Source organism: Sorangium sp. So ce1014, assembly GCF_051521505.1.
Classification (GTDB): domain Bacteria; phylum Myxococcota_A; class Polyangia; order Polyangiales; family Polyangiaceae; genus Sorangium.
This window is the reverse complement of the sequence record NZ_CP150356.1, coordinates 10,917,399-10,975,069: the sequence shown is the minus strand read 5'-3', so window position 1 is coordinate 10,975,069 and position 57,671 is coordinate 10,917,399. Positions and strand designations below refer to the sequence as shown.

Annotated in this window: 48 protein-coding genes and 3 pseudogenes (2 of these 51 cut by a window edge); 31 read left to right on the top strand and 20 right to left on the bottom strand. The window is 70.6% G+C overall.

All coding sequences use genetic code 11. The features are described from left to right. Both WME75_RS41715 and WME75_RS41710 read right to left on the bottom strand, forming a co-directional pair. Positions 1-1,594, bottom strand: partial view of a diguanylate cyclase gene (locus WME75_RS41715; RefSeq protein WP_437482761.1) — the 5' portion only. The gene continues 971 nt to the left of window position 1, outside the view; only the first 1,594 of its 2,565 coding nucleotides appear in the window; it begins with the start codon at positions 1,592-1,594; its stop codon lies off the left edge, out of view. 316 nt (positions 1,595-1,910) lie between these two features. Further along, entirely contained in the window at positions 1,911-2,078 is a 168-nt protein-coding gene (locus WME75_RS41710; RefSeq protein ID WP_437482758.1) for a hypothetical protein, read from the bottom strand. A 347-nt stretch (positions 2,079-2,425) separates the two neighbouring features. On the opposite strand from WME75_RS41710, the gene WME75_RS41705 reads away from it, so the two are divergent. From WME75_RS41705 to WME75_RS41685, 5 genes are all read left to right on the top strand, one after another. After that, complete coding sequence (locus WME75_RS41705) at positions 2,426-3,610, top strand: sigma 54-interacting transcriptional regulator (RefSeq protein WP_437482755.1); 1,185 nt, start codon at positions 2,426-2,428, stop codon at positions 3,608-3,610. A gap of 499 nt (positions 3,611-4,109) precedes the next feature. After that, on the top strand, positions 4,110-10,385 hold the full coding sequence (locus tag WME75_RS41700; protein WP_437482752.1) for an RHS repeat-associated core domain-containing protein: 6,276 nt from the start codon (positions 4,110-4,112) through the stop codon (positions 10,383-10,385). Between the two features lie 105 nt (positions 10,386-10,490). Further along, positions 10,491-10,946, top strand: coding sequence for a hypothetical protein (locus tag WME75_RS41695; RefSeq protein WP_437482749.1), 456 nt, complete (start codon positions 10,491-10,493; stop codon positions 10,944-10,946). 43 nt (positions 10,947-10,989) lie between these two features. Beyond that, positions 10,990-12,201 carry an RHS repeat-associated core domain-containing protein gene (locus WME75_RS41690; RefSeq protein WP_437482746.1) on the top strand — a complete coding sequence of 404 codons (1,212 nt, stop codon included), beginning with the start codon at positions 10,990-10,992 and terminating at the stop codon, positions 12,199-12,201. Between the two features lie 62 nt (positions 12,202-12,263). After that, a complete protein-coding gene (locus WME75_RS41685; protein ID WP_437482743.1) occupies positions 12,264-12,740 on the top strand; it encodes a hypothetical protein in 477 nt (158 codons plus the stop codon). Positions 12,741-12,936: 196 nt separating this feature from the next. Here WME75_RS41685 and WME75_RS41680 read toward each other — a convergent pair whose 3' ends face one another. Further along, positions 12,937-15,534 (bottom strand): PAS domain S-box protein, encoded by a 2,598-nt coding sequence (locus tag WME75_RS41680; RefSeq protein ID WP_437482740.1) that lies wholly within the window; start codon positions 15,532-15,534, stop codon positions 12,937-12,939. Between the two features lie 197 nt (positions 15,535-15,731). On the opposite strand from WME75_RS41680, the gene WME75_RS41675 reads away from it, so the two are divergent. After that, a complete protein-coding gene (locus WME75_RS41675) occupies positions 15,732-17,345 on the top strand; it encodes an ATP-binding protein (protein WP_437482737.1) in 1,614 nt (537 codons plus the stop codon). A gap of 15 nt (positions 17,346-17,360) precedes the next feature. On the opposite strand, the gene WME75_RS41670 is transcribed toward WME75_RS41675, so the two are convergent. Together WME75_RS41670 and WME75_RS41665 are read right to left on the bottom strand one after the other, a co-directional pair. Next, a complete protein-coding gene (locus tag WME75_RS41670; protein ID WP_437482735.1) occupies positions 17,361-17,945 on the bottom strand; it encodes a Uma2 family endonuclease in 585 nt (194 codons plus the stop codon). Between the two features lie 52 nt (positions 17,946-17,997). Continuing rightward, on the bottom strand, positions 17,998-18,168 hold the full coding sequence (locus WME75_RS41665) for a hypothetical protein (RefSeq protein ID WP_437482732.1): 171 nt from the start codon (positions 18,166-18,168) through the stop codon (positions 17,998-18,000). Positions 18,169-18,268: 100 nt separating this feature from the next. On the opposite strand from WME75_RS41665, the gene WME75_RS41660 reads away from it, so the two are divergent. From WME75_RS41660 to WME75_RS41650, 3 genes and pseudogenes are all read left to right on the top strand, one after another. Continuing rightward, on the top strand, positions 18,269-18,439 hold the full coding sequence (locus WME75_RS41660) for a di-heme oxidoredictase family protein (protein WP_437482730.1): 171 nt from the start codon (positions 18,269-18,271) through the stop codon (positions 18,437-18,439). Positions 18,440-18,458: 19 nt separating this feature from the next. Further along, positions 18,459-19,004: pseudogene (locus WME75_RS41655) on the top strand (DUF3501 family protein); the annotation flags it as partial. Positions 19,005-19,042: 38 nt separating this feature from the next. Then, positions 19,043-19,171 (top strand): annotated as a pseudogene (locus WME75_RS41650) (peroxiredoxin); the annotation flags it as partial. Positions 19,172-19,238: 67 nt separating this feature from the next. Here the strand turns inward: WME75_RS41650 and WME75_RS41645 are convergent. From WME75_RS41645 to WME75_RS41635, 3 genes are read right to left on the bottom strand one after another with little or no spacing between them, the layout of a single operon-like run. Continuing rightward, positions 19,239-19,982, bottom strand: a complete 744-nt coding sequence (locus tag WME75_RS41645) for a SirB1 family protein (protein WP_437482728.1) — start codon at positions 19,980-19,982, stop codon at positions 19,239-19,241. A gap of 46 nt (positions 19,983-20,028) precedes the next feature. Beyond that, entirely contained in the window at positions 20,029-20,838 is an 810-nt protein-coding gene (locus WME75_RS41640) for a polysaccharide deacetylase family protein (protein WP_437482726.1), read from the bottom strand. Positions 20,839-20,841: 3 nt separating this feature from the next. Next, positions 20,842-21,402 carry a hypothetical protein gene (locus WME75_RS41635; protein ID WP_437482724.1) on the bottom strand — a complete coding sequence of 187 codons (561 nt, stop codon included), beginning with the start codon at positions 21,400-21,402 and terminating at the stop codon, positions 20,842-20,844. 193 nt (positions 21,403-21,595) lie between these two features. Between WME75_RS41635 and WME75_RS41630 the strand changes: the two genes are divergently transcribed. The 12 genes from WME75_RS41630 (at position 21,596) to WME75_RS41575 (ending at position 35,646) form a co-directional block, all read left to right on the top strand. Further along, entirely contained in the window at positions 21,596-23,068 is a 1,473-nt protein-coding gene (locus WME75_RS41630) for an MBOAT family O-acyltransferase (RefSeq protein ID WP_437482721.1), read from the top strand. Positions 23,069-23,219: 151 nt separating this feature from the next. Then, positions 23,220-23,546, top strand: a complete 327-nt coding sequence (locus WME75_RS41625; protein WP_437482718.1) for a hypothetical protein — start codon at positions 23,220-23,222, stop codon at positions 23,544-23,546. A 131-nt stretch (positions 23,547-23,677) separates the two neighbouring features. After that, a complete protein-coding gene (locus tag WME75_RS41620; RefSeq protein ID WP_437482716.1) occupies positions 23,678-24,262 on the top strand; it encodes a hypothetical protein in 585 nt (194 codons plus the stop codon). Positions 24,263-24,273: 11 nt separating this feature from the next. Then, a complete protein-coding gene (locus WME75_RS41615) occupies positions 24,274-24,993 on the top strand; it encodes a hypothetical protein (RefSeq protein WP_437482714.1) in 720 nt (239 codons plus the stop codon). Between the two features lie 215 nt (positions 24,994-25,208). After that, complete coding sequence (locus tag WME75_RS41610) at positions 25,209-26,309, top strand: tryptophan 2,3-dioxygenase family protein (RefSeq protein ID WP_437482711.1); 1,101 nt, start codon at positions 25,209-25,211, stop codon at positions 26,307-26,309. Then, positions 26,306-28,351: a DCC1-like thiol-disulfide oxidoreductase family protein gene (locus tag WME75_RS41605; RefSeq protein ID WP_437482708.1), complete on the top strand. Its 2,046-nt coding sequence runs from the start codon at positions 26,306-26,308 to the stop codon at positions 28,349-28,351. Before WME75_RS41610 ends, WME75_RS41605 begins: the two co-directional genes overlap by 4 nt. A gap of 9 nt (positions 28,352-28,360) precedes the next feature. Beyond that, positions 28,361-30,457: a hypothetical protein gene (locus WME75_RS41600; protein WP_437482705.1), complete on the top strand. Its 2,097-nt coding sequence runs from the start codon at positions 28,361-28,363 to the stop codon at positions 30,455-30,457. Positions 30,458-30,812: 355 nt separating this feature from the next. Then, complete coding sequence (locus WME75_RS41595; RefSeq protein ID WP_437482702.1) at positions 30,813-31,091, top strand: hypothetical protein; 279 nt, start codon at positions 30,813-30,815, stop codon at positions 31,089-31,091. Beyond that, positions 31,063-31,401: a hypothetical protein gene (locus WME75_RS41590; RefSeq protein ID WP_437482699.1), complete on the top strand. Its 339-nt coding sequence runs from the start codon at positions 31,063-31,065 to the stop codon at positions 31,399-31,401. The genes WME75_RS41595 and WME75_RS41590 overlap by 29 nt, the downstream gene beginning before the upstream one ends. A gap of 600 nt (positions 31,402-32,001) precedes the next feature. Then, the gene (locus tag WME75_RS41585) at positions 32,002-33,744 is read left to right on the top strand and encodes a PEP-utilizing enzyme (protein WP_437482697.1); all 1,743 of its coding nucleotides are present in this window, start codon (positions 32,002-32,004) and stop codon (positions 33,742-33,744) included. Then, on the top strand, positions 33,741-34,547 hold the full coding sequence (locus tag WME75_RS41580) for a PEP/pyruvate-binding domain-containing protein (RefSeq protein WP_437482694.1): 807 nt from the start codon (positions 33,741-33,743) through the stop codon (positions 34,545-34,547). Before WME75_RS41585 ends, WME75_RS41580 begins: the two co-directional genes overlap by 4 nt. A gap of 553 nt (positions 34,548-35,100) precedes the next feature. Then, positions 35,101-35,646 (top strand): hypothetical protein, encoded by a 546-nt coding sequence (locus WME75_RS41575; protein WP_437482691.1) that lies wholly within the window; start codon positions 35,101-35,103, stop codon positions 35,644-35,646. Positions 35,647-35,774: 128 nt separating this feature from the next. On the opposite strand, the gene WME75_RS41570 is transcribed toward WME75_RS41575, so the two are convergent. The 3 genes from WME75_RS41570 to WME75_RS41560 form a co-directional block, all read right to left on the bottom strand. Further along, complete coding sequence (locus tag WME75_RS41570) at positions 35,775-36,533, bottom strand: SDR family oxidoreductase (protein ID WP_437482688.1); 759 nt, start codon at positions 36,531-36,533, stop codon at positions 35,775-35,777. A 525-nt stretch (positions 36,534-37,058) separates the two neighbouring features. Then, the gene (locus tag WME75_RS41565; RefSeq protein WP_437482685.1) at positions 37,059-37,493 is read right to left on the bottom strand and encodes a fosfomycin resistance glutathione transferase; all 435 of its coding nucleotides are present in this window, start codon (positions 37,491-37,493) and stop codon (positions 37,059-37,061) included. Between the two features lie 281 nt (positions 37,494-37,774). Beyond that, on the bottom strand, positions 37,775-38,710 hold the full coding sequence (locus tag WME75_RS41560; RefSeq protein WP_437482682.1) for a glutathione S-transferase family protein: 936 nt from the start codon (positions 38,708-38,710) through the stop codon (positions 37,775-37,777). A gap of 279 nt (positions 38,711-38,989) precedes the next feature. Here WME75_RS41560 and WME75_RS41555 point away from each other — a divergent pair, with 279 nt between their 5' ends. Further along, positions 38,990-39,922, top strand: coding sequence for a hypothetical protein (locus tag WME75_RS41555; protein ID WP_437482679.1), 933 nt, complete (start codon positions 38,990-38,992; stop codon positions 39,920-39,922). 58 nt (positions 39,923-39,980) lie between these two features. On the opposite strand, the gene WME75_RS41550 is transcribed toward WME75_RS41555, so the two are convergent. Further along, entirely contained in the window at positions 39,981-41,756 is a 1,776-nt protein-coding gene (locus WME75_RS41550; protein WP_437482676.1) for a hypothetical protein, read from the bottom strand. Between the two features lie 1,062 nt (positions 41,757-42,818). Here WME75_RS41550 and WME75_RS41545 point away from each other — a divergent pair. Continuing rightward, positions 42,819-43,763 carry a hypothetical protein gene (locus tag WME75_RS41545; RefSeq protein WP_437482673.1) on the top strand — a complete coding sequence of 315 codons (945 nt, stop codon included), beginning with the start codon at positions 42,819-42,821 and terminating at the stop codon, positions 43,761-43,763. A 108-nt stretch (positions 43,764-43,871) separates the two neighbouring features. Continuing rightward, positions 43,872-44,057 carry a hypothetical protein gene (locus tag WME75_RS41540; protein WP_437482671.1) on the top strand — a complete coding sequence of 62 codons (186 nt, stop codon included), beginning with the start codon at positions 43,872-43,874 and terminating at the stop codon, positions 44,055-44,057. A gap of 116 nt (positions 44,058-44,173) precedes the next feature. Here WME75_RS41540 and WME75_RS41535 read toward each other — a convergent pair whose 3' ends face one another. Next, positions 44,174-44,725, bottom strand: a complete 552-nt coding sequence (locus WME75_RS41535) for a hypothetical protein (protein ID WP_437482668.1) — start codon at positions 44,723-44,725, stop codon at positions 44,174-44,176. Positions 44,726-45,217: 492 nt separating this feature from the next. On the opposite strand from WME75_RS41535, the gene WME75_RS41530 reads away from it, so the two are divergent. After that, entirely contained in the window at positions 45,218-46,138 is a 921-nt protein-coding gene (locus tag WME75_RS41530; protein WP_437482665.1) for a hypothetical protein, read from the top strand. An 18-nt stretch (positions 46,139-46,156) separates the two neighbouring features. Beyond that, positions 46,157-46,450: pseudogene (locus WME75_RS41525) on the top strand (carboxylesterase family protein); the annotation flags it as partial. A gap of 35 nt (positions 46,451-46,485) precedes the next feature. Here the strand turns inward: WME75_RS41525 and WME75_RS41520 are convergent. After that, positions 46,486-46,764, bottom strand: a complete 279-nt coding sequence (locus WME75_RS41520; RefSeq protein WP_437495102.1) for a hypothetical protein — start codon at positions 46,762-46,764, stop codon at positions 46,486-46,488. Between the two features lie 79 nt (positions 46,765-46,843). Between WME75_RS41520 and WME75_RS41515 the strand changes: the two genes are divergently transcribed. Next, positions 46,844-46,945, top strand: a complete 102-nt coding sequence (locus tag WME75_RS41515) for a hypothetical protein (protein WP_437495028.1) — start codon at positions 46,844-46,846, stop codon at positions 46,943-46,945. Between the two features lie 767 nt (positions 46,946-47,712). On the opposite strand, the gene WME75_RS41510 is transcribed toward WME75_RS41515, so the two are convergent. Beyond that, entirely contained in the window at positions 47,713-47,934 is a 222-nt protein-coding gene (locus WME75_RS41510; protein WP_437482662.1) for an addiction module protein, read from the bottom strand. A gap of 571 nt (positions 47,935-48,505) precedes the next feature. Between WME75_RS41510 and WME75_RS41505 the strand changes: the two genes are divergently transcribed. From WME75_RS41505 to WME75_RS41495, 3 genes are all read left to right on the top strand, one after another. After that, a complete protein-coding gene (locus WME75_RS41505) occupies positions 48,506-48,697 on the top strand; it encodes a hypothetical protein (protein ID WP_437482659.1) in 192 nt (63 codons plus the stop codon). Next, a complete protein-coding gene (locus WME75_RS41500) occupies positions 48,672-49,160 on the top strand; it encodes a nucleotidyltransferase (protein ID WP_437482656.1) in 489 nt (162 codons plus the stop codon). The genes WME75_RS41505 and WME75_RS41500 overlap by 26 nt, the downstream gene beginning before the upstream one ends. A 373-nt stretch (positions 49,161-49,533) precedes the next feature. Beyond that, positions 49,534-50,316, top strand: a complete 783-nt coding sequence (locus WME75_RS41495; protein ID WP_437482653.1) for a hypothetical protein — start codon at positions 49,534-49,536, stop codon at positions 50,314-50,316. Positions 50,317-51,089: 773 nt separating this feature from the next. On the opposite strand, the gene WME75_RS41490 is transcribed toward WME75_RS41495, so the two are convergent. The 5 genes from WME75_RS41490 to WME75_RS41470 form a co-directional block, all read right to left on the bottom strand. Next, a complete protein-coding gene (locus WME75_RS41490; RefSeq protein ID WP_437482651.1) occupies positions 51,090-52,040 on the bottom strand; it encodes a diacylglycerol/lipid kinase family protein in 951 nt (316 codons plus the stop codon). 139 nt (positions 52,041-52,179) lie between these two features. Next, positions 52,180-52,536, bottom strand: a complete 357-nt coding sequence (locus WME75_RS41485) for a hypothetical protein (protein WP_437482648.1) — start codon at positions 52,534-52,536, stop codon at positions 52,180-52,182. A gap of 134 nt (positions 52,537-52,670) precedes the next feature. Beyond that, a complete protein-coding gene (locus tag WME75_RS41480) occupies positions 52,671-53,684 on the bottom strand; it encodes a YihY/virulence factor BrkB family protein (protein WP_437482645.1) in 1,014 nt (337 codons plus the stop codon). A gap of 315 nt (positions 53,685-53,999) precedes the next feature. Continuing rightward, positions 54,000-54,719 (bottom strand): MerR family transcriptional regulator, encoded by a 720-nt coding sequence (locus tag WME75_RS41475; protein WP_437482642.1) that lies wholly within the window; start codon positions 54,717-54,719, stop codon positions 54,000-54,002. 159 nt (positions 54,720-54,878) lie between these two features. Then, positions 54,879-57,140 carry a bifunctional salicylyl-CoA 5-hydroxylase/oxidoreductase gene (locus WME75_RS41470; protein ID WP_437482639.1) on the bottom strand — a complete coding sequence of 754 codons (2,262 nt, stop codon included), beginning with the start codon at positions 57,138-57,140 and terminating at the stop codon, positions 54,879-54,881. A gap of 96 nt (positions 57,141-57,236) precedes the next feature. On the opposite strand from WME75_RS41470, the gene WME75_RS41465 reads away from it, so the two are divergent. Continuing rightward, positions 57,237-57,671: the 5' portion of a class I SAM-dependent methyltransferase gene (locus tag WME75_RS41465; RefSeq protein ID WP_437482636.1), read on the top strand. The gene runs 180 nt beyond the window's last position; the window shows 435 of its 615 coding nt (coding positions 1-435); the start codon lies at positions 57,237-57,239; its stop codon lies off the right edge, out of view.

The window sequence follows — 57,671 nt, the reverse complement described above, 5'->3', positions numbered from 1 at the left end:
TCCGCGCGTTCGAGAGCGACACGGCCATGTGGCTCGCGAGCACCTCGAGCGTGCTCCGCACCGAGTCGGTGAAGGCCGCGCGCCGCCGCGAGCCGAGGACCAGCGTGCCGAGCGGCCGGTCGTGCACGACCAGCGGGAGCACGATGATCGACGGCATCGACGGCGGCGTCACGCGGCGGGTGAAGACGATCTGCCGCTTCTCGTCGTACTCGCCGCGGTACGGCAGCGGGTGCCGGTTCTGCAGCACCATCGAGACGAGCCCCGCGTTGTGGCGGAAGCGCTGCCCGGTCAGCTCGGCGCCCCCGTCGCCGCTCACGGCGCGGATCTCGTGGACCTTCTGCGCCTCGTCGTAGAGCGTCACCGCCGCGAAATCGACCGACGTGATCTCGCGGGCGCTCGTGACGCCCGCCTCGATGACGCCGGGCTCCGTGGTGGCGGCGCCGAGCGCCTCGGCGGCGCGGTAGAGCTTGCCCTGCTCCACCTTGGCGCGCTCGAGCTGGACGAAGACGCGCTCGTTCTGGATGGCGCGCACGGCGTAGCGGCACGCCTCGTCGATGAGCTCGAGCTCCCGCGGCGAGAACGGCCGGTCCTCGACGCGATCGACGACGAGCGCGCCGCGGAGCTTGCCGTGCTCGAACACCGGCAGCGCGCAGACGGCGCGCACCGGGGAGGGGCCGACGTAGTAGGGGAGCTTGTAGCCGGGCTTGAGGCCCCCGATGACGACCGGCGCGCGCTGCGTGATCGCCGCGCCGAAGACGCCGTCGCCCGAGAGGAACGGGCCCTCCGAGAGGTTCGGGGCGTCGCTCGCGAGCTCGCTGATGCGCAGGTGCGTGCCGGCGTCGTTCTGCCAGAGGAGCATCGCGGTGTAGAGGTCCAGCGACTCGCGCAGGAGGCGGAGCGCGAAGAGCACCGACTGGTGGATCTCCTCGACGCCGGAGCGGGCGAGCCGCTCGTCGTCGCCCTTCTGGGCCGCGCCGCGCGCCTGGGCCGGGGCGGAGAGCAGGCGGTAGCTGCGCGCGTCGTCGCGGAGCCGCTCGATCTCGGCCTGGAGGCGGGTGTGGGAGGCCTTCCGGACGCGGCTGATCTCGGCGCGGAGGACGGCCGCGTTCAGCACCGAGAAGACGGCCATGAAGCCGATGTGCGGCGCGGCGGCGCCCCACGCGATCGGCGCGCCGCGCGCGGCCATGGCCGAGCGGACGGCGATCTCGAGGGCGGCGGCGGCGATCGCGACGAGGAGCGACGCCGCGGGGCGGGCGAAGGCGCTCACGAGGGCGATGACGACGTAGAGGGCGGCGTGGGCGTCGCCGTCGAGCGAGCCGTCGAGGCGGAGGACCGCGGCGAACGTCGCGACGACGAGGAGGGCGCCGACCTCGAGGTCGAGCAGCGCGCTCGCCTCGATGGCGGCCGCGCGCCGCCGCGCCCGCTGGACGAGCGCCGCGAGCAGCACGAGCAGCGCCGCCGCGGCCGCGACCTGCGGCAGGCGCTCGGCCGCGTCGAGGACCACGAGCCCCCCGAGGGCGAGGGCGCACGCGAGCGGCGCCGCGTTGCGCGCGATACGGCGGGCGGTGAGCACGGCGAGCACCAGGTTGGCCATGGGCTCGCATGCCGGTACCAGAGGCCGATCCCGAGGGCCCAGTTCTCGGCTGCGGGCGGCCGGCCGGCCGGCGGGGGGAAACGGGCGAGAGCAGGGACCGGGGTGTGTCCTTGAGCGTGTGGGTAGTAGTCGAGAACGGAGCACGAGATCGATCGGCGTTGGTCGTCCGCTGGAAGGCCGCGTGGGAGGTCGCAATTGTGCGCCGACCAACCAACGGCTGGACGAGCATCAGGCGCTCGGTGATAGGTTGACGGCTCGTGTCTCAGCGCCGGTGCAGCAGTGAGATCAGGGGCGGCGATGGCCTTGGGACCGTCGCTCAGGCGTCCGCGCTCATGGCGGGGAGGACCGAGGAGATGCACGGCGAGCAGACCGCCCCTGCGGAGTTCTCGCTGCGGGACTCATGGCACCAGGTGGAGACGCTGAACGGGCTCGACACGCCGCCGGCGCAGCGCGCCTCCTCGGGGACGCGCCGCCTGCTCTTCACATTGCTCTACCACCCGGACCTGCGTCGCGTCGGCGCCCGGGCGACCGCGGCGATCGATCCCGGTCGCGCGGCGCCCCTTTCCCGCCTTGCGCCCGACTTCGCGCAGCCGCGTGGCCTCGATCACGCGCCGCTCCGCGATCCTCACGTGAGCAGGAGGCCTCACCTTGTGACCTGGGGCGCAGACGATTCGCTGACCATCACGCCTGTGGGGCCGGGGCAGCTGTCGGTCGATGGAGAGCCCGTCGACGAGGCGCGCCAGTTTCCCGCGGAGCGCTTGCGCGAAGGGCTCCTGTTGCAGCTGTCCAGGAGGATCGTGATCCTCGTCCATGTGGCGACCGCCGTGACCCGTGGGCCGAGACACGCGCTCGTCGGCGACAGCGACACCCTCGAGGAGGTCCGCACGTCGGTCGCGCGCGTCGCCGATCTGCGGGTGCCTGTCCTTTCTCCGGGGAGAGACCGGCACCGGCAAGGAACGCGTCGCCCAGGCCATTCACCAGGCGAGCCCGCGGGCCGGTGGTCCCTGGCTCGCGGTGAACATGGCCGCGCTCGCCTCGACCACCGCGGCTTCGGAGCTGTTCGGGCACGCGAAGGGCTCCTTCACGGGCGCTCACCAGCGCCACGCGGGCCTCTTCGAGCGCGCGCAGGGCGGGACGCTCTTCCTTGACGAGATCGGCGATATGTCGATGGATGTCCAGGCCATGCTGCTCCGGGCGCTCGAGACAGGCGCGATCCTGCCGCTCGGCGACACCGAGCAGCGCGCGCTGGATGTCCGGGTCATTGCCGCGACGGATGTCGATCTGGAGCAAGCCGTGGCGCAAGGCAGATTTCGCGCGCCGCTGCTCCACCGGCTCCAGGGCTATACCATCACCCTTCCTCCACTTCGCCGGAGCCGCGAGGACATTCCCCGCCTGCTGCTTCACTTCCTCCGCGAGGAGCTCGCGCGCGTCGGGGAGCTCTCCCGGCTGGAGCCGACCGCGGACGGCGCGCTGCCGTGGTTCCCTCGATCGCTCATGGTGCGGTTGCTCCAGCACGGGTGGCCCGGCAACGTGCGCCAGCTCCGGAATGTCGCGCGGCAGCTGGTGATCTCCAGTCGCGGCTCCGACGTCATCGTCGTCGACGAGAGCCTGGAGCGGATGCTGGAGCAGGCGCGCCAGACGGCGCGGCCCCCGTCGGATGCACCGCGATTGGCCGAGACGCGCGACGTGGACGTCCCCGCCGGCGAGCCGGAGGCGCGAGGCCTGGAGCGGGAGGTCGACGAGGACGCCCTGATCGCGGCGCTCCGCGACAGCCAGTGGTCGATCGGACCCGCGGCGGCAGCGCTCGGCGTGTCGCGCACCACCCTCTACCGGCTCATCGAGCGTAGCCCGCACGTGCGCAAGGCGGCGGACATACCGGAGGACGAGCTCATGCGCTGCCACAATGAGTGCACCGGCGATCTCGATGCCATGTCGGCGCGCCTCCGGGTATCGAAGCGAGGGCTGAAGCTGCGACAGCGGGAGCTCGGGATCGCCGAAAAGGGGCGCGAGAGGTAACTCCGTCCGCCTGGGTGCGGAGCGGAGCGTCCGCGGACGGTCCGCGGACGGTCCGCGGACCGCTCTGGAACAGCAGCGCAGCCCGGCGAGGAGCCGTCGTCGCCTGGGTTTTCTTGATCGAGGCTGCCTCGAGCGCTGGCACGTGGGCTGCTTTGCCATGAGCGCGGGGCGCGCTCGGGTCCACTTGCCCTCGTGCACGCGTGGGAGCTCCTCCGCGCTTAGGAGAGAGCGCGTGGGGGCGCCCCGTGCGCGGCGTTTCGCTTGTTCTTGCTGCTTTCTGAGCATCCACCTTGATGAGGAGAGTCTTGTGATTAGCGATAATCCAAATTCGAAGATTCGACCGCCTGAGCCTCGCGAGGCTTCGCGGGACGACGAAGCAAGCCGTTCCAACGGACTCGAGCCGCGCGCGCCGCGGTCATCAAGGCGCGTCACGACACCCAGGCGTGAGGCCTTCGTGAGCGCACGCTCCGCGGCATACCTCCTGGGCACATGCATCGCGATGGCCAGCTTCGCCGGTTGTCACGGCGATAGCGAGATTCCGCAGGTCGCGCAGGTCGCGCAGCAGCAGACCTACATCCCGCCCGACCCAGTGCATGAGTTCACCGACCTCGCGCCCGCCGCGCACATCCTGCCGGCGACCGCGCGCGACTACCTGCCGGGATCTGGCGGGGTGCAGGCAGACGGGTCCTATCACTACTCGTTGCCGATCGAGCTTCCCCCGGGGCGCGGCGAGGTGACGCCGCAGCTCTCTCTCGAGTACTCGAGCCGCGCTGGCAACGGCCCGCTCGGCGTCGGCTGGAACGTCGGCGGGCTCTCGGCGGTCCACCGGTGCGACGCGATCGTGGCGACTGATAATATCGCCGCGGAAGGCGAGCGGCTCTGCCTCGACGGCGCGCTGATGGTGCAGATCGGAGCGCACGAGTTCCGCACCGAGAACGACATGATCGCCAAGATCGTGCGTCTCGGTGACTCGGATTTCAACTGGATGGTGTACCTGAAAGATCACCGGATCCGGTACTATGGAAGGACGTATGACCAAGGCGACGACAAGACGGATAGCTTCCCGCTCGCCGAGGAGCACGACCGCTCGGGGAACATCGCCCAGTACATGTACAAAGACACGGCGCCTCCCATCGTCCAGTCGATCCAGTACACCTTTCACAACAGCGGCGCCGAGGCGCAGCGCGAGATCGTCTTCAACTACAAGGAACGCCCCGATCCGATAGCGCGCCGCGTGAGCGGCGAGACGTATCGCTGGGACGAGCTGCTCGACTTCATCGAGATGAAGGCGCCGAACCCGGACGCCAAGGCCACAATATGGACCTACTCGCTGGGTTACGAGACCAGCCCCGACACCGGCTACTCGCGGCTGACGACGGTGACGCGCTGCGGGGCGGCGGGTGGTTGCTCGTACGCGCGCGAGTTCGACTACTCGAGGTTCAGTGAGTTCGGTGGAGATCGGTTCGAAGAGAAGTCGACGTCGTTCGGTGGTAATTCGCTGGCCCCTGGCTCGTCGATGCTGGTGCTGGACGTCGACGGCGACGGCGACGACGACGTGTTGTACGCGGATGGTAACGGCCAGCGCCGCATCCACATCGGAGGCCCCGAGATGCCGCTCTCGGGCTCCTTCAATGTGTCAGACATCGGCGACATGTCCCTGGCGCAGCCCGTCGACATCGACGGGGACGGCGCCAGCGAGGTCGCCGTGATGGTGGTCCACGGGTCCAATGAGGATCTCGAGGAAGCGGACACCTGGCCGGAGTATCAAGCGATCTTCCGCTACGAGATCTGGCAGTGGAATAAGGACGCCTTGGACTTCGAGCTCGTCCCCGGCGTGCTCCCGGCTAACGCAGCGACGCTCGCCCCCGACGCCTTCCAGGACCCGACGTGCACGTTCGGAGACGCGTTCGGTGGGTGCGATCACCTGTTCTTCGCCGACCTCAACGGAGACATGCTCCCGGACATTGTCAAGCCATGGGATCCATCGATTGACGGCGTGTATCAGCCGGCGAGGTTCGATATCTTCTTGAACACCGGCGGAGGCTTCGGTCCGCCGATGAGTCTGCCTCTCGGGCTCTCCTCGGATGAGCGGCTCGCGTACCATGCCTGGTTTCACACCGCAGTCGTCGACGGGCGGCACTACGTCCGCTATCTGCGCTACCAGGACTGCGTCGACTGCGCGCGGGAGTACGATGCGTGGATCGTGGGACTGAGAGCCGACGGGACTCCCGAGACATTCTCCCACGGGAATGACCCATGGCACGACGGAACCACCGGACCGAAGCCGATCGACATGGACCCCGACGGAGACGGGGCCCGCGAGCTCCGGTGGCTGGCTGCGACCGATCCGTGGTACCCGAGCCACATCAAACCGATACGTGCTGACGTCGACGGCGACGGCCGCGAGGACGTCGTCCTCCACGACACGGACGCGGACACGATCTCGATCCAGCTGTCGAAGACCCTCGCCAGCTCGCCTGAGCCGGTGTACGCGCCGTTCAAGACGCTGACCCACGACCGAGAGCTCGCGAGGGTCGTCACCGGCGACTTCGACGGCGACGGTCGCGTCGACATCGCGGGTATCGAGAGCGGCGCCGGCGGCGAGGTCGTGGCCTGGTCCAACATCAACGAGTGGAACAATGTCGGGATAGCGACGATCGACGTCGACCTGGTGACGAGCGTCCGCGACACCGACGGTGCGTTCCTGCGGCGCGAGGACATCGTCTACCGGAACAAGACGCCGGTAGCTGGGGTGTTCGACTATCCCGAGAGCGCCGAGCCTCCGGCGGTGACCGCGGGCTGCTCGTCCTATCCCGTCGTCTGCGTGCGCCGCGGCATGACCGTCGTGGTTGAGCACGCCACCTACAAGCCGACGATCTGGGTCTTCTCGCCGGAGCGGCGAACGCGATACTCGTATTTCCACCCGTACGCCGATGCGTTGGGTCGTGGTTTTCTCGGGTTTCAGATGATCCGCTCGTGGGAGCCTGAGCTGGCGGTCGAGAGCGAGGTCCAGTACGACAACACGTATCGCGTCGGTACCCGGTATCCGTTCGCGTTCATCCCCTCGGAAACGCTCACCACCACGCTCGTCCTCGAAATCGAGGCGTTGGGCCGCGAGCTCCCGGTGACGTCGGCGCGCGCGCGCGTCGTCTACACCTCGCACGACTTGCAGCATCGGGCCCTCAACGGCGACAAAACCTACGTCGTCAACGATGAGTCGACGGACGTGTTCGAGTGGGAGGAAGACGTCGATGTGGTCTGGGATCCGACGCAAGCCGGCGTGGCGGACTATCTCGAAGGGGTCAGTGAGAGCCCCGAGCTGGCGCCTCGCCAGCGCATGGTCGACCCGAAGTTCGACGACTATGGCAATGTGATCGCGCAAACCGCGACGACCAACGGCGGCGTCCGCAGCGAATTCACGCTCGATCACGAGCCGGCAAACACGATCTCGTGGCTGGTCGACCTGCCGAAGGATTATCGTTTCCGTTCGTGGACGCCGAGCCTGCACGGCGCGCCGTCCTTCCGCCACGTGCGATTTCAGCACGACACGAAGGGACGGCTCACCACGCAATGGAACGAGCCGACCAGCACGAACGACGACATCAAGCAGACGATCACGTACGAGCGCGACCCGGCGTACGGCAGCTACGGGCAGGTCACGGGTGTGACGCGGACCGCGCCGGGGGTGGTCGACCCGCGGTTCACCGGCGTTGACTGGCACGATTTGACGGGAGAGCAGATCTTCCCGTCGCGGGAGTGGAACGGGCTCGCGCACACGACGACGTTCGTCCACCACCCGGCTTACGGCTTGCTGCTCGCCGAGGCGAATCCCGACGGGGTCGAAACCCTGTACCAGTACGATGACCTCGGCCGCCCGCGCGGGACCGCGGTGGAGGGAGGGGATAGCGTCGCGCTGACCTACGCCGAGAAAGTAATCCAGACGCTCGAGTTGACGCTCGAGGTGACCGCGACGACCGCGTCCGGCGACGTCCGCTCGACGTATCTCGACAAGCTCGGCCGGCCGACGATGCGCACCGTCCTGGGCATGGACGGGAATGTGAAGCAGATGAGGATGTCCTACAACGTGCTCGGGGTTCTGCACAGCCGCTCGAACTGGAGCGATGGCGTGGGAACCCCCGAAACGACGCTCCACTGGTATGACACGCTCGGCCGCCCACGCATCGTCGGTCGTGCTGATGGTACCAAGCTCGAGACGACGTACGCCGGGCTGTTCGAGGCGACCCACGAGGACGCGAAGGACGCCAGGAAGCGCCAGATCGTGGATGTCGATGGCCGCCTCATCGAGACGTACACCGTCGTCGACGGGGTGGAGGTCCTGTCGTCCCGGATCGAGTACAAACCGTTCGATCTGCCTGGAATCACTCGAGACGCCGACAATAACGTGACCGAGCTGTGGTACGACCATCTCGGCCGCAGGATGCGCGAGGAGGACCCGAACACCGGGACGACGCGGTTGTTCTACAACGGCTTCGGTGAGATCCGCCGCGCCGAGCGCGGCACGGGCACGGTCGATCCGACCGTCTATAACCGCGATGTGCTCGGTCGCATCCACACGATGGATACGGTCGACGGCACCGTGACCTTGAGCTGGGACGCTCCCAACGGCACTGGCAAGCTCGACAAGGAGTTCAGCGCCGACGGCACACGGGTGGTGTATCGCTACGACGACGCGGGGCGGGTCAGCGGCAGTACGTGGTGGAAATCGGGAGGGAACGAATGGTTCGATCTTGACGTGAATCGAGACGAGCACGGGCGGGTCATCAAGACCATCTACCCGGAGGTCAACGGGCAGCGTCTCATCATCGCCAATGCCTACGAAGGCGCGTACGTGGAGCGCGTGGAGGACGTGACGGACCCGCTGGACCCGAAGCCGCTCTGGACGATCACCGAGCGCGCTGCCGATGGGGCGCTCAGCGCCGGCGAGTTCGGCGACGGGCTCGCCTACTACGCGGCCCAGTACGACGAGATGGGGCAGCCGACTCGCCTGCAGGCCTACCGCGGCTCGAGCGACTACCTGATGGACATCGAGTACACGCCCGACGCGAACGGCAACGTCGAGCGGCGCGAGGACCACGTCGCCGGCCGCGTCGAGACGTTCGGCTACGACGAGCTGCACCGGCTGCGGCAATGGACCAATACGCGCGGCGCGACGTCCCTCTCGCGGAGCTTCGTGTACGATCCGATCGGCAACCTCGAGAAGGTGCTGAGCGGCGCGACCGTCCTCGAGGAGTTCGTCGATCGAGGCGTCGCTGGTCCGCAGAAGCTGGACCACTCGACCGGCGGCGTGACGTACGACTACGACCACCGCGGGCGGCAGATCCGGGCCGGGGATCGCAGGGTCACGTACACCGCGTTCGACTTGCCGCGGCGGGTGACGCGCAACGGGATCTGGTTGAATTACCAGTACACGGCGTCGGGCGAGCGCTTCCGCGAGACCGATCCGGTCGGCCTCCTGGAGCGGGTCTACGTCGGAGGCCTGTACGAGCGGCACAAGGCGGGGGCGCAGCAGACCCATGTCCACCACGTGCACGGGCCGGACGGACCGGTGGCCGACATCATCGTCAACGCCAGCGGCCGCCGCGTGAGCTATGTGGTACCCGACGCGATCGGCAGCACCGCGGTGCGATTCGACGAGACGTTGGCCCCCGGGGCAGCGCCCGAGCGGCTGCACTACGAGCCGTTCGGTCGCCGCATCGAGGCGGACGGGAGCGCGTGGGCGGGCTCGTGGGGTGCGTTGACACTCGGCTTCGCGGGGGTCGAGCAGGCGCCGCAGGGGCTCATCCAGATGGGGGGTCGCGCCTACGATCCGGCCCAGCGCCGGTTCCTCAGCCCGGACCCGCTGGTGAGCGATCCGTACTTCGACCAGGCGAGGCACCGCTACAGCTACGCCCACAACAACCCGGCGACGTTCACCGACCCGACCGGCTACTGGGTACCGCCCGCCTGGTTGTGCGGCCTGTTCGTCAACGCCGGCTATCTCAGCGTCGGCTCGCTCCAGTTCTCTTTCGGGAGCTACTCAGCTATGGGCGGCGGCCCGATGTCGTGGCCGCAGGTCCGCGCGACGTTGCCCGACGTGACGCCGGATTCGTACCGGAGCGCCGCGCCGACCGGGCTCACGTTCAGCGGGCCGGGTTACGCCGGCGGCGATGTGGTCGCGCGCGCCCTGATCGACCATGGTGTCGATGCATGGCTGCAGGAAAACGGGGACGCGGCGATCAACGTCTCGCTCGGGGTCTCGTACGCCGCGCTGACGCTGGCCACGTACGGAATGGCGGCGGAGGCGGGGGTGTTCGCCGGCATGAGCGCGCGCGTCGCGAGCTTCGGGGCGAGCTCTTGGCGGGCGATCACGGGCGTTGCCGGCGTGGTCGGCGAGGGCGCACGGCGCTACGGCAACCAGGTCACCCGGTGGGGCGCGCAGGTGATGCGCGGGGCCGGAGGCGGTGCCGATTCGGCGGCGCCGCCCGTCGCACGGGCAGCACCGACACTTAGTGCCGATATGGATTTTTTTGGCTCAGTATGGACTTGCAGTGCCAACCCAGAGCGGTGGCTACTTCAACATCGTGTCCCACGCCGACGCGAGCACTGCCTATGTCATTCGTGGTGGTCAGTGGGCGAGCGTAAGCCATCGAACATTGGCTCAATTCGTCCAACGGTCTACTGGCTACAACGGACATCCGGTTCGCCTGATCGCGTGCAACTCGGGTGCTTGCTCGACCGGGCTCGCAAAAGATATTGCGAACAAGCTCGGAGTTAATGTCCTTGCCCCGACGGATGTTGTCTACGTTGATGGGATGGGAAATTTTTGGACCAATGGCAAGTGGGAGCTGTTTAGGCCCGGACTGTAAGAGTCGGAGGAGTCATGGTTTACTATCCAGATCTGAGCCCGTGTGATTACTTCGGCCGCTGGCAAGGCATCCTGCGGGCGGTCGGGTGGCACGAGCCGAGCCATCCATTCGCAACAGGCTCGGTGTCAAAGAACTTCTTCGAAGCGCTAGTGCGTCTGCTTTCCGACCCATGGCAGCCCGCCGCTGTTGCAGGGTATCAGAAATGTCCTTACTGTCGCTTCACTGGTGGTCCCGCTGAGCTTCGATTTGAAGGTGTAACGATTCGTGTTGGAGCGAGTAATCTCTTCGTTCCTACGGACAAGGAAGTATACGTTGCGCCGAGCTTGATCGCGCATTACGTTGATGCTCACGATTACTTACCGCCTTCAGTATTTCAGGAAGCCGTTCTAGATTGTCCCGAGATGAGATCTGTCGCATATCTGAAGAAGATAAAGCTGCACGGGATAGCGTCCATGCGTTCGGCCGAGTGACATCTCGGGTCGAGACTATTGAATGAGATAACGAGACGCCCCCGTGGCGGGCGCGGCGCCCGAGCGGCTGCACTACGAGCCGTTCGGTCGCCGCATCGAGGCGGACGGGAGCGCGTGGGCGGGCTCGTGGGGGGCACTGACGCTCGGCTTCGCAGGGGTCGAGCAGGCGCGGATGGAGCTCATCCAGATGGGGGGCCGCGCCTACGATCCGGCCCAGCGCCGGTTCCTCAGCCCAGACCCGCTGGTGAGCGATCCGTACTTCGACCAAGCGAGGCACCGCTACAGCTACGCGCACAACAACCCGGCGACCATCACCGACCCGACCGGCTACTCTCCGACGGGCCAGTGGGGAGCGGTGCCGCCGGCCTGGCTGTGCGGCTACGTCAGCCCGCTGCAGCTGTCGTTCGGCAGCTACGCGGGCGGCGGTCCGATGTCGACGCTGCAGGTGCGCACGGGTTTGCCCGACGTGACGCCGGATTCGTACCGGACCGCGACGCCGGCGGGGCCGCAGTTCACAGGGGCGGGGTACGCGGGTGGCGATGTGGTCGCGCGCGCCCTGATCGACCATGGTGTCGATGCATGGCTGCAGGAAAACGGGGACGCGGCGATCAACGTCTCGCTCGGGGTCTCGTACGCCGCGCTGACGCTGGCCACGTACGGAATGGCGGCGGAGGCGGGGGTGTTCGCCGGCATGAGCGCGCGCGTCGCGAGCTTCGGGGCGACCTTGTGGCGGGCGATCACGGGCGTTGCCGGCGTGGTCGGCGAGGGCGCACGGCGCTACGGCAACCAGGTCACCCGGTGGGGCGCGCAGGTGATGCGCGGGGCCGGTGGCGGTGCCGATGCGGCGGCGTCCTCGGTCGCAAGGGCGACAGGAGCGTTCAATCCGGGCGCACAGGGTGGTGCCGGTCTTGGCAAACTGGCGGAGAGGTCGATCCAGGTATCCGAGAGAGGACTCGCGATCGTGGAGAACCACCTCGCTCGGTTCGAGCCCGTCCCCCAGAACGTAGCGATGGTGGGCCGCCTGCGAAGTGCACTCGCCAGTGGGCAACGAGTCGTTGGAGCTGACGCGAGTTTCTACTTGCACGAAGTGTCGGAGGCAACAAGGATGGGTCGTGGTCTCGCGTACGATGTTGCGCACGCTGGTGCGCTCGCAAAGTACGGCGTTTCTCCGTTTAGCGTCTACCACCCGGATGTCATTCTAGCTAACCCGGGATCATTTAATTCAAACTGGTTCAAGTTCTGGGGTCTACAATGAGAATTATTCAAATGACTCCTCTGGCCAAGGCACGAGTGTGGGTTTCAGAAAGAGCCACTTCTGTGGTTGAGTTTGCTGACGTCATGTCCGGATCGTTTGTGGCAGCGAGAGCTGGCGCCCCCGAGCACCCCGCCGTGACAGTAGAGGCTTTGGTGCCGCGGGGTGCGCTAGCCGAGTACGGCCTTCTCGGACTCGCTTACCAGTCGACCACATCGGAGGCCTCGCGTGTCGAAGTCGGGTATTCCACCAGCGAAGGAATGAAATGGTACGAATCCCTCGCGGCGACCATTGATGAGGTGAGGATCGGGTTGCCAGAGGAGTATTCAAAGTCGATCTTTCAGGCGCTCTCGTCAGTGGTCACCACGAAGTTCAGTCCTGGAGTACTGAGACTGGCAGAGGCAGCTCACGGAGCCATCGGGTCGAGCCCAAGCTTCTTCGCTAAGCTGTCGTTTGCGGCTGCGGAGCTCATGTTTGTCGACGTGTTCGACGCGTCCGACGAACAACTGGCGAAGCTCCTTCGGCGCATTCTTGTGGGGTAATCGACGCGGATGAGCGTTGCCCGCTTCGGTTCCATCTCACGACGTGAACCGAGACGGGCGCTTCCTACGACGCCCGTCGAGGCCCAAGTCCGCATGAGCTTGGGCGACTTGCCCTCGGATTCGTACCGGACCACGATGGGTTGGGCAGCGGCAGCTCTGCTGGGCGCGCCTGCTGCGGCAATCCGCCTCTATCTATCTACTCCCCGCCCTCCGGCCCCGCCCCCGGCCCCGCCGGCATGCCGCCCTCCGCCGGCGCGCCGGCCCCGGCCCCCGCGACGGCGCGGGGCAGCTCGACCGAGAAGGTCGCGCCGCGCCCCGGCGCGCTCTCCACCCGCACGGCGCCCCCGTGCTGCTCCACGATGAGCCGCACGATCCAGAGGCCGAGGCCGAACCCGCCGTAGTGCATCACCGACGCCGCGCGCTGGAACCGCTCGAAGATGCGCGCGTGGTCGCCGGTCGCGATGCCGATGCCTCGGTCCTCCACGTCGAACCGGACCCGCTCCGCGTCGGCCTCGACGCGCACGTCGATGGGGGCGCCGGCGCCGTACTTCACGGCGTTCGACAGCAGGTTCGTGATCACCTGCTCCATGCGGGCGCGATCCCAGCGCACGAGGACCTCCGGGCACCCGAGCAGCCGGATGGACGAGCCCCGGCGCGCCGCCTCCTCGAACCGCTCGATGCTCTCGCGGAGCAGCGCCACGAGGTCGAAGTCCTCCACGTGGAGCGGCAGGCCCCGCGCCGAGATCCGCGAGACGTCGAGCAGCTCGTTCACGAGATCGCTCAGCCGGAAGACGCTCCGGTGGATGGTCGAGAGCTTGGCGTCGAGCCGCGCCGTGTCCTGGGGGAACTGGCCGAGCCGGATCGCCCGGCGCAGGCTCTCCACCTGGAGGAGGAGCGCGGTGAGCGGCGTCTTGAGCTCGTGCGACGCGATGGAGAGGAACTCGTCGCGCACCTGGACCGCTTCCTGGAGGCTCCGGAGCAGCCGCTCGCGCTCCTCCTCCAGCCGGAGATGCTCCGTCTCGTCGCGGGTGTTCATCACCGCGCCGGCGGGCGCGCCGCCCGCGCGGCGCAGCGGGGACGCGCTCGCGGAGAGGACGCGCACGAGGCCGTCCGGCCGCCGGACCTGCCAGCGGACGCTCTCCACCTTCTCGCCGTGCAGGGCGCGGTGGAGCGGCGTCTCCGCGGCGGACATCGGGGCGCCCTCCGGCGTGGACATGCCCGTCGCGCACGCCCACGCGTCGATCGTGAGCTCCGTGGCCGGCCCGAGCTGCCGCTCGGCCTCCGGGTTCATCAGGCGGACGACGCCGTCCTCGTCCACCATGACGATCCCGTCGCCGCTCTGCCCGATGATGCGCCGCAGGACGGCGTACTCGGCGGCGCGCCTGGCCTCGCTCTCCTGGAGCGCCTCCTCGGCGCGCTTGCGCTCGATCCCCTGGGCGACCATGTCGGCGACCGTCCCGAGCGCGTCGATCACCTGCTCGTGCAGGGCGCTCCGCGCGAACATCGCCATGACGCCGATGAGCCGATCCTCGACGACAAGCGGGTAGCCGGCGAAGGACACCATGCCCTCGCGCCGCGCCCAGTCCTTCTCGCTCACCTGGGGGTCGTGCAGGACGTCGTTCGTCATGTGCGGCCGGAGTTCGCTCGCGATGCGGCCGATCTTGTAGCTGCCCACGGGGATGCGGCTGTGGCGCCCGTCGAGGTGCGTGTACATCCCCGCGCTCGCGTGGAGCTCCAGCACCTGCTCGCGCTCGTCGAGCAGCCAGATGCGGGCGAACGCCGCGCCGAGGTGTCCCCGGATCGCCTCGGCTCCGCGCTGCAGGAGCTCGCGCATCGTGCCGGGGTGGGACAGCGCCGCGCCCACCTCGGCCCGGAGCGCGCTCATGAGCGCCTGGGCGGCGAGCAGCTGCTCGCTCCGCTTCCGCTCGGTGACGTCGACGAACGTGACGATGGCGCCGACGGTCTCGCCTTGCCGGCAGACGGGGCGGGACCAGCACTCGACGGGGAAGGTCGTCCCGTCCGCGCGAAAGAGCTGCTCGCCGGCGAGGTGCGCGGGCTCGCCGCTCCGGAGCGTGTGGCAGATCCGGCACTCCGACTCGGGCAGCGGCGCGCCGCTCTCGCGCGTGTGGTGAATGAGCTGGTGCATGGTGCGCCCGACGAGCTCCGCCTCGTCGCGGTACCCGAGCAGCCGCACGCAGGCCCCGTTGGCGAACGTGCACCGGCCCGCGCGATCGAGCCCGTAGATCCCCTGCTCGGTCGACTCGAGCAGCGCCTGCGCCCGCTCCTCGCTCTCGCGGAGCGCCTCCTCCGCGACCTTCGCCCGCGTCACGTTGGTGGAGAGGCCGCGGGCGACGGGCTCCCTGCCGGCGGGGGCGCCGCGGCGGGTGAGCTCGCTGCTCAGCCACACCGTGCGGCCGTCGGCGGCGATGAAGCGGTGCTCGGTGCGCTCGGTCCCCCCCTCCGCGAGGACCTTGCGCACGAGGGCGAGCAGCCGCGGGCGGTCTTCCGGGTGCTGCTGTCGCCAGAAGAGCCCGTCATCGGCCGCCCAGCGCTCGGCGGCGTGCCCGAACAGCTCGTCCCTCGCCGGCGCGCGGACCACCGACAGCTCGAGCGCGTCGCCGGAGACCTCCCAGACGAGCGCGTCCAGCGCGCCGAGGAGCGCCGGCCCCCACGCGTCCTCGGCCGAGGCGCCCCGCTCGTCTTCGGCGCGCGCCGGGCTCTGCCGCCCGGAGCCCGGTTGCTCCCGAGCTGCGTTCCTCGTCTGATTCTGGACGTCGCTCGCTGGACAGCCCACGTGTCAGGCTAGCATGGGCGCCGCAGCGCGCCGGTGCGGCGGCCGCTCCCGGGGCCTGCGCAGGCCTCCCTCGACGCACGGCAGATCCTTGGCCGGGGCTCCGTCGCGGCGGGCGGGCGGCGGGCAGGGAACGGCGATCGACAGCCCAGCTCACCCGGGCGGCACCGCGCCGGATCTCCCCGCGGCGCGCGTGCGGCGTGGATCCGCGCCTGCCGGGTGCGATCGGGGGCGACCTGGGCGAGGATGGCGCCGAGGGGCAGGGACACACCGTGCGGCTCGGGATACGGCTTCAGCTCTTGTTCGCGCTCGGCGCGCTGCTCGTGCTCGCGTTCGTGCCGCTCTTCTTCGCCGTCGCGAACCTCACGCGGGCCACGATGGGCGGCGTGCGCGCGTCGAGCGCCCGCGCGATCGGCCGCGCGATCGCCGGGCACGTCGCCGCGGCGCGGGCGAGCCGGTCCGCGCCGGAGCTCTCGCTGCTGCTCGAGGCGCAGCTCGGGCCGGACGGGGCGTCGGCGATCGGCGTCTACGACGCGGCGGGCGCGCTCGTCGACCGCGCCGGCGAGCCGGAGGTGGCGGCGGCGCTGCCGGCCTCCGTCGAGGCGGGCGCGGAGGTGCTGAGGGCGGCGCGCACCGCGCGGGGGGGCGCGATCCTGGTCATCGTCCCGGAGCAAGCGCGCGAGGCGGCGCCGCGCGCGGATCCGGCGAGCGCGCCGGAGGCCGACGCCGCGCGGCCGCCGCAGGTGGGCTCCGTGGCCGTGCTTGTGCCGACCGACCCGTCGACGGTGCCCGCCGCGCCGCTCGTCCGGATCGTGGCGCTTTACACGGGGGTGGTGGCGCTGGCGCTGCTCGTGTTCGCGTACATCGCGATGACGCGCCTCGTGGTGCGGCCGGTCGACGCGCTGTCGGAGGCCGCGCGCCGCGTGGCCGGCGGGGCGCGCGACCTCGAGGTGCCGCGGGCCGGCGCGCGGGAGCTCGGGGAGCTCGGGGCGAGCCTCGCGCTCATGACGGGCCGCCTCCGCGCCGACGAGGAGTCGCTGCGGGCGAAGATCGCGGAGGTCGAGCGCTACGCGGCGGACCTGAAGAGCGCGCAGGAGCGGCTGGTCCGCTCGGAGCGGCTCGCGTCCGTGGGGCGGCTCGCGGCGGGGCTCGCGCACGAGATCGGCAACCCGATCGCGGCGATCCTCGGCTTCCAGGAGCTGCTGCTCGCCGGGGGCCTCACGCCGGACGAGGAGCGCGAGTTCGTCGAGCGGATGAAGCGCGAGACGGAGCGCATCCACAAGATCCTGCGCGACCTGCTCGACTTCGCGCGGCCGGCGGCGCGCGGCGCGGAGCAGGCCGGGGAGGAGCCCTCCGGCTCGGTGGCGGAGGCGATCGAGGACGTCGTCTCGCTCGTGGCGCCGCAGAGGACGTTCCGCGCGGTCGAGCTCCTGCGGGACGTCGCGCCGGACGTGCCGCCCGTCCCGCTGTCGCACGGGCGGCTCGTGCAGGTGCTCCTGAACCTGCTCCTGAACGCGGCCGACGCGGTGCCGCGCGCCGGGGGGCGCGTGGTGGTGCGCGCGTCGCGGGGCGCGGGCGGGGGCGCGCGGATCGAGGTCGAGGACAACGGGCCGGGGATCGCCGAGGCGGTGCGCGAGACGCTGTTCGAGCCGTTCATCACGACCAAGGAGGTCGGCGAGGGGACGGGGCTCGGGCTCGCGGTGTGCCGCGGACTCATCGAGGTCGCGGGCGGCTCGATCGGCGTCGAGCGGGGGGCCGAGGGCGGGGCGCGGTTCGTTGTGCTGCTGCCGGGGGTGGGGCCGCGCGGAGGATGACGCGGCGGGAGGGCGCTACTCCTCGACGGCGCCCGGGATCCACCACGAGGCGACCGCGAGCTCTCCGTGGAAGGGCGGCAGCACGACGCGCTCGTCGTCCTGCGCGGTCGCCGTGAGCGCCGGCCTTCCGCCGACCGTCTCGAACACCTCGACCAGCCGGCGCATCGGGTCCACGATCCAGCTCCAGCCGACGCCGGAGCGCGCGTAGAGCGGCAGCTTCACCGCCACGTCGTCGCGCGCGGTCCGCGGCGACAGGACCTCGCAGCACCAGTCGGGCAGGACGGTCAGCGGGTTCTCGTCCGGCAGCTCGGGGACCCGCTCGACGCGGAAGCCGCACAGGTCCGGCACGACGAGCCGGCCGCCGGGGAAGCGGATCTCCGGCTCGGGCTCGATCCACCAGCCGGCGCCGCCGACGTTCGCGTCGAACGGGACGAGGCCGTGCAGGCAGAGCCTGGCCGCGCGGCGGTGGCGCTTCCCGGGCCGCGACATCGTGCGGAGGACGCCGGGCTCCAGGATCTCGCCCGTCATGTGCTCGGGCAAGGCGCGGATACGCTGGTAGAGCTCCTCGAACGTCGGGGGGGTCGCGGCGGGTTGACCCATGCCGACGAGGGTATTCGATCGCGCGCGGCGCGCGAGCGACGATCGGGCCGCGTCAGTTCACCCCCCGCCCCAAAGGCGGCCACGGCCGCTCGCCGCCGAGCTGGTCCAGTTGCTTCAGCAGCTCCTCCAGACGTCTCGGAAACGTCAGGGCCTTCACGACCCACATCCGCGCGGCCGGCAGGTCCGCCCGGTCGGCTTTTTTGAAAATGAAAGTGAATTTCATTTACATCCTGAAGGGGCCAGTGCTACTCCGGATGTCCCGTCGAGCCTCGCTCGCGGGGACATCCGGGGTTGAGGCAGGATGACCAGGAGCTTCTTGGCGTGTGCGCTGGTGCCGACTCTGTTGCTCGCTGGGAGCGCACCGCGCCCGGAGAGCCGATGAGGCCGTCCTCTGGCACGGCCATGGCGGCGAGGTCGAACCCTCGCGCGAGGCGTTCCGCGCGCTCCTTGCCGCCGATCGCGCCTCGGTGCTCGTTTTCGTGGGCTCGCTCTGAGCCGGGATGAGGTGATTCGATGACCCCTGTCTTCGCCGCCGAAGATCTCCTCTCCACCGACGCCTACGGCATCGTGCGCGCCAGGTACCGCGGCCGCATCATCGAGCTGAAGCGCCGGCGCCGCGTGACCGTCGGGCTCCACGTCTCGGTCCTGTTCGAGTCGCGCGAGACGGTCCTCTACCACATCCAGGAGATGCTCTGGCTCGAGCGCCCCGTGAGGCCCGAGCGCGTCGCGGAGGAGGTCGCGGAATACGACCGCCTCATCCCGAGGGCCGGTGAGATCACCGCCACGCTCATGATCCAGGGCGGCCCCTGGGTCGCGGGTCAGGCCCTGATCGAGGGGCTCGTCGCGGGGCAAGCCGTGGTGCTGCTGATGCTCGGCGAGCGGAGGGTCGCCGCCGAGCTGCTCTGCCCCGAGCACGACCCCTCTTGCCCCGTGCAATACCTGCGGTTCCCGCTCGACCGCGACGCCGCCCGCGCGCTGCTCGAGCGGAGCGTGGATGTCCACCTGGGCGTCCACTACGCGGGCGAGATGGAGACCGTCGCGCTCCCGCGCGAGACGGTGGACGAGCTTGCCCTGGGCCTCGGCGCGGACAGCACGCCACGCACCACGCCTGGCGCGAGACCCCCGTGGAGCGCGGCGGCATCGGGCCGGTCCGCTTCACCCTGGCAGCCGACGTGAAGCACGAGATCTGCCGCGCCTACGGCGTCGAGAACGACGACGGCGTGGCCCATGAGCACCTGCTGCTCCCCGTCCTCCCGCCCCGTCGCCCCGTCGCCCCGTCGCCCCGTCGCTCCGTCAGTTCACCCCGCGCCCCAGCGTCGGCCACGGCCGCTCGCCGCCGAGCTGATCGAGCTCCTTGCGCAGCTCCTCGGTCGGCGCGAGCACCTGGATCCTCTCGAGCACGCCGCGCAGCCGCGCCGCGTCCGAGCGGCTCGAGTAGATCGAGCGCAGGTTGCTCAGCATGCGCACAAGGATCTGCCGCTTCTGCGCCGGCACCAGCAGCCGCGGGTCCGGATCGCTCTTGGCGCCGGTGGTGCGGGTGTGCAGCGCGCGCAGGTCGTCCCGGCCGAGCAGGCGGCCCTCGAACGGATCGATGAGCAGCATGCCGCCGCGGACCGGCGTCCTCACCAGGAAGTGACCCGGGAACGAGACGCCCTGCGCGTCAAGGCCCGCCCGCCAGCACACCTCGAGGAGCACGACGGCCAGCGTGATGGGGATGCCCGTCCGGCGATCCAGGACCTCGTGCAGGTAGCTGTTCTTCGGGTCGTAGTAGTCCCCCGCGTTCCCGTGGAACCCGAGCTCGCCGTAGAACCAGCGGAGCAGCTGCTCGCTCGGGCCGCTGCCAGGCGTCGCCTCGGCGGCGCGCAGGGGGCGCTCGAGCGCGCGGCGCGCCTCGCCGCCGAGCTGGTCGAGCACGCCGAGGTAGCGGGGGATGTCGAGCCCCGGGTACGCAGCGTCGTCGATGAGGAGCGCCGCCTCGGCGAGGTCGAGCTCGTCCTCCGGTCTGGCGACGATATGCGCGAAAAGCGTCAGACTCACCGGCGCAGCCATCGGACGGAGCGTAGCGCCACCTGAGCGAAATGGTCTAGGGCGGCGCGTCGTCCCGGGCGCCTTCGTCGAGCCAGGCGTCGACGCGGACCCCGGCCAGGTTGCGCTGGCTCATCGCCGCGAGGATGCGCGGGAGCGCCGCGACCCCCGCGGGCGCGTGGTCGTCGCGCTCGGCCGCATCGTGGAGCAGCACGATGGCCCCGTCGCGGAGCCCCGGGATGACCCGGGCCGCCACCCCCTCGGGGGTCGCCCCGGCGAGCCCGTCGAACCCCCGCGCCGACCAGCCGATTATGTCGAGGTCGAGCGCGTCGACCACGCGAGCCATGCGCGGGCTCGTGTGGCCGACCGGCGGCCTGAACAGCGCGGGACGGGCGCCGGTGATCCGCTCGATGACGTCGAGGCCCCGCCGGAGGTCGCGCTCGACGTAGCGGGCCGAGCGCAGCGAGAAGAGCCGGTCGTGCGCGTGGCTGTGCAGCGCGACGGCGTGGCCCCGCGCCGCGATCTCGCGGACGAGCTCCGGGTGGGCCTCGGCCTTGCGGCCGATGACGAAGAACGTCGCCTTCACGCCCGCCTGGTCCAGGAGCGCGAGGACCCGCGGCGTGTGCTCCGGGCTCGGCCCGTCGTCGAACGTCAGCGCGACGCCCCGCGCGCCGGGCGGGCCGCGCTTCACCACGTCGACGAACATGCCGAGCCCGAGGAAGAAGACCCCGCACAGGACGAGCGACAGGTACCCGACGGCCGCCGCGCAGGCGACCGCGATGGGCACCGGCGCGACGAGCAGCGACCGCGCGACGAGCGCGAGCGCGCCGAGCGAGGCCGCATAGAGGAGCGCCCGCGCGAGAGGCACAGGCTACTTCTTCGAGCGCTTCTTCTCGGGCTCGACGTCGACGTCGTCGTCGAGATCGTCGGCCGCGGCGGACGCCGCGATGCGCTTGTTGTTGCCCCCCGCCGCCGCCTTCGCCTCCGGCGTCGCGCCCGGCTTCTCCTCGTCCGAGGGGTTGTTGTCGACCTCGTAGAAGCCGCCGAGCAGCGCGGCGATCGCGGCGAGCGACGTGATCGCGAGGCCGCCGAACGTGCCGGCGCTCCCCGCGGCCTCGCCGAGCGACAGGTTCGCGCCCCCGAGCTCGCCGAGCGGCACCGGCACCGGAAAGGTCAGCCACCGGCGCGCGGCGTACATCAGGCCGGCGCCGAGCAGCGCCCCGACGAAGGCCTTCATCCCCGCCTCGATCTTCGCGTCCTTGGCCCAGATGGGCTTGCCCGCGACGAGCCCCACGAGGACCCCGGCGAGCGCCGCGGCCACGTAGGCGACGATCGCGATGGGCGCCGCGAAGCCGAGCTTGGCCAGCCCGAACCCCAGCAAGCCCCCCACGAGGAGCCCCTTCACAACCCCGAGGATCAGGCGACCCAGCATCAGCTCCATCCTTGGCACGACGCGAGGCGCCGTTCAACAGCGCGCCGCGCCGCAAGCTCAACCTCGCGGCGCGCGCCGTGGTAGACGGCGCTCCGCCGCCCGGGCGCCCGGGTAGCCCGCCCTCCGACAACGCGCTCGGCCCTGCCGCGCGCCGCGCCCCCTGGCCCCCGCCTGACCCGGGATCCGACCGGCCGTGCTCTTCAACACCCTCCGCTACGCCGAGTTTTTCGCCGCCGTCTTCGTTGGATCGTGGGCGCTCGTGCGATTCGCCGGCATCCGGGCGCGCCTCGTGTTCCTGCTGCTCGTGAGCTACGGCTTCTACGCGGCCTGGGACTGGCGCTACCTGCCGCTCATCTTCGCCTCGTCCACCGTCGATTTCCTGCTCGCCCGCGCGATCGCCCGCGAGCCGAGGCCCCGGGCGCGGCGCGCGATGCTCATCGCCACCGTGGCGCTGAACCTCGGGTTCCTGGGGTTCTTCAAGTACTGGAACTTCGCGATCGAGAACGTCGAGGCGCTGCGCGCCCTGCTCACGGGCGAGCCGGCGAGCGTCGGTCACGCGTTCCGGGTGCTCCTGCCGCCGGTGGGCATCTCGTTCTTCACGTTCGAGTCGATGAGCTACGTCATCGACGTGTACCGGGGCGAGCTCCCGCCCCACAAGAGCTACCTCCGCTACCTGCTCTTCGTCGCCTTCTTCCCGCACCTCGTCGCCGGCCCCATCGTGCGCCCGCGCGATCTGCTCCCGCAGTTCGAGCGCGCCCCGAGCCTCACCCGCGAGGAGAGCGGCGAGGGGCTGTTCCTCGTCGCGATCGGCCTCGTGAAGAAGGTCGTCCTCTCGGACCAGCTCGCGCTCAACCTCGTCGACCGCGTCTTCGAGCGCCCGGAGAACTACTCGGCCCTGGAGGTCCTCGCGGGCGTCTACGGCTACGCCGCGCAGATCTACTGCGACTTCTCGGGCTACACCGACATCGCGATTGGCTCGGCGCTGCTGCTCGGGGTGCGGTTCCCGAAGAATTTCGACGCGCCGTACAAGGCCCGGAACCTCGCCGATTTCTGGCGCCGCTGGCACATCTCGCTCTCCACGTGGCTCCGCGACTACCTGTACATCCCGCTCGGCGGCAACCGCGGCTCGGAGCTCGCGACGTACCGCAACCTGATGATCACGATGCTGCTCGGCGGCCTCTGGCACGGGGCGTCGTGGAGCTTCGTCTTCTGGGGCTTCCTCCACGGCCTGGGCCTCGCCGTGACGCGCGCCTTCCAGCGCGCCGTGAACCGCCGCCGCCCGGGCGGCGAGGGCGCGCGCGAGGGGTCGACGGCGTCGCGCGCGCGCTCGTTCCCGGTCCACGTGCTGTGCGTGCTGCTGACGTTCCACTACGTCTGCTTCGCGTGGATCTTCTTCCGCGTGCCGACCTTCTCGCAGGCCGTGCTCATCCTGCGGCAGATCGGCACGCTGACGACCTTCCACCCGAACCTGCCGCCCGTGCTTGTGGCGCTCCTCGCGGTCGCGCTCCTGTCCCACTACGTGCCGGAGCGCCTCTACGAGCGCGCCCGCGGCGCCTTCACCGCGGCGCCGGCGCCGCTCCAGGGCGCGCTGCTGTTCCTTGTCGCGGTCGGGCTCCACGAGGCGGCGAGCGCGGCCGCCGTGCCGTTCGTGTACTTCCAGTTCTGATCCGGGCGCCGGGGCAGGCGGGAGGGCTCGACCACGGAGGAACCACGGAGGAGGCAGCGCGCGCCGGGGGCTCCAGCGCCGGGCTCGCTCGGCGCTTCGCCGTGGTTCATTTCTGGGGATTTGAGGCGGATCGGTGGATTACGCTCACGGCGTGCGCCCCTCCTCCGTCGCTGCCCTTGTCCCCTTCGCCGCCCTCCTGGCCGGCGCGCTCTCGCCGGCGTGCAGCGTGGCCAACGTGCCGTCGAACGCGATGCCGATGGTCCGGGCGCGCGCCACGTCCGACCTCGACTGCGCCGACAAGGACGTCCGCGTCGAGGAGCAGATCGGCGGCCAGTTCAAGGCCGTCGGCTGCGGCCGCAAGGCGTACTACCGGGCCGCGTGCGAGGCGCTCCGCTGCGTGGTGAGCGGCGAGGGCGAGGCGGCCGTCCCCTGGAGAGACCGCCCGGAGCCGAGGGACGTCGACCGGGACCGGCGGTGAGCCGCGCCGGCCGATCCCTTGTTTTCCTGGGCTTTTTTGAGGCACGTGGGCCCAGGTTCCGGTAGCCTGCCGCGTCTCGACCATCCGCCCAGGGGTTCGGCCATGGCCTTCATCACCACCGAGAGCTGCACGTGACGGACAGGGCGCCGGCCGACGCCGACGGTCCAGAGCCGGCCGACGCCGACCTGTCTGCGCCGGCGGACGCCGACGGGCGCGAGCCGGTCGCCGCCGACCGGCCTGCGCCGGCCGAGCCGGAGCCGGGCTCCCCGCCGGGCGGGTCCGCCGACGCCGAGCCGCGGCGCCGGACGAAGAAGCGCGCGAGGCAGCGCGGCGCGGCGTCGTCGCCGCCGGGCAGCGCCGCGCCGGCGATCCCGCGCGATCCCGAGCTCGTGCGCCTCGAGCAAGCGTTCGAGCGCGGCGACTACGCGCTCGTCCGGGCCGGCGCGAAGCGGCTCCTCCTGAGCGGGGCCGAGCCCGACGACCTCCGCGGCGTGCCTTCGGCGAAGCGACATTCTTCCCGGCCTCCCGGCGAGAGCCAGGCCCAGCGTGACGACGCCGAGGACGCCGAGGGCGAGCGCGTCCACGTGCGCCGCGCAGCGCGGGCGCTGCTGCGCCGGATCGACCCCGATCCGCTCGCCGTCGCCCTGCTCCTCGCGGCCATCGCGCTGCTCGCGTTCCTGTCGCTCTGGTACTGGTCCCACAGCCACGTCCCGTGAGGACCCCGCCCGTGACGACCGGCAGCGCGGTGAGCCCCGAGATCGATCGCCCCTCCGGCCGCCCCCGTCCGCGGCGGCTCGCCGCGCTCGCCCTCGCGCTGATCGGCTGCGGGGGCGCCGCCGACCCGGCGCGGCCCGCGGCGTGGAACGCGGCGCCCGACGGGCAGACGGGCGCCACGTCGGGCACGCCGGCCGAGCGCTACTTCCCGCTCGTCGACGGGCAACTCTACCACTACGCGACCCTGAGCGAGGGCGGCGAGCAGGGCCTCCTCGTCGCGCGCGTGCACCGCGCCGACGGGCGCCGCGGCGAGCTCCGGTTCCCCTCGGGGGCGAAGCGCTTCGAGTTCACCCCCGAGGGCGTGATCCGCAGCGACACGGGCGTCTTCGTGCTCAAGGAGCCGATCGCGCCCGGCACGACGTGGACCGGCGAGCACGGCGGCCGCGCCCGGATCACCGCGGTCGACGCGGCGATCGAGGTGCCCGCAGGCCGGTTCACGGGGTGCGTGCAGACCGTCGAGGAGCGCCTCGGCGACAGGCCGGCGCGCTTCGTGTCGACGTACTGCCCGGACGTCGGCGTGGTGGCGATCGAGGCCGCGAGCGGCGCGAGCTACGAGAGGGCCGAGCTCAGGAGCTACGCGCCGCCCTTCGACATGGGCCCCGACGGCCTGCGGCGCGCGCCGGCCGGGCCGCCGCCCGCCGAGCCGCCGACCGGCCCCGCGGGCGCGCCGTGAACGCGCGGCGCGCGCCGGGCATGGACCGCGCCGGTGGAAGGCGCGCGGTGCCCGTGAAACGGCCCTCCGGACCGGGCGCGCTTTCCGTGCGCGCGGCGCCGGCGCACTTCCGTTTCCGGGGGGGCGGGAAGTAGACTCCCGGCGCCGCTCGTGGAGCCGGCGCAGGATGCGCCGCGCGAGCTCCCCCGGCGGCACGTCCCGCGATCGCCACCGACATGAACTACTGGGAATATATCCACGTCGAGGAGCTGCTCGCCCTCCAGGGTGGATTCGACGACGACGAGCAGAAGGTCGGCAACGACGAGGCCCTGTTCATCGTCGTCCACCAGATCTACGAGCTCTGGTTCAAGCTCATCCTCCGGGAGCTCACCTCGGCGCGCGAGCTCTTCCGCCAGAACCCCGTGCCCGATCAGAAGCTCGCCTCCGCGGCGCGCTCGTTCCGGCGGGTCGTCACCATCTTCGAGCAGGCGATCCAGCACTTCCGGGTGATGGAGACGCTGACCACGCGTGACTACCTGGATTTCCGGGATCGCCTCATCCCGGCGAGCGGCTTCCAGTCGGCGCAGCTGCGCGAGATCGAGGTGCTGCTGGGGCTCGACGACGCGGTCCGGATCCCGCTCGGCCGGGAGGGGAGCTACAAGGAGGCGCTCAAGACCGCGGACGGCTCGGCGTCGTCGGCGACGCGCCGGCTGGACGCGCGGCTCGCGAGCGGGCCGAGCCTCAAGCACGACCTGTACGAGTGGCTGTCGCGGACGCCGATCGACGGATCGAGCGAGCCGGATGCGGTCGTGTGCTTCCTGCGCAACTACATGCGCTCGATGCGCAAGGAGAACGAGCGCCGGGTCCAGATCGCGATCGACAAGGCGCTCACCCCGGCGGACGTCGAGCGGCTCCGCGCGCGGTACGAGGCCGAGAACGCGAACGCCGAGGCGTTCCTGCTCGCCGAGGACGACCCGGGCGCCGACGCGGCCACCTGCGAGAAGCGCCGGGCCGTCCGCGCGGCGATCGTCTTCATCGAGAGCTACCGCGAGCTGCCCCGGCTCGCGTGGCCGCGCGAGGTGCTCGACCGCGTCCTGGAGATGGAGCAGGCCATGCTCATCTGGCGGCAGCGCCACGCGCGGATGGTCGAGCGGGTGATCGGCCGGCGCACCGGCACGGGCGGCTCCGCGGGCGTCGACTACCTCGACCAGACCGCGCTGCGCTACCGCGTCTTCGGCGATCTCTGGACAGTGCGCTCCCTGCTACTTCGCCAGCCGAGCGTCCCCGAGCTCGAGCACGCATCGGATTACGGATTCCGGGTCGAGGACTCTCCGTGAAATCACTTCGCGATCATTTCTTGCGCATCGACGCCCGCTCGCTCGGGCTGTTTCGCATCACCTTCGGGCTGGTCCTCATCGCCGATCTCTTCGCGCGGTGGCGGTGGGTGCGGGACTTCTACTCGAACGAGGGCGTCCTCCCGAACCACAACCACCTCTTCAACCTCCGCGGAAAGGAGCAGGTCTTCAGCCTGCTCCACGCGTTCTCGACGGTGGGCGAGGCCCACTTCGCCTTCGCGCTCGCGCTCGTCGTCTACGCGCTGTTCCTGCTGGGCTACCGGACGCGCGTCTTCCACGTCCTCGCGCTCGTGACGCTCACGAGCCTGACGTCGAGGAACATCCTGCTCGAGAACGCCGGCAACTACGCGGCGATCGCGCTCCTCGCGTTCACCGCCTTCCTGCCCTGCGGGAACCGCTTCTCGCTCGACAGCCTCCGCGCCTCGCTGGCGCTCCGGGACGAGCAGCGCGACACGGAGCTGAACGACCGGTCGAGGGTCTCGGAGGCCGAGATCGCGGCCGAGCGCCTGCCCGGGTGGTCGCCGACGTCGCTCGCCGCGCTGGCGGTGCTGCTGCAGCTCGGGCTCATCTACCTCTGTACGGCGCTCCAGCAGCGCGGCGAGGCGTGGCGTGACGGGACGGCGTTCTACTATGCGCTCCACGCCGAGCGCCTGGCGAGCGACGCGGGCGTCTGGCTCCGCGACGCCCTGCCGCTCGGCACGCTGCGCGGGCTCGCGTTCGGCACGTGGGCCATGCAGCTCGCGATCCCGGCGCTCCTCTTCGTCCCCGCGCTCTTCCGCTGGACGCGCGGGGTCGCCGCCGCGCTGATGCTCGTGCACGGGCTGATCCTCGGGATCTTCTTCGATCTCGGGATGTTCGGCTGGGCGCTCGCCGCCGCTGCGCCGCTCGTCCTGCCGGGCGAGCTCTCGGACGTCTACGAGCGCTCCTGGAACGAGCGGCGGGCGCGCACGATCGTGTACGACGCCGACTGCGGCCTTTGCCTCATGCTGTGCCGCCTGATCAAGCGGCTCGATCTGCGCGGGCACGTGGCCTTCCAGGGCAACGTCGCGCTCGACGAGCTCTATGTGCGCAACCAGACGGGCGCCACGGAGCTCGTGCCGATGCCGAAGGAGGTCACGGCGGAGCTCGTCGAGCAGACGGTGCTCGCGATCGACCGGAACGGGCGCGTGTACACGAAGGGCGCGGCGGTGACCGAGGGGCTCCTGGCGTTGCCGTTCGGCTGGCTCGCCTGGCCGCTCAAGCTGCCGGGCATCTCGCACCTCCTGGACCTGCTCTACGACGTTGTCGCGAAGCGCCGGCACCACATCAGCGTGCTCCTCGGCAAGCAGGCGTGCGGGATCCCGCTGTTCGACGAGAGCCACGCGGACGGCGACGATGAGGGCGCCGCTCCGGGCACGCCTGCGCCGGCGGTGCGGGTGGCGCGCCTCGTGCTGGGGTCGTTGCGCGAGGTGGCGGTGCTCGTGGTGCTCGCCGCGATGCTGGCGCAGACGGCGAAGGAGAACCCGTTGCCCGGCGCGGCCGCCGTCCCGCAGGGGAGGGTGCTCGCCGGCGTGGCGTCGTGGCCGCGCATGATGGCGCGGTGGGACGTGATGGCGCCCGAGCCGCCGCGGAGCAACGCGCTGCTGGTGATCGACGGCCAGACGCGCGCGCAGAAGCCGATCGATCCGCTGACCGGGGAGGAGCCGCGGCTGCAGCCTGCCGGGCACCCGGGGGCGCGGCTCGGCCAGCTCTGGTCTGATTACCTCGATCGCGTCCGGCGGCCGGAGTATTCCGATTTCCAGCGCGCCTTCCGCGACTACCTCGCGAAGGGCGGACCCCTCGGGGCCGACGGGGCGCGCGAGATGGCGATGTCGGGCTACGATGCGTACTGGGTCTCGGCGCCGACGCCCGCGCCCGGCGCGCCCGCGTCAGCCACCTTCGAGCGGGAGAAGCTGTTCTCGCACTCGCGGGGAGGCACGGGGAAGCTCGGCGAGCGCATGCCGCCGCTCGCGCCGGGCCTCATCCGACCGCACAAGTCGAACTGAGGCGCTCGCATGCGTGGGCCTGACGAGGACCCGAGCGCCGCGGATCGCGGCGCGCCGGACGAGAGCGCGCCGGAGGAGAGCGCGCCGTCCAGGCCGCCCGCCGGCGCCCCGAAGCCGCCGGCCGAGGGCCGCCTCCGGCGCGTGGGGCGCTGGATCAAGGAGCGCTACTGCACCATCGACGTCCGCACGCTCGGCCTGTTCAGGCTGGTGCTCGGCTTCCTCCTGGCGAGCGACTGCGTGCGCCACTGGGCCGAGGCGAGCTGGATCTACAGCAACGACGGGGTGCTCACCAACCACTACCACCTCTTCCACCCGAGCAGCGGATTCAACTTCAGCCTGTATCACGCGTTCTCGTCGATAGAAGAGGTCCACGTCGCGTTCGCGCTCTCGCTCTTCTGCTTCCTCTGCTTCTTCGTCGGCTGGCACACACGGCTGTTCTCGATCCTCTCCTTCCTCCTCGTGACGAGCAGGGACAACCGCGTTGTCCTGATCGAGAACGGCGGCTATGTCGTCGTGAACCTCATCGCCTGCTGGGCGATGTTCATGCCGACCGGCAGGCGCTTCTCGGTCGACGCGCTGATCCGCTCCTTCCGCGAGAGGCGGGAGCGAACGGCCGCGGATCTCGCGGATAGGAGCCGCCCCGCGTGGGCCGAGCGCCCGTATGTCTCGGGGATCGTGCTCCTCGCGATCCTCAACCTGGCGACCATCTATTATTTCAACGTCGTCAACAAGTCGGGCCAGATCTGGCGTCGCGGCGAGACGGTGCATTACGTGCTGCACCTCGACCGCATGGTGACGGGGCTCGCGGTCGCCGCGCGGGAGTACATCCCCCTCTGGGGGAAGCGGGGGCTCACCTGGGGAGTCCTGGTGGTCGAGGCGCTGCTCGTGACCTGGATCCTCTCGCCCTACGGCCGCCGCTTCACGCGCGCGCTGGCGATGCTGACGATGTGGGGCCTGCACGGCTCGTTCGGGGTGATGATGCGCCTCGGCCCCTTCTCGTGGTTCATGATCGGCTGGTCTTTCCTGCTGCCGACCTCGCAGCACTGGGACGCTCTGGAGCGGTGGTATCGCCGCCGCGCGGCGCCGAGGGTCGTCGTCTATGACGGCAGCTCGCCGCTCGCCTTCGCGTTCATGCGGCTCCTTGTCCGGCTCGACGGCCTCGAGCTGCTCCGGTTCGAGGAGGCGCGCGCTGCGGTCGCGGCGGAGGCGGAGGCGGCCGGGGGAGGGGAGCCCCGGCCGGAGCTCTTCGAGGTGCGCGAGGCGGGCGACGTCGCGCACGCCCGGGTGTTCCGGGGCGCCGCGGCGCTGCGCGAGATCCTGCAGGCGCTCCCCGGAGGCCGCTTTGCGCGCCCGCTGGTCTGGGTGCTTTGCCTCGGCGCGCCCGGCGCGCTGCTCGCGCTCGCATCGCGGCGGCGCGACGCGATCGCGAGGTTCTTCGGCCTGAGGCGGCCGCCGCGCGCGAGGGCGGCCGCGGCGGAGGGCCCGTCGCCGCTCTCGGAGAAGCTCGCGCGCGGCCGGGTGATCGCGCGGGAGGCGCTGGTCGCGTACCTCGGGCTCTGCGCCGTGAGCCAGGCCATCAACGAGAACAAGAGCGTGCCGGCCTTTCTCAAGCATACCCAGCCGACGATCGTGCAGGCGACGATCGTCTATCCGCGCCTCCTCCAGGGGTGGGGGATGTTCGCTCCGAATCCGATCACCGAGGACGGGTCGATCACCGTCGACGCGATCACCGTCGAGGGTCGGCACGTGGATCCGTTCACGGGGCTCACGCCCGATCTCGATCTCTCCGACGCGCGGGGGCTCGGGCTCGGGCAGATCCAGCAGGACTATTTCAACCGGATCCGGCTCGACCGGAACAAGGCGTTCCGCAAGCCCGGGCTCCAGGACTACCTGCTCAGGTACCCTGAGCGCACGGGGCGGCCGGAGGACGAGATCGTCGCGTTCGATGTCTACTGGGTGCGGGATCAGTGCCCGAAGCCGGGGGAGAGCGCGGCGTACAAGAACGAGACGATCCCGATCCTGTCGTACCGGAAGCCGGGGTATCGGCCGCTTCCAGGGCTGCCGCGGCTGCCGCCGGCGCGGAAGGAAGAGAGCGCGGGGAACTAGCTGGCGCCGGCGCGCCTGGGCGTGACGGGTTGCGCGGAAGAGATTGCCAAGACGCCCGGCCCCCGGAGAGGGTGCTCGTCGCGCGGGGTGGGGACGGGCCGAACTCGCCTGGGACATCGTGTGCCCGACATGCGGAGCACGCCGGACACACGACGTCAATTGGGCTCAAACATCAGCCCGTCCCCCGCCCCGTGCCACGCGAGCCGCCACCGGGGTATCTCCCGGAGCCCCCGCGCCCTGCGAGGCCGCCACCCGCCATGGCGCCGCCACCTGCCCGACGCGCACGCCTCACCTCAGATCCCCTTGGTTTCAGCTTCCAGAACCCCTGGTACACGATCTGCTTTAGGCGCCGCACATGGGAGACGCCGACATCACCTTGCGCCACCTCGCCCGCAGGCGCCCCGAGGACATCGTGCGCGCCCTCGTCCCCGAGGGCCATCCTATCGAGGTCCTCGGCTGGGTCGACAGCCAGGTCACCCACATCGAGCGTCGCCTCGACAAGGCCCTGCGCTTGCGGATCGACGGCGAGACACGCGTGCTGCACGTCGAGTTCTGCTACGCGCTCCGCAGAGGAACGGGCCGAGCTGTACACGGCGCTCCTGGTGATGGCGACCATCGACCCCTGGGGGCATAATCTGCTGAAGGAGCTCATCATCATGGTGGAAGACAAGGAAGAGGGGCTGCTCCGCCGCACGCCCATCATCGGGGAGATGATCATCGAGGCCGAGCAACGAGGAGAGGAGCGCGGGGAGCAGAAGGCGATCGCGGAGCTGCTCGGTCGTCTCCTCGCGCGGCGGATCGGACGACGGCCGACGGCCGACGAAGAGCGCTCGATCGTCGAGCGAGCCCGCTTGCTGGGTCCGGGCGAGGTCGAGGATGCCTTGCTCGATCTTGAGGGCGAGGCGCTGGTTCGCTGGCTCGCGGCTCCGATTCGCTCCTCGTGAGCTCCCGCAGGAGGGTAGTTCTCCGCGCACATGGCCGCCGATGCACGGCTGCGATCTGCAGCGCTTGAATCGGACGGGCGCGCTCGAAGCGCTCGATCGCGAGATTGAGGAGGCGTGATCGGCGGTCCGTGGGCCCGGTCGCCGCCACGACCGGACGCGGCCTGTCATCCGCTCATCCCACCCGATCATCACCGTCGTCGCCTTCAGCCCAGAGAACACCTCGAAGCGGAACGCGGGCACGGACCCCGACCGCCATCGACACCTTCTGGAGCCTTTCAAGCGCGCGCCGCGGCGGACATTCAAGTTCACAACGCCCGCGAGGGCCGTATCGAGCACGCCACGTTCGCGCGCGTCCTGCACGCTCGCGGTTCGACCTGGCTCGGGCCGCGCTGGGCGATCATCGCACACGCACGCACGCGCGAACCGTCCGATGACCCGCCTCCCCCGCGGGTCGTCTCGGGACTGGACCACCAGGAATGTCGCCTCTACCTTCAACGTCCTCATGAATTCGTGACCTGCGCGTCACCGAAACGTCGCCGTCGTCCTCGGGACGACACGGTGGCTCGCGCGGGCGCGGCGGGGCGATCGAGGTGTCCAGCGATGAAGAGAGAGCCGAGCGTCAACGGAGTCAGGTTCGTGGCCCCCGGCCCGGGCCCCTGGGAGATCGAGCGGGCGCATTTCCTGCGGCCGGTCACCCGGTTCGCTGTCGAGCCGTTCACGCGCGGGATGCCGAGGGGCTTCGCCGAGGGCTCGGCGCGCTACGGGCTCCTGATGAGCCACCTCAAGCCAGCCGTCGTCAACGGCTTCATGTACTCGCAGCCCGTGATGCACGGCGCGTCCGAGGGGGCGAGCGCGACGCCGCCGAAGCTCGTGCTGTGGCTCCTCCTGCGCCTGCACCCGCGCATGCGCGCGCGCATCCGGCAGTGCCGCCGGGCGTTCGAGGAGAAGCTGTGGCGCGAGGACCTCGACCGGTGGGATCGCGTCGACCGGCCGCGCGCCACCGAGAAGAACCTCGCCGTCCAGGCGATCGATCCCGCCCAGCTCGACACCGGCGCGCTGATCGCGCACCTGCGTCGCGCCCAGGCGCACATGGAGGACATGATCGCCCTGCATCACCGCTACAACTTCGCCGCCGTCCTGCCGGCGGGCGACTACCTCGCGCACGTCAGCGCGTGGACCGGCGCGAGCCCCGGCGAGGCGCTCGCGCTGCTGCAGGGGAGCACGCCGCTCGCGAAGGGCGTGGCGACCGAGGAGCTCGAGGCCCTCGCCGGGGCCCTGCGCGCGAGCGCGGCGGGCCGTGAGGCGCTCGCCAGGAAGGGCGACCCGCAGGCGACGCTCGACGCGCTCGCGGCCCTGGACGGCGACGTGGGGCCGGCGACGCGCGCTTACCTCGACCTCGTGCGCTTTCGCACGGTGGGCTACGACGTGTCCGACAAGACGGGCGGCGAGCTGCCCGACGTGCTCGTCCGGACGATCCGGGCGGCGGTCGAGGGCGACCGCGGGGCCGGGCCGCGCGCCGCGCGCGAGGCCAAGGAAAAGGCGCTGCGGGAGCGCATGCCCGCGGCCCACCGCGCGCAGTTCGACGAGCTGCTCGGCGAGGCGCGCCTCACGAACCGCCTCCGCGACGAGCGGGCGCTCTACTCGGACAGCTGGGGCACCGGGCTCGCGCGCCGGGCCGTCCTCGAGGCGGGGCGCCGCCTCGCCGCCGCCGGCAAGGTCGACGACCCCGAGCACGCCGCCGACCTCGCGCTCGACGAGATGATCGGCCTCCTGCGCGACCGGCAGGCGCCGTCCGCCGCGGAGCTCGCCGAGCGCGCGCGCTGGCGCGCGACGGCGACCCTCGCCGACGCTCCCCCCTGGCTGAACATGCCCCCTGGACCGCCGCCGCCGCTCGACGTCTTCCCCGCCCCGGCGCGCCGCGCGGCGATGGCCACCGACGCCATCATGCAAGGCCTCTCGAAGGAATCCGAGGCCAGGAACACCGACACGGCCGTCCGCGGCCTCTCCATCAACGAGGGCGTATACGAGGGCACGGCGCGCGTCGTGATCAGCCCGGACGACTTCGGGAGGATCCAGCAGGGGGACGTGCTCGTGACGCGCGCGACGTCGGCGTCGTTCAACGTCGTGCTCCCGCTGCTCGGCGCGATCGTGACCGATCGGGGCGGGCAGCTCTGCCACGCGGCGATCGTCGCGCGCGAATACGGCATCCCCGGCGTCGTCGGCACGCGGGAGGCGACGGTGACGATCCCGGACGGGGCGCGCGTGCGCGTCGACGGGGCGGCCGGCGAGGTGACGATCCTCGCGCGGCCGCCGGAGCGCCGCGCGCAGGAGGCGTCGCCGTGATCGCGCGCCTCGACGAGGAGCTGCGCGAGGAGGACTTCGGGGGCAAGGCGGCGCAGCTCGGGCAGGCGCACCGGGGCGGCCTGCCGGTGCCGCCGGGCTGGGCGCTGTCGGCGGCGCTCGTCGAGCGCGTCGTCGCCGGGGAGGCCGCGGCCGTGAGCCGGCTCGTCGAGGCGTTCGGCGAGCTCGACGGGCCCGTGGCCGTGCGGTCGTCCGGCATCGGCGAGGACGGCGTCTCGGCGAGCTTCGCGGGGCAGCACGCGACGGAGCTCAACGTGCGGACCCGCGAGGGGCTGCTCCAGGCCGTCCACAAGGTGCACGGCTCGGCGCGCACCGAGGCGGCGCTGGCCTACCGGCGGAGGCTCGGGCTCGCGCCGGAGCCGCGCATGGCGATCGTCGTGCAGCGGCTCGTGCAGGCCGATTGCGCGGGGGTGCTGTTCACGCGGAACCCGGTCACGGGCGCCGACGAGCGTGTCGTCGAGGCGGCCTGGGGCCTCGGCGAGGTGGTGGTCGCCGGCCTCGTGACCCCGGACAGCTACCGGATGGCGCGCGGCGGGCGCGTGCTCGAGCGGCGGGCGGGCGAGAAGGATCTCGCGATCCTGTGGGCCGAGGAGGGCGGCACGAGGGAGGTCGCGGTGGAGCCCGCCCGTGCCGCGGCGCTGTGCCTCGACGACCCGCGGCTCGCCGCGCTGGAGGCGCTGGCCGCGGCGTGCGAGGCGGCGTTCGGCGGCACGCAGGACATCGAGTGGGCGTTCGCGGGCGGCCGCCTGTCCCTGCTCCAGCGGCGGGCGATCACGCGCGGGTGAGCCGTCTTGCGCTGCTCCGCCCAGCGGCCTGGGCACCTGCGGCCGGAGCTGGAGCGAACCGCAGGCGCGCGACGGCGCTCACCGGAAGCAGGCCCTTGTCGGGCCATCCTCGTCGATACGTCACGGCCATCCTCTTGCGGAGTTGCCGATAGACGTCTCCAGCGAGCTCGGGTGCGGGTAGACCAGCGACTTGACCCTTGCTGAGCTCGATGACGGCCCAGCGGCCGTCGTCTCGGAGAGCTACCTCCAGAATGGCACAGGCCTCCGGCGTGCTAGAATCAGTTCTACCGTACAAAGACGTCTTTGGCGGAACCTGCTGATTGTTGTGTGAGCGCTCACCGTGTGTGCGCTGATGGCCAGGGGGCCGATGGCATCGACAAGAGATGCAGGCGCGCACGCGGCAGATACCATCCTGTAAAATTCTGGTGTAGGTAGACGCCCGGCGTCATGGCACGGTGCCAGAGCGTGAAGAAGACGCTCCGCAGGAGCGGCGGTGTTCGCCGTCTCGTTCGAGTCGGAGCAGCGTAACCCTTATTGTCAGGAGCAATCTCAAATGAAGAGTCTCAGCTTTGCAGCGATTCTGGTCACGGTGTGCGCGGTGGCGGCCTGTTCGGATGACGGCGGCTCGGGGGGTGACGGCGGGGCGGGCGGTGGGGGCGGCGCGTCCGGCACCACCGCGTCCTCCTCCTCGGGGCCGAGCTCGACAGTCACGGGCACGGGCACGGGCACGGGCACGGGCGGCGAGGGGGGCAGCGGCGAGGGGGGCGGCGGCGAGGGCGGCGGCGCCGACTGCACAACGCAGTGCTTCGAGGACCATACGGTGGGGGCCCTGGAGTTCTTCCAGCTGACGCTCGACACCTGCGGCTGTGCGGAGGGCGCGACGTGCGCCAGCGCCTGCGACACGACGGATCCTGAGACCGACGCCTGCGAGGACGATGGCTCCGGTAACCTACAGACGGCGCTCGAGGGGAACGATGCGTGCCTGGACTGCGTTGACGGGCTCGAGGACGAGGACGCTTGCATCGGGACGGTCGAGGCGGGATGCAGCGCCAGCGAGGGGTGCGCCGCGTTCGCCGCGTGCGTGACCGCCTGTCCGTGAGACCCTAAGGGCGGTCTCGCCCCCGGCTGCGCCGCTCCGGCGCAGCCTCGATTCATCGCCATCCCTGGACGACAGCGCGCGAGGCCGGCGGCGACCTGGCTGAGCTCGAAGCGCCCCTTGCGCCGTGATCACGAGGGCTCGAGCCGCGACAGGGCGAGCCAGTCGTCGAAGCGCGTCGGCATGACGCGCGCGCCGTCGCCGGGGGTGAGCGACTGATCGTCGAGCTGGACGCCAAAATAGGGCGCATCTGCGTCGACGATCACCTCGCGGCTCTCCTTGCTCGCGCTCAGATGCTTGCGGACGAGCTCGGCGAGCGGGCGCCTCTCGGGACCGGCCACCTCGACGGTGCCGTTCATGGGCGCCCCAAGCGTGACATCGGCGAGGGCCTCGGCGACGTCCTCGGACGCGATCGGCTGCACGAGCGCCGGCGAGAGGCGGACCCCATCCGCGCCAGCGCCGGAGCGCGCGATGCCGCCCATGAACTCGAAGAACTGCGTGGCCCGCAGGATGGTGTAGGGGATCCCGGAGGCCTTGATCAGCTCCTCCTGGGCCATCTTCGCGCGAAAGTAGCCGCTGCCGAGCATTCGATCTGTACCGACCACCGAGAGCGCCACATGATGTTTGATGCCTGCGGCGGCCTCAGCGGTGAGCAGGTTGCGGCCCGAGACCTCGAAGAAGTCGAGGACCGCCTTGTCCTCGAACGACGGCGAGTTCGCCACATCGACCACGACCTCGGCGCCTGCGAGCGCTTCAGCGAGTCCTTCGCCCGTGATGCAATTGACGCCGGTGCCAGGCGACGCCGCGATGACCTCTTGGCCCTGCTGGCGGAGCCTGCGCACGAGCTTCGTCCCGATCAGCCCGGTGCCGCCGATAACCACGATCTTCATATCTTTCTCCCTCGTCCATCACGCGAAGGACCGGTGCCTTGCTCCTGTGATCCCGCGCTCACCGCCAGGATGAGGTCGGTGATGCTCGTGTGACAGGGGGCGAAGCATTTTTCTGGGCCGGTCTCCCGCCGCGGCCGCCAGCGTGGGTCGGGGTGCACCACCGCGGATCGGGGGCGGAGCGACGCGGCGGGCGGAGCGACGCGGGCCTATGACCTGCGCCAGGCGGCTCAGCCTGCCTCTCTGGATCTCCTCGAGGCCCTGGCGAGGGTCCTTGCGTGTACGTACGCGGCGCGCCCGCCGGCCACCGGGCGACGCTAGGTCCACACGCGCGAGATGGCGGCGCGCCTTCGGTGGCGCCGCGGCGGCCCGCGCCGCGAGCGCCTCGTGAACGACCCGGGCTGCGACCGTATCCCTGTGGCTGATTCAAGGTCGATGATGGCTTCGTGCCGGGCGATCTTCTCGAGCCTCTTCATGGCGCGGTCGTCGACCTGCAGCCGCTGCTCGAACAGGCTCCGGTAGACGTCTTCACCGCGCCGGCGTCTCGCTCTCTCCGTCGTCGAAGAACTCCATCCCTTCGTAGGGCTCCTCGCGGCAGGAAGCGAGGCGTGTCCGGAGGTCGCCGACGTGGATCTCGAGCCTGTGTCCGTCCGGGTCTTCAAAGTAGAGCGACGTCCCTTCGGAGCGGTTCTCTTTCCAGATCCGGGCTCCGCTCAGGCGAATGGCCTCTTCCAGGGAGGCGAAGCCCTGTGCATCGACCGAGAACGCGAGGTGCGAGCCGTCGACCTGCCGAGCGGCGCGCGCGTCCAGCTCCAGACAGAGCCAGAGCGTCCCCAGCTCGAGATACGCGCCTCTGGTCCACTGCGCTCGCCGCCTTCCGCCGAGCACCTGGACGTAGAAATGCACGGTGCGGTCGAGGTCTCGAACCGCGAGGGTCACGTGGTTGACGCCGCCGATCGCCATGGCTCCGGCAGTGTAGGCGACAATGGGCTCGTGCGGGGGTGCCGGCTGGACACGCGCAGGCCGATGGCGGTCACAGCTTCAAGCACTACAAGCGTGTCGCCCAGGCCGCCGAGGCAGCCGCCGCTCCGATCTGGCAAGAACGGCATCGGCCCGTGCCGGCGTCGGCGCGATCCATAGGCCGCGAAGGCATCTCGACCTTGCGGAACCTGATGTGGTAGGCGTCCGTGGCTGCTGTTGATCCATGACGACCCTCCTCGGCGATGGACGAGCTAGCCTCCTCGCTACGACGCCGCCCGTCTGGATGCCGGACGCTGGCAGTGCAGATAGACGTACTTCATCAGCCGCGGCCGGTCCTCGAGCAGCTTCAAATGATTCACGATATGCAGAATCGACGCCATCACCAGATCCGCGGCGGTGAAGTGGCCCGCGGCGAGGAAGTCGCGGTCTTTGACCTCGGCGTCGACGACGTCGAGCAGCGCGCTGAGTCGAGCGTGGTGCTTGGCGAGCGCCTCCTGCGCATGCGCGGCGGTCTTCTGCTCCTCGGGCAGCTGCGCGTGGCCGTGGAGCGCCATCACCACGGGAGCGAGGGTCGCCTCGGCGAAGAGCAGCCATTGATAGTACGCGCCGCGCTCGGTCGAGCCCGGCGGCGGCGCGAGCTGTTTCTCCGGGAAGCGGTCCGCGAGATAGAGGCAGATGGCCGACGGCTCGAGGAGCGTGAGCTCTCCGTCGACGAGCGCGGGGACCTCGCCGAGCGGGCTCACGGCGAGATAGTCAGGCGTCTGGTTCTCCTGCTTCGGGAGGTCGAGCCTCACGAGGTCATACGGCGCCTCGAGCTCTTCCAGCAGCCAGCGGGGGCGAACCGAACGGGTGCGAGGCGCAAAATATAGCTTCATCGCACGGGAGGGTAGCAGGGGATGCCCTGCGCCGCGCCTCCGGTGGGCGCGCTGCGGTGGCGCGCGCCGCAGCCGGTGTCGCCCTGGATCGAACCGCGGGATCGGCCCGCGCACGCCGCCCGTGGCGAGGTCTTCGCGGCGTTCTTCTTCGCCCGGCCAGCCGGGCTTTTGCGCGAGGACTTGCTTGCGGAGCTCATCGGCGATCCGGATCCCGGCGGCTGGGTCGTGCTGCCTCTTCCGGTCGCGCCAGTAGAGCTCCTTGTCGCGCTGGGCGGCCGCCCAGCCCTGGCGAGCGAACCGCCGGAGCTCGTCAGCGTTGCGCATCGTGACCGGGCTACCACGACGGCAGCGCCGGACCGAGGCGTGCCTTGCGATCACCACGTCAGGCGGGCGAGCGGGGTGGCGGCCGGCTCGGCGGGCTGCGGCTTGCGCGCGCCGCCCAGGCGTCAGGGCGCGCGCAGGTCACACGGCGTGACCACTCGAGGGAGGTGCCCGGAATTGAAGAGGTGGAGGCGGCTGCACCGGCCCCTGCGGCCCGTACGCATGGGCCTGGTGCGCCGCTTGAGAATTCAGCATGGCTGCAACCACCCGAGAGACGACCCGATGCCCTCTGTGATCCATGAAGCCTTGGTGGAGCTGTTCAAGAACCGGCCGACGCTGGCCGCCGAGATGCTCCAGGACGCGCTCGGCCAGCCGGTGGTGGCCTTCACGGAGGCGCGCGTCGAGTCCTCCGACCTCGCCGAGATCGTGCCCTCGGACCGCCGGGCGGACGTCATCGTCGTGCTGCTGGTCGGCGAGCAGCAGCGGCCCGCGATGGCGATCGTCGTCGAGGTCCAGCTCGGCGTGGACCCGGACAAGCCGTACGTCTGGCCGGTGTACGTCACGCAGACGCGGGCCCGGCACCGCTGCTCGACGTGGCTGCTGATTGTCACGATCGACGCGGAGATCGCGCGGTGGTGCTCGCGGCCGATCAACGCGGGCCACCCCGGCTTGACGCTGACGCCGCTGGTGCTCGGGCCGGCGGGCGTCCCGGTCGTCACCGACGCCGAGCAGGCGAAGGCGGCGCCCGAGGTGGTCGTGCTCTCGGCGATGGCGCACGGGCAGAGCGAGGCGGGGGAGGCGATCGGCGTGGCGTTCCTCGGGGCGGCAGCCGGGCTCGATGAGGAGCGCCGCGCCGTGTACGGGGACCTGGTGCTATCCTCGCTGAACGGTGCGGCGAGGCGGACGTTGGAGGCGATGATGAAGAGCGGATACGAGTTTCAGAGTGAGTTCGCGCGCAGCTACGCGGCCAAGGGCCGGAAGGAGGGCATGGAAAAGGGCCGGAAGGAGGGCATGGAAAAGGGCCGAGAGCAGGGGATCCTCGAAGGCAAGGCGCAGGCCGTGCTCGCCGTCCTCGAGGCCCGCGGGCTGGAGGTCCCTGCCGAGGTCCGGGAGCGTGTCCTCGCGAGCACCGACCTGGCCGAGCTGGACCGCTGGATCCGCCGCGCTGCATCCGTCGGCGACACCAGGGAGCTGCTCGCGACGACCGGCTGCTGAGGGCGCACGGCCTCCGGAAGCCGTCCAAGGACTCGGTGTCCTGCAGGACGCACGCTGGCTACGGTAGCCACCGGCCCACGTCGGCGATGGCGCGGGCGGCGTCCACGAGCGCCGCTGTGCCACCCAGTCGTCGCAAGAGCGGAGAGAGCTCGGTGAGGCTGCCGAAGCCCACCAGCATCCCGGGATATTCATCTGTCCAGTCGTTCCCGAGCTCGTTGCAGAGGACCCTGGCTGCATCGGCAAGGGCCATCCAGGGCGCGCACGCCGCCAGAATGCGCAGCGCCAGCCGGTCGCCGTGCGCGCAGTATGCGGTCATGACCTCTCGTACGGCCTTCTCGCGCATCTCCTGGGGAAGATCGGGCAATATGCCCGCGAAGGCGACCATCCGCGATTCCCCTTCTCGGCTCTCCGCCAGGCCCCAAGCTTCCTCGGGCGAGAGGTCCGTGGGCCGAATCACCAGGTCTCTCGACAGGTACCCGTCGACCTCCTCGTGCTTCGCGCCCGCGCGGATCCGACGGGTGCGCTCAGGGTCCGCTGCGCTCTGGTCCGTCGCCACGCAAGGGATCGGCCGGGGAACGATCTCGCCAAGACCTGCGCACGCATCTGTTGCCCACCGCCGAACCAACTGTTGCTCCGAGCCTGTCAACGCGGAAGCTAGCGTCACCAGCGCCTCGGCACGCTCGCGCGCAGCTCCAGCCGGCTTCTTCAGATCGACCGATGATTCAACATAAGGTGTTGTTCGGTAGTCTACTTCCTCGTGACTTCCCTCTTTCGCGAACAAAGCTCCTTCGACCAGCGCGCATCGAACAATGGCGCAGACCAGCGTTGCCCTTTCGTGCTCGGCTGCTCCAGCGCACTCTGGACTGCACGCTTCGATGAGCGCGTCCTCGGCGGCGTAGCGCGCGCGACGAGCGTCGGTGGTGAACCCGACCAAGCCTCCGGGACGGCTCATCCAGATCTGGAGCCACTCGGGCGACACAAGCCTCATCAGCTCAGACACAGAGACAGAGCGCCGCTTCATATGGGCGCCCAGATACTCCACGAGATACGGCGGCCATGTATCCGGCAAGACCGCTCCGCGCGTGAGCGCCGCCAGACCCCTCCCGATGATGGTATCTTCAACGGACGCGACCTTGTCCGCGTCAATCATCCAGCTTGCACGGCTCGCATCATCGCGGAAGGAATATTTTTCATCGTCGCTCATCAGGACGAGCCTGTGGGCAGAATGCGGCCCGTTCTTGAAAGCTTCGAGCCCGGTCGCATCCAAGCCGACTGCCGAGACGAGATCCTCGTTCGATACGGGAGCGAGCACCGTCCCAAGTGCATCGAAGAAGCGGATCAACGAGGGGTCCATCTCGCCAGTTTTCTCAGCGATTGGCCGCGCGGGCGTCGATCCTTCCGAAGCGTCGCTCTCGCCGGCAAGCAAGAAAAGGCTCGTCTGCTCCGGAGACCAGGCGAGGCGTTCATGCAGGCCCAGACCGCGCGCAGAAGAGCTCTCCGGGCTGGTGGAGACAAGGATGTGCGCCCCCTCGTAGGCTTCACCCAAGAAGGGCATTCGCCTGTGCGGCCAACCATCTGCCGCCCGCTCGACCCCGTCCACGATCACGAGCAACTGAGGGCATTCCTCGTCGGGGACCGAGGAGACCGAGTCGACGCTGCGCAGCGCCATTCGGATTGACAGCATCAGCTCCTCGGGGCTCCGCGGCCGACTGAAGACCGCCGTTGTTGAGCTCCGAAACAAGCCGAAGAACAGCTTCAGCATATCGCGTTCGATCGCGGTCCCAAAGCACGGACTTACCGGCACAAAGATCACCTCGGCTGCCTTGCGCTCCACGATCGATATCGCCCACCGCGCCAGGAGGGCCGTACGTGCCCCGGGATCGGCGCTCGCCACCAAGGCGCAGGCAGGCCCGCCGGCAAGCCAGTCGTCAAGTCGTGCGAGCAACGAGAGCATCTCCGGCGGAGTCGGCCGAACGAGGACCGCTTCCGCGATAGTCCGCCAGAACGCGGCAAGCCCGCGATGCGATCGCGCGTAGCCTGCCTGCGGACCGCGCAAGGATTCGAGGACACTCCGCCTCGCAGCAAGCTCCGGACCGTCAGCCGAGTCGTCGATCCCGTCCGCCCCCTCCGCGCACGTGCGTGTGCTCATCGTGCTCCATTGAAAATCTTCGCGGTGGCAGGATTATAGGTCGACTCGCCGTTCCAAGGAGCGGTTTTCCCAGGTCGGGTCGGAGGGTGTCCCTGGACAGAGGTGTGTGGGATCCCCATCTCTTTCAGCATCGCCTTGCAGACGGGGCAGGGATTGGCTGCCACTCGCGAACTCGACGGGATCGCCGCGCGACATCCTGCCGCTCGTACCGGAGCCATGATGGTTCGGGCACCCGCCGCCATCGGTCGAGCCGGTGCCGCACGAGCCGGCGCCCTTGCCGCCACCGTCTGCGCCATTGCCTCCGCCGCCCTGGCCGTCGCCCGCGCCGTTGCCTTTACGGCCGCCGGAGCCTCCGCCTCCGCCCCCATCACGAAGACGCCGGGGTCCATGCCGGGAATGGCAGGGATGTTCAGAACCGGGACGGTACGGGCCATACGCCGACGATACATCAGCGGACCGGGCGTGCGGAGCGGCTGCGGCAGGAAGGGACGCCGGGAAAGCCGGGGCGCTCAACCCGGGTCGGGTCGCGCTACGCGACGGCGGCCGGCGCGGCGCGCTGCGGCTTGCGCGCGCCGCCCAGGCGTCAGGGCGCGCGCAGGTCACAGGGCGTGACCAATCGAGGGAGGTGCCCGGAATTGAAGAGGTGGAGGCGGCTGCACCGGCCCCTGCGGCCCGTACGCATGGGCCTGGCACGCCGCTCGAGAATTCAGCATGGCTGCAACCACCCGAGACCCGAGAGACGACCCGATGCCCTCTGTGATCCATGAAGCCTTGGTGGAGCTGTTCAAGAACCGGCCGACGCTGGCCGCCGAGATGCTCCAGGACGCGCTCGGCCAGCCGGTGCCGGCCTTCAGGGAGGCGCGCGTCGAGTCCTCCGACCTGACGGAGGTGATGCCGTCGGACCGGAGGGCGGACGTCATCGTCGTGCTGCTGGTCGGCGAGCAGCAGCGGCCCGCGATGGCCATCGTTGTCGAGGTCCAGCTCGGTGTGGACTCGGACAAACCGTATGTCTGGCCGGTGTACGTCATCCAGACCAGGGCACGGCACCGCTGTCCGACGTGGCTGCTGATCGTGACGATCGACGCGGAGATCGCGCGGTGGTGCTCGCGGCCGATCGACGCGGGGCACCCCGACTGGACGTTGAAACCGCTGGTGCTCGGGCCGGCGGGCGTCCCGGTCGTCACCGACGCCGAGCAGGCGAAGGCGGCGCCCGAGGTGTCCGTGCTCTCGGCGATGGCGCACGGGCGGGGGGAGGCGGGGGAGGCGATCGGCGTGGCGTTCCTCGGGGCGGCAGCCGGGCTCGATGAGGAGCGCCGCGTCGTGTACGGGGACCTGGTGCTATCCTCGCTGAACGGTGCGGCGAGGCGGACGTTGGAGGCGATGATGAAGAGCGGATACGAGTTTCAGAGTGACTTCGCGCGCAGCTACGTGGCGAAGGGCGTGGAAGAGGGTGTGGAGAAGGGCCGGAAGGAGGGTCAGAAGGAGGGTCGAAAAGAGGGCCGGAACGAGGGGATCCTCGAAGGCAAGGCGCAGGCCGTGCTCGCCGTCCTCGAGGCCCGCGGGCTGGAGGTCCCTGCCGAAGTCCGGGAGCGCGTCCTCGCGGGCACCGACCTGGCCGAGCTGGACCGCTGGATCCGCCGCGCTGCATCGGTCGGCGACACCAGGGAGCTGCTCGCGACGACCGGCTCCTGACCGCCGGCGCAGGCAGCGTCCCGGCGGGCACGTTCATCCGGGCCTGCCCGCGCTGCCGCCGTTCTGGTCGCCGCTCGCCGACCTGCCCACGAACTCGCGGGCGCACCGGTGACCCCGCAGCGGTACGGTGAGCTGCTGGTCGAGGCGTTCGGCGAGGCCGCCGAGCCGGTCGAGGCGCGCTGTCCGCTGGAGGCGTTCGAGTCGAACCCTGCCCGGTCCGACCGGATTTTCGCCGCGGCTGGCTCATCGCCGGGCTTTCGGGCCGCGGATCTGTCGGTGGGATTTGGGCGCTGAGATAGGTTCAGGGCGTCACTCGGGCGCGGCCCGTGTCGCTGGACGCGGCGAACGCGGCGGCTACCCCGACCCGGGTCGCCCCAACCCAGGTCGGGTTGCTGTTCGTTCGGGTCGCGCTACGCGACGGCGGCCGGTTCGGCGGCGGCCGGTTCGGCGGGCTGCGGCTTGCTGCGGGCGCCGCCCTGGCGGAAGGTGCCGAGGAAGTCGAGCAGCAGCTTCCAGCGGCCCGGCAGATCGCGGTCGTCTTCCTTGAGGGCGTTGATCCGGCGGGCGATCTTCTCGAGCATCTTCATGGCGCGGTCGTCGACCTGCATCCGCTGCTCGAACAGGCTGCGGTAGACGGAGTGCGCGACGGCCTCGCGCGCGGCGAGGTACTTCTGCTCGGCCTGGGCCGCGAGGAGCGCCTCGGGGGTGACGTCCGGCAGGTTGAGCGCGCCGGCGTCCTCCGCGAGCAGCGCCGCCACGTCGTCCAGGATGCCCGCATAGCCGGGCAGCGCCTTGCGCAGCCGCGCGGTCTGCTCGGGCTTGAGCGGCGGCGAGAGCGTCACGCCCAGCATGTCGGCCACCTCGCGGGTGCTCGGCGGCCTGGCCGGCCTGGTGCTGCTCGGCTTCGTGGTGGGGCTCGGGCTCTTCTTCTTCGTCGTCTGCTTCGTCGTTCGGGTTGCCATGGAGTCCTCCTGGCGGGTTCAAGGTCGATGATGGCTTCGTCAGCAAGGAATGATGGGCCAGCCATCATTCCATCCTGGAGCGTTCATCGTCGAAGCCAGCTGGGTCAACCCCGGAGCAAGGTCCGGTCGACCTCCAGCACGGATTCAGCACCCTCGCGACGGGCGCGATGGTGCGCGTCCGCCGCGACGCCCGCCTGAAAAGCTCCAGCGGGCGTCCATGGTGATCCGGGGAAGTCCGGGGACGACGCGATTCGGGACGTCGTCGCGGAGCGCGAGGCAGAGCGGACGAGCGGAACGCGCGGGCCACGGGGCGGGGTGGGTGACGTGCCCAGGCGTCAGAGCGCGCGCAGGTCACATAGCGTGACCACTCGAGGGAGGTGCCCGGAATTGAAGAGGTGGAGGCGGCTGCACCGGCCCCTGCGGCCCGTACGCATGGGCCTGGTGCGCCGTTCGAGAATTCAGCATGGCTGCAATCACCCGAGAGACGACCCGATGCCCTCAGTGACCCATGAAGCCCTGGTGGAGCTGTTCAAGAACCGACCGACGCTGGCCGCCGAGATGCTCCAGGACGCGCTCGGCCAGCCGGTGGCGGCCTTCACGGAGGCGCGCGTCGAGTCCTCCGACCTGACGGAGGTGATGCCGTCGGACCGGAGGGCGGACGTCATCGTCGTGCTGCTGGTCGGCGAGCAGCAGCGGCCGGCGATGGCCATCGTTGTCGAGGTCCAGCTCGGCGTGGACCCGGATAAGCCGTACGTCTGGCCGGTGTACGTCACGCAGACGCGGGCCCGGCACCGCTGCTCGACGTGGCTGCTGATTGTCACGATCGACGCGGAGATCGCGCGGTGGTGCTCGCGGCCGATCGACGCGGGGCACCCCGACTGGACGTTGAAACCGCTGGTGCTCGGGCCGGCGGGCGTCCCGGTCGTCACCGACGCCGAGCAGGCGAAGGCGGCGCCCGAGGTGGTCGTGCTCTCGGCGATGGCGCACGGGCGGGGGGAGGCGGGTGAGGCGATCGGCGTGGCGTTCCTGGGGGCGGCAACCGGGCTCGATGAGGAGCGCCGCGCCGTGTACGGGGACCTGGTGCTATCCTCGCTGAACGCAGCGGCGAGGCGGACGTTGGAGGCGATGATGAAGAGCGGATACGAGTTTCAGAGTGAATTCGCGCGCAGTTACGTGGCGAAGGGCGTGGAAGAGGGCGTGGCGAAGGGCCGGAAGGAGGGCCGGCAGCAGGGGATCCTCGAAGCCAAGGCGCACGACGTGCTGGCCTTCCTCGAGGCCCGCGGGCTGGAGGTCCCTGCCGAGGTCCGGGAGCGCGTCCTCGCGAGCACCGACGTGACCGAGCTGGACCGCTGGATCCGCCGCGCTGCATCCGTCAGCGACGCCAGGGAGCTGCTCGCGACGACCGGCTCCTGAGCCACCGGCGCAGGCAGCGTCTTCGACGCTTGTGGGCTCGCCGTTGGCGGCGACGGCGTCGTTGTCGTGACGATCAACTTTCGGCTCGGCCTCTTCGGGTTCTTCGGATACCCCGGACTCGACGGCTCGGGGACCTTCGGTCTGCAGGATCAGCACGCGGCGCTGCACTGGGTGTAGCGCAACATCGCGGCGTTCGGCGGCGATCCGGGCAACGTTACCCTGCTCGGCGAGTCGTGGAGTGCCTTCGCCGCGAGCGCGCAGCTCACCTCAGCGGCGGCGGCTGGGTTATTCCATCGCGTCGCGCTGCAGAGCGGCTTCGGGCTGGCGGACTATCCGGCGGGCACGTTCTATCCGGGCCTGCCCGCGCTGCCGCCGTTCTGGTCGCCGCTTGCCGAGCTGCAAGCGACGGGGGAGGCGCTCGCGGCCGAGCAGGGGTGGGTCGAACCGGCGAGCGAGCCGGCCGCCGCCACGAGCTCCCCGCGGTCGACCCTGACCGCCTCTCCGCCATCACCGCTCCCTCTCCAGAGGCCCGCCTCGTCGCCCGCGGTCTCCTCCGCGCCTTCCACCGTCTCCGTCCCGAGCTTCGCGAGATCCTGGCGCTCGCCGCCACCGGCCTCTCCCTGCACGAGATCGCCGCCTCCCTCTCGCTCCCGCGCCCATAACCACCCCAGCGGCGACCCGACGCCGACCCGCGAGGACGAAGCGATGACCCTGGAGCTGCGCCACCTCTCCTCGGAGCTGCACGTCCCGCTCACCGCCCACGTCATCGTCACGCCCAGCGGCCGCTACGCCGCCGTCCACGAGTAGGCCATCGCGGGACGCTGTGCCCCTGTGATGGGGCGCAGCACCCCTGCGCGTCCAGCAGCCCGCCTCCAGCGCGCCGCCCCGGCCGGGAGCCCCGCCATGCGTTCGCCCTCGTCATCGCGTCCGCCCGGCCGGCAAGGAGGCCTCCAGCTCGTCCACGCGTCCATCCCGGCTCGATGTCGATCGCGACCGTCACCCTCGCTCTTCCCGAAGCGCTTTACCAGCGGCTGAAGGCGACCACGCTCGCGACCCGACAGCCGCTCGAGGCCGTGATGCTGCGCGCGCTGAGCCTCGGCCCCCCGCCTGGGACGACGTGCCCCCGGAGTTCCAGGCCGAGCTCGTCGACGCGGAATGGCTCACGATCCGCGCCGATCGCACGTTCCCCCACGGGCGCGCGGCAGATGCGCACCGCGCCCTGCGAGAGGCGGTGGGGCGGGAGGAAAGATCGCCCTGAATCTCTCCTGAGCGCCGCTGGCTATTTCAGTCGGTTCCGCCAGTAGCCAGGCCTTCGACTCGTGTGGCCAAACGCCAGCACGAGGACATGCTCGTCGCGGATGACGAAGTAGGCCACGTACGGGAACCGTGCGAACAGGAACCGGCGGACGATCTTGCTGCCCGGAACGAGAGGCCATGGGGTGGGGCTCGCCGCGATTGCATTCAGTACGCGATCGGCCTCGACCAGCAGATCGTCACGAGGCCCTCTCGCTCCTGCTCATACCAGTCCACGGCGGCGGTAAGCTCGGCATCTGCCTCGTCGAGAACGACGACCCTCATTTGCGGTTCGCGCGGAGACGCCTGGCGAGCCGCTCCCGAACATCGTCCCAGGGCTTCACCTTCGCCGTGCCGCGGCCCACGTCCAGCAGACGTCGCTCCACCTCGGCGAGCCAGGCAGCCTCAACGTCCTCGTCCGCGGGTCCGTCGAGGCTCGCGATCAAGCGCTTCGCGACGTCTGCTCGCTCCTCCGGCGGAAGTTGCAGGGCCTCGGCCAGCACGGCGTTCCTGGACGACATGCCGGGATTGTAGAGGATTTGAGCCCATGGCTCACCACGGGCCGGTGCGAGCGAACTTGACTCCACGCGCGACCCGGGGACAGGGAGGGCACGGAGGGAGGGCACGGACGGCCGACGCCCCCTCCGCCGGCTACCCCAACCCGCACCCACGCCGCGCGCGCCGGGGAGCGCTCCTCACCGGCGCCGCCCGCGTGGCGCGTACCTTCGGCCCGAGGCTCGCTTCGGAAGGCTGCGCCCGTGCGCATCCGCCAGCCAGCCTCCAGCGCACCGCCCCGGCCGGCAGCTCCGCGGCGTCCTCGCCGGGCGCCCGGCGGCGTGAGCCCGACGCACGACCTCGGCGACGGCGGGCCCGGCGGCTGGGGGCTCATGGATGAGCCGGCGTTCCACCTCGGCCCGCGGCCCGACAAGGGAAGGTGAGGGCCGAGCTGTTCAACGCGGTGGAGCTCGACCTGGCGGCGATCTGGCCGAGCCGAGATGACGAGTTGGTGCGCAGCGGTTCGCCGCGAAACCGGGGCTCGTCCATCGCAGCAAAGCGTGGTACGCTCCATCCACGATGGTCGATCCTGAAGCGACACCTCCGGTCTACAACGAGGACGGTGTCGACCTCACGCTCATCCGCTGGATGCTGAGCCTCACTCCAGCAGAACGGATCGCCACCCTCCAGGCCCACATCGACTTCGTCACGCTCGCCCGAGAGAGCAGGCGAGCGCGAGAGCCGCATGCCCGCGTCGACGAAGATCGTTGATCTGCTCGGGGTGCTCGCCCGGCATCGAGTCGACTTCATTGTCGTCGGTGGCGTCGCCGCCGTGATTCACGGAGCGCCGGTCAACACGTTCGATCTGGACGTGGTGCACGCTCGCACGCCGGACAACATCGAACGGCTGCTCGGTGCGTTACGTGAGCTCGATGCGTTCTACCGGACAGACCTCCAGAGGCGGCTTCCGCCAACCGCGTCTCATCTCGTCTCCCCTGGGCATCAATTGCTGGCGACCCACATGGGAGCGCTCGATCTTCTGGGCACGATCGAGGAAGAGACGTCGTATGAGGAGCTCTTGGCCGATAGCGAGGAGCTGGATCTCGGCGGGACTCCGATACGCGTCATCACGCTCGAACGGCTCATCGTGATCAAGGAGAAGCTCACCCGTCCCAAGGATCAGGTGATGCTCCTGGTGCTTCGCGCGACGCTCGACGAACGGAGACGAAGCTGATCGTCGCGCTCAGATCGCGGGCACCTCGGACGGCCAGCGGCGGCTCGGCATCGCCGATCTCTCCCACGCTCTCCACGGCAGCGGTCCCACGCTCGCCAAGGCGGTGCCTGGAGCGGCCTCCGAGCAGATGTCGGGTGCTCCGGAGGCATGTCGAGAACACCTCACCCGCTTTCGGAGGTGGCCCCGATGAGCGGCGCCCCCGTCGACGCCCCCGCCGAGACGGCGGCTGAGCTGCCGACCGCAACCGAGGCCGCCCTCCTTGATGTGGTGCTCGGCCTCTCCGGTGTCGGCCGCGCATCCTCGGCACGGCCGCGCTGCCGTGAGCGCCCAGGCTCCTCGCTGCCAGGCTCCGCGGAGAATATGCTGCGCCGCCATGCGCGTCCTCCAGCTCGTCCTTCCCTCCTTCCTCGCTCTCCACACGCTCGGGTGCCTGGGATCGTCCGGGGCCGCGTCCTCGCATCCATCGGCGTCGACGGGCTACTCCGCGTCGGTCGGATCGTCCCTGTCGAGCGGTATGGGCGGCGTCAGCGCGGTGTCTCCGAGGGCGAGCCCGGGCGGCTTCGTCGTCCGGCCCGATACGATCGAGATCACGTTCGCGCTCACGGGCCGCGGCGCCGATCCGCGCGCGATCCTGGCGGATCTCAGGACGCGCGCACAGGCGATCACGCAGCGGCTCGGGGAGGCCGCCGGCTCCCCGGTCACGAGCAAGATGCGCGGAGTGTCCACGTCCGCGGACGGGAGCGAGCTCGCCGAGCCGGCCGTCTACGTGGTTCGCGTCGACGGCTCGATCGACGTCGCTCTCGCGGCGGAGCAGGACTACTGGGCACGGAGCGGTCTATGGGTGTCGCTCGTTGCGGCGACGCGCGATCTCGTCGCGGCCACGAAGTCCTCCAAGACGGGCGTCGAGCTCGGCTTCTCCGCGCCGCGTCTCCTGCTGAAGGACGCCGAGGAGCTCCGCCCGAAGCTCCTGGAGCTGTGGACGGAGAGGGCCCGTCAGCTCGCGAAGATCGCCCAGTCGGACAAGGCTCCTCTCGCGATCGTGGACTGCGCGCCTCCGGGCGACATCGACCAGCGCGTCGTCTCGCTCGAAGAGATCTCCCTGAGCCTGCCGGTGAACTGCAAGCTCAGCTCCACCGCCGCGGCGCTCGCGCCGTGAGGCGCTCTCCGATCTTCAGCTCCCCGGGAAACGATGACGGCGTACTCCGGGGCCATGACGCCGCCCTCGGAGAGCACGGGAGCAGCGGAGTCCACCGCGGAGTTGTCGCGGCGATACGTGAGCCACGCGGTACAATCCCCCCGGTGAATCTTCCCGAGCTGGAAACCGAAGCCCTGAAGCTGCCCGTCGCGGAGCGCGCACGTCTCGCGGAGACGCTTCTGGAAAGCTTGGACGAGCTCTCCGAGGAGGAGCACAGGCGTCTTCTTCGTCTTGGTTCAGGGGGCCATGGAGTCCCCCTGGCGCGTTCAAGGTCGATGATGGCTTCGCCACCATGGAATGATGGGACGGCCATCATTCTATCCTGGAGCGTCCATCGCCGAAGCCTGCGGGGCCAACCCCGGAGCAAGGCCCGGCCAACCTTCCGCATGGGTCAGCAACATCGCGAGCTGGTCCGTGCCCTCCGGGACCGGCACGGCGCCCAGCGCAGCCGCACCAGCCAAGGCCGGCACGGGCCTGGATCTGGCAGGAGCACGGGAGCTCGCCCTCGTCCGCGCTGGCAGCGCCGAGGCGCTCGAGGCACACCGGCCAGGAGACGGCGATCGGCGTGGGCCCGCACGTGCACGAGCATTCGCTTGCCTTCGGCGCGTAGCACCGAGGCCCGAGGTCCTCGATCCTCTTCTCACGAGCCTTCCCATGGCTCGTCTCCTCTCCTGGTCGCCCGGCGCGGGCATGCGCCGAGCTCCCGCCGCGGCGCCGCCCCTCGCCGCCCTCGCTCAATCCGCCGGCGCCAGCACCTCGATCGCCTTTGGCTCGATCGTGACCGTGAGCGGTAGCCGTCCGAGCGGCTCGCCGTCCACGTCGAGCAGGAACGCCTGCTCGACGTCGCGGTTCAGGAGCGTGAGCTCGATGCGATCGCACTGGAAGTGGCGGACGTCCGGGTGGCGGATGTGCGCGCCCGTGTACATGCCGGTCGACACGGCGGCGAAGCGCAGGTGGGGCGCGCCGCCCAGGTCGATGACGTCGAACACGCCGTCGTCCGCCCGCGCCATCGGCGCGATCTGCATGCCCGCGCCGAAGAACCGGCCGTTGCAGATGCCCACGGTGCGCGTCGCGAGCTCCATCTCGCGCCGCTCTCCGCGCAACGTCGCCACGCAGCGCACCCGGCCGACGCGGCTGCGGACGAGGCCGCGGAGCGAGGCCATCGAGTACGCGAGCGAGTTGCCGAGCACCCGCGTCGTCTCGCTGACGATCTGATCCACGAGCCCGCTCATCCCCGCGGAGAGCACGTTGACGAAGAACGCCTCGGCTCGCCGGCCGTCGTGCGTCTCGTACGAGAAGCGGCCCACATCGATGGGGCGCGCGGTGCCGCTCGCGATCGCCGTGCAGTAGCGGTCGAGCCGGTGGTTCAGCTTCAGCGTCCTGCAGAGATCGCCGCCCGTGCCCGCGCCGATGATCCCGAGCCGGGTGCCGGCGGCGCCCACGTCCCTCGCCTGCATGAGGCCGTTCACCACCTCGCTGACGCTGCCGTCCCCGCCGACCGCCACGACCGTCTCGCGCCCGTCGAGCGCGGCCTCGCGCGCGAGGTCGACGGCGTGGCGCGGGCGCTCCGTGCGCACGATGTCGACCTCGCCAAGGATGCGCCGGATGGGCGTCTGCATCCCGTCGAAGAGCTTGCCCGTCTTTCCGCCGCTGGACTGGGGATTCACGATGAGGAGGGGGCGCATGCGGGCCCCGATGCTAGATGCCGCAGGCCGCCCGGCGCGAGGTGTTTTTGTTTTTGTGGAGCGACGCGCGCGCCCCCCCGCCGGCGGGCAACGCCGCGCGCGAGCTCCGCCGTGGCGCCCCGCGGGGGCTCGCCCCGGATCACGGCTGCTTCGTGCAACCGCAGCCGCAATCGTCGCTGAAGTAGGTCCAGCCCGGCTCGCAGACGAAGCGCATCCGGGCGCAGTGGTCCGGGCTCTGCCCCACATACTTGAGGAGCGGGCCGTCGATGCAGCCCTGCTGGCTGCCCGTGCCCGGCGCGCCCCCGGCGCCGACCGGATCGCTGCCCCCTGGGTCGACCTCCTGGTCCGGCGCGCCGACGGCCTCCGCGCCCCTGCCGGTCTCGGCCGGCGGAGGCGTCACGGGCGCGCCGCTCGGGGTGCTCTGGCAGCCCGCGGCGAGCGAGCCAATCAACACGAACACGAACAGCGATGTGGAAGCGATGACTTGATGCGGCATGCAAGAGGCTCCGGTGAACAGGGGAGATCCGCAGGGCGGGCCCCGGCGGCCGCGACGGCGGCAGCCGAGTTGAAGTGGCGGCCGAGGTGCAGTCACAGCCGAGGTGCCGAGGTGCAGAGGAGACGCGGTGTCGATTACGCCCTCCTCCCCTGGAGCTCCGAGCGGCCCGAGTGGACGGGGTGGGGGAGCGCGGCGTCGCCGCCAGCGCCCGTGTCGCGCGGGGGACGGTCGGCGCTGGCCGGGAGCGCGGTCCCCTGACCCTCCTCCTTCGCGGCCTTGGGCACGTCCACGCCCGTGTCGCTTGTATCCTTGGCGCCGGTGCGCTTCCCGTCCGGCGAGCGGTGCTCGATGATGGCGTTGATCTCGGCCCCGAGGAGCACCGCCATCGAGGAGATCCACATCCACATGAGGAGAATGATGACGCCGCCGAGCGCGCCGTAGCTCACCTCGTAGCTGCCGAACCGGCTGACGTAGAAGGAGAATCCCAGGGAGGCGACGGCCCAGATCAAGACCGCCACGACCGACCCGGGCGTGATGAACTTGAACTTCTGCTCGACGTCGGGGAGCACGTAATAGAGCGTCGCCAGGACGGCCATCACGATGAGCGCCGAGACCGGCAAGCGCAGCCAGAGGATCGGCGTCGCGAGGGGGCCGAGGTGCGCGGTGACCGCCGGCGTGGCCACCGCGATCGCCGAGGCGACCGTCAGCAGGACGGCGCCGCCGAGCGTGACAAGGAGCGCAATCCCGCGGCGCCTGAAGAACGACCGGCTGTCCTCGACCCCGTAGGCGGAGTTGAGCGCGTCCATGAGCGCGATCACGCCGCCCGAGGCCGCCCAGACCGCGCCGAGCGCGCCGACCGTCAGGAGCGCCGGACTCTGCCCCTCGGTGAGCGCCTGGAGGCGCTCGCCCAGGATGCTGGCCACGGCGGGCGGGGCCATCTGGTAGAGGTCGCGCATCAGCCGCGCCGACTCGGCCGGGTCGATGACCAGGCCGGCGAGGGCGACAGCGAAGAGCAGGAACGGGAAGATCGAGAGGACGCCGAAGAAGGTCAGCGCAGCAGCGACGGTGTCGATCTTGTCCTTGACCCATTCCTCCTTGAGATCGTTCAGAAAATCCTTCCAGGGGATCTCTTTTCCGGGCAGGTACATGACGGACCTTCACTGCAGGGGCGCACGAGGCGCCGTTGCGTTCTTCCTGGGCAGCATACGCCGGGGTGGCCGCCCGTGAGAGAGCAACGCGAGTGCCAGGCCGGGCGCGGTGGCAGGGGGACGGGGCAGGGGACGGACAGGGGAGTTGCCAGCCCCGCCCGCGTCCTCGCTCGGGAAACCCGCTCGCGCCGGGCGCTTGCCGGCTCCTCCTGACGCGTGGGGCGAATTGCCACACGCGGCACAAAGGCCACATCACGACGCGTGCGGTCTGGCGCCCCGCACGGCGCGCGGGGTCGCGACGCTCAGGCGGGCGATCTAGCGCATCGCCTTGCCGATGAACTCGTGCAGCTCCGGATCCATCCCGTGCTGGTCCCTCATCGCCGGCTCCTGCTGGCGCATCCGGTTGAGCGATCTCTCGATCTCGGGGTTCTTCCCTGTGAACGCGTCGATGAGGACCCGCATGCGCTTCACGATCTGCTGCACCGGCTCGCTCTTCGGATCGGAGCCCCTCTGCATCTCCGCGCGCATGTCATCGTAGATCGTCTTCCACGCGCTCTCCGCCTCGCGCATCTTCTCCGGGCCGATCGCCTCCGCGCGCTGCTTGAGCTCCGCGAGCTGCTCTGGGGTGTAGTACTTCTCGATCATGGTCATCACCTCGATGGTTTGAAGGAGCTGCTCCACAGAGACGTCCTCTCCCGCGCGCAGCACGTGCGCCAGCCCCTCGAGCCGCGCGCAGAGCCTCTGCTCCAGCGCGATCTGCTCGCGCAGCCGCGACAGGTGCAGCTCGATGGTCTGCAGCGGTGAGAAGCCCGGCTTGTCCAGACACGCGGTGATCTGCTCCAGGCTGAAGCCGAGCTCGCGCAACGACTTGATCTGCTGGAGCCGGGCGACGTCGCCCGCCGAGTACATCCGGTGCCCCGACGCCGTGCGATGCGACGGGGAGAGCAGGCCGATCTCCTCGTAGTAGTGGAGCGTGCGGACGGAGAGGCCGGTCTGCCTGGCGAGGTCGCCAACTTTCAACGGTGCTGAATGCATGGTGCTTCCCCTGTTTCCAGGGCGGGGGAGGACGTCCATGCCCCGGAGGCTAGGTCCTCACGTAGCGTGAGGATCAAGGCCCGGCCTCAACTTTTTTTGGGCTCACTCCGCCGAGCCGCGCGGTGGCGCCCCGCGCGGTGAGACCTCGCCCCGCGCAGGTCACCGCATGCGGAGCGTGTATCTATCGACCGACCGGTACTGAGGCGGCCACTCCAGGTCAAACCCCTGCTCCGCGGCGGCGTGCCTTGTCCAGTACGGGTCGTAGAGGTGCGCCCGCGCGAGCGCGCACAGGTCGGCTCTGCCGGCCGCGATGATGCTGTTCACGTCCGCGTAGCTCTGGATGTTGCCCACCGCGATCGTCGGCACCTTCGCCGAGAGCCGCACGAGCTCCGAGAGCGGCGTCTGGAACAGCCGGCCGTACTCCGGCTTTCCGGAGGGGTCCGTCTGCCCCGCCGACACATGGAGGATGTCGGCGCCGTGCTCCCGCAGCATCGTCGCGAGCGCCAGGAGATCGTCCGTCGTGAGCCCGCCCGGCGCCCAGTCGGTCGCCGAGATGCGAACGCTCATCGGCTTGTCCGCCGGCCACGCCGCCCGCACCGCGTCGAACACCTCGAGCGGATAGCGCATCCGGTTCTCGATCGGCCCGCCGTAGGCGTCGTCGCGCCGGTTCGTGAGCGGCGAGATGAAGCTCGCCAGCAGGTAGCCGTGCGCGCAGTGCAGCTCGAGAAGGTCGAACCCGGCCTCGTCCGCCCTCCTCGCCGCCTGCACGAAGTCCGAGATCACCTGATCCATGTCCCCGCGATCCATCGCCTTCGGGACCTGGCTCTCCGGGAGGTACGGGATGGCGGAGGCGCTGAGGAGCGGCCACCCGCCGCGCTCGAGCGGCTCGTCCATGCCCTCCCACATCCGCTTCGTCGCGCCCTTGCGCCCCGCGTGGGCCAGCTGGACACCGATCCTGGCCCGGGAGCGCGCGTGGACGAAATCGACAACGCGCCGCCACCCCTCGGCGTGGTCGGGGCGGTAGAGCCCCGCGCAGCCCGGCGTGATGCGCCCCTCGGCGCTCACGTCGGTCATCTCGGTGATCACGAGCCCCGCCCCGCCGAGCGCCCGGCTGCCCAGGTGCACGAGGTGCCAGTCGTCGATCCGCCCGTCGTCCGCCGAGTACTGGCACATCGGCGCCACGACGACCCGGTTCTCCAGCACGAGCGACCGCAGCCGGAACGGCGTGAACATCGGCGGCGGCGGGCCGCCGTCCCCGGCGGCGATGCGCGCCCCCGACTGCGCCTCCGCCTTGCTCGCGACGTGCGCGTCCACCTCGCGCACGAACGCCGGATCGCGCGCCTTCAGCCCCTCGTGCGTCACCCGCAGGCTCCGCGTCAGCAGGCTGAACATGAACTCCACCGGATCGAGCGCCATGTAGCGCTCGGTGTTCTCGAACCACAGGAGGCTCACCTGCGCGGCCCGCTGGAACGCGAGCACCTTGGGCTTGCGCTCCGCCTCGTAGGCGGCGAGCGCCTCCGGCACGCCCGGGCTCCGCCCGAGGCTCTCGGCGAGCGCGATGGCGTCCTCGAGCGCGAGCTTCGTCCCCGAGCCGATCGAGAAGTGCGCCGTGTGCGCGGCGTCCCCGAGCAGCACCACGTTGCCCGCGCTCCAGCGCTCGTTGTGCACCGTGGGGAAGCTCCGCCACACGCTCCTGTTCTTGAGCAGCCGGTGCCCCCGGAGCTTGTCTTCGAAGAGCTCCTCGAAGTACGCGATCGTCTCGTCCTCGCTCGCGCGGTCGAGGCCCGCCCGGCGGAAGGTCTCCTCGCGGCACTCGACGATGAACGTGGAGCGGTCCGGCTCGTAGCGGTAGGCGTGCACCCGGAAGAGGCCGTGTCGGTTCTCCTCGAAGTAGAAGGTGAACGCGTCGAACGGGAACGTCGTGCCGAGCCAGACGAAGCGGTTCGGGCGGACGTCGATGCGCGGCCCGAACCGGTCGGCGAAGCGCTCGCGGATGCGGCTGTTCACCCCGTCGGCGGCGACCACGAGATCGCTCCCGGCGAGGGCCTCGGCCGCGTCCGTCACCTCCTCCTCGAAGCGCAGGACGACGCCGAGCTCCCGCGCCCGGTCCTGGAGGATCGCGAGCAGCCTCCGGCGCGACAGGCCGCTGAAGCCGTGCCCCGTCGAGACGAGGACGCGCCCGCCGATGTGCGCGTGGAGCTCGTTCCAGTGGGCGAGGCTGCTCCGGATCGCGTCGTAGCTCGGGCGGTCGGCGCCTTCGAGGCCGTCGAGCGTCGCGTCCGAGAACACGACCCCGAAGCCGAAGGTGTCGTCGGGCCGGCTCCGCTCCACGACGACCACCTCGCGCCGCGGGTCGCGCTGCTTCGCGAGCAGCGCGAAGTAGAGGCCCGCCGGCCCGCCGCCCACGCACGTGATCCTCATCGGCCTGCCCCTCTGCCTCCGCGCCTCTGCACGCGCCGGAGCCTACACGAGAACGCCCGGGGTGCAGCGCCGCTCCGGTGGACTATAAGGGTGGACATGAGCGAACAGCGAAACTTCCCGGACTGGCAAGAGCTGTATCGAAGCACCCCGGCAGAGAGCCTGCCCTGGTACCACGCGGGCCTGGATCCCGATCTCGGGCAGGCGCTCGATCGCTGGCAGGTCGCCCGGGGGCGGGCGCTCGATCTCGGCACGGGCCCGGCCACGCAGGCGTTCGCGCTGGCCGAGCGCGGGTTCGACGTCACCGGCACCGACCTCTCGCACGCCGCCATCGAGCAGGCGGCGGCGCAGGCGGCGCAGGCGGCGCAGCGGGGCGCCGCCGTGCGTTTCGTGCAGGACGATATCCTGGACAGCCGGCTCGACGAGCGGTTCGATGTCGTCTTCGACCGCGGCTGTTTCCATTGCCTCCCGCCGGACCGGAGGGGCGATTACGTGCGCGTGCTGAAGCGGCTCGTCGCGCCCGGAGGGCTCTTC

Bases quoted from the DNA above. Each gene is read 5' to 3' on its own strand.
- WME75_RS41700 (WP_437482752.1), top strand. From the start codon at position 4,110: ATGGCCAGCTTCGCCGGTTGTCACGGCGATAGCGAGATTCCGCAGGTC.
- WME75_RS41695 (WP_437482749.1), top strand. From the start codon at position 10,491: ATGGTTTACTATCCAGATCTGAGCCCGTGTGATTACTTCGGCCGCTGG.
- WME75_RS41670 (WP_437482735.1), bottom strand. From the start codon at position 17,945: ATGGGTCAACCCGCCGCGACCCCCCCGACGTTCGAGGAGCTCTACCAG.
- WME75_RS41665 (WP_437482732.1), bottom strand. From the start codon at position 18,168: ATGAAATTCACTTTCATTTTCAAAAAAGCCGACCGGGCGGACCTGCCG.
- WME75_RS41635 (WP_437482724.1), bottom strand. From the start codon at position 21,402: ATGCTGGGTCGCCTGATCCTCGGGGTTGTGAAGGGGCTCCTCGTGGGG.
- WME75_RS41610 (WP_437482711.1), top strand. From the start codon at position 25,209: ATGAACTACTGGGAATATATCCACGTCGAGGAGCTGCTCGCCCTCCAG.
- WME75_RS41600 (WP_437482705.1), top strand. From the start codon at position 28,361: ATGCGTGGGCCTGACGAGGACCCGAGCGCCGCGGATCGCGGCGCGCCG.
- WME75_RS41595 (WP_437482702.1), top strand. From the start codon at position 30,813: ATGGGAGACGCCGACATCACCTTGCGCCACCTCGCCCGCAGGCGCCCC.
- WME75_RS41590 (WP_437482699.1), top strand. From the start codon at position 31,063: ATGGCGACCATCGACCCCTGGGGGCATAATCTGCTGAAGGAGCTCATC.
- WME75_RS41585 (WP_437482697.1), top strand. From the start codon at position 32,002: ATGAAGAGAGAGCCGAGCGTCAACGGAGTCAGGTTCGTGGCCCCCGGC.
- WME75_RS41575 (WP_437482691.1), top strand. From the start codon at position 35,101: ATGAAGAGTCTCAGCTTTGCAGCGATTCTGGTCACGGTGTGCGCGGTG.
- WME75_RS41570 (WP_437482688.1), bottom strand. From the start codon at position 36,533: ATGAAGATCGTGGTTATCGGCGGCACCGGGCTGATCGGGACGAAGCTC.
- WME75_RS41565 (WP_437482685.1), bottom strand. From the start codon at position 37,493: ATGGCGATCGGCGGCGTCAACCACGTGACCCTCGCGGTTCGAGACCTC.
- WME75_RS41560 (WP_437482682.1), bottom strand. From the start codon at position 38,710: ATGCGCAACGCTGACGAGCTCCGGCGGTTCGCTCGCCAGGGCTGGGCG.
- WME75_RS41555 (WP_437482679.1), top strand. From the start codon at position 38,990: ATGCCCTCTGTGATCCATGAAGCCTTGGTGGAGCTGTTCAAGAACCGG.
- WME75_RS41545 (WP_437482673.1), top strand. From the start codon at position 42,819: ATGCCCTCTGTGATCCATGAAGCCTTGGTGGAGCTGTTCAAGAACCGG.
- WME75_RS41535 (WP_437482668.1), bottom strand. From the start codon at position 44,725: ATGGCAACCCGAACGACGAAGCAGACGACGAAGAAGAAGAGCCCGAGC.
- WME75_RS41530 (WP_437482665.1), top strand. From the start codon at position 45,218: ATGCCCTCAGTGACCCATGAAGCCCTGGTGGAGCTGTTCAAGAACCGA.
- WME75_RS41515 (WP_437495028.1), top strand. From the start codon at position 46,844: ATGACCCTGGAGCTGCGCCACCTCTCCTCGGAGCTGCACGTCCCGCTC.
- WME75_RS41505 (WP_437482659.1), top strand. From the start codon at position 48,506: ATGGTCGATCCTGAAGCGACACCTCCGGTCTACAACGAGGACGGTGTC.
- WME75_RS41500 (WP_437482656.1), top strand. From the start codon at position 48,672: ATGCCCGCGTCGACGAAGATCGTTGATCTGCTCGGGGTGCTCGCCCGG.
- WME75_RS41495 (WP_437482653.1), top strand. From the start codon at position 49,534: ATGCGCGTCCTCCAGCTCGTCCTTCCCTCCTTCCTCGCTCTCCACACG.
- WME75_RS41490 (WP_437482651.1), bottom strand. From the start codon at position 52,040: ATGCGCCCCCTCCTCATCGTGAATCCCCAGTCCAGCGGCGGAAAGACG.
- WME75_RS41485 (WP_437482648.1), bottom strand. From the start codon at position 52,536: ATGCCGCATCAAGTCATCGCTTCCACATCGCTGTTCGTGTTCGTGTTG.
- WME75_RS41480 (WP_437482645.1), bottom strand. From the start codon at position 53,684: ATGTACCTGCCCGGAAAAGAGATCCCCTGGAAGGATTTTCTGAACGAT.
- WME75_RS41475 (WP_437482642.1), bottom strand. From the start codon at position 54,719: ATGCATTCAGCACCGTTGAAAGTTGGCGACCTCGCCAGGCAGACCGGC.
- WME75_RS41470 (WP_437482639.1), bottom strand. From the start codon at position 57,140: ATGAGGATCACGTGCGTGGGCGGCGGGCCGGCGGGCCTCTACTTCGCG.